Below are 57,671 nucleotides of genomic sequence, written 5' to 3' on the forward strand. Positions count from 1 at the left end.
ATAGAGATATCCGAGGACTGCGCCGATGCGGCGCGTGCCGAACAGATCGGCAGCGACGGCCGGATACAGGCCGACGCAGCCGCCATAGCTCATGCCGAACGTTAATGCGAACAATGCCAGCTGGATCATGCCCGTTGCCGATGCCCATAGGGCAAACGACCCGGCGACTGCAAATGTCAGCGATGCCAGCAGTCGTCGACGACCGAGGCGGTCCCCCAGGCCGGCCAGAAAGAAGCGTCCGATGACGTTGCCGACGCCGATAAGGCCGACAAGGGCGGTTCCGTCCTGAATCGAAAGACCCATGTCCTGCGCGGCGGCGACGATATGGACGTAAGGGATGAAGGTGCAGAAGGACGACAGAATAAGCACGATGTAGAAAAGACAAAATCTGCTATCGCGCCATAGTGTGAGAGCATCTGCATGGCCGTCACCGACCGAGGGCCGGCTCGTATTGTCACGCCTTTTGCGGATGAACATCGCAGCCGGCAGGCCGAGACCTGCAAAGACACAGGCGAGCGCGACGAAGCACCCCCGCCAGCCGATCGATGGAAGGGCCTGGCCGACGGCAAAGGGCAGGATCAGCGTACCAAGGCCCAGACCGGCCGTGGCGATACCCGACGCCTGACTTCGTTTGCGGATAAACCAGGACTGCACAACCCCGAGGGCCGGAACATAGGACAGGCCGATCCCAAACCCGACGCCAAAGCCATACCAGATGTAAAGCGACAGAAGAGAGCCGGCACGACTGGCCCCGATATAGCCGAGGATCATCGCCGCCAGCCCCAGCAAAACCAGGCTACGCGGTGACCATCTGTCGGCAAGTGGCCCGGCAATCGCGCCCAGGGAATAGAACAGGAAAGCGGATATGGAAAAGACCAAGGCAGTCTCGCCGCGAGACGCGCTAAATTCGGCAGCAAGCCCTGGGAAGGTAGCGGAGAAGGAGTAGGCCGCTCCGAACGTCACGGCCGTCAGCACATGGGTGGCGGCAACCACCTTCCATCCCTCCCGCGTATCTGCCTCTTCATGTTCACGCAAGACGGCAAGTTCCGACATCATCAATCTCGATAGAGTTGTGCTGTTGCCCAATATGGCTCACGGCACCGCGCGGGAGAAATGAATAGCGCTGATGCTCTTCATTCTTTCCGGTGATCTATCGCCCATACTGCCGGACTTGCCTATTCACGGACTGCCTGCTGAATTGCCACATCGGTTTCGATGAAAAAGCATGACCTGTCCGCCGTTTGCAGCAACGCTTCCGCAGGAAAGGTTGCCGCTGTCTGCTCACCCCGAGCACGATCAAGTTATATTGTCCGCCGACCATGAGGCGGCGGACCTTGGACAATGGGAAAATCAGACGCGTTCGAGCGCGATCGCAATCCCCTGGCCGACGCCGATGCACATGGTCGACAGCGAATAGCGGCCGCCGGTTTCCTTCAGCTCCAGGGCGGCAGTGCCGGTGATGCGGGCGCCCGACATGCCAAGCGGATGGCCGAGAGCGATGGCGCCGCCGTTGCGATTGACGCGGGCGTCGTCATCGGCGATGCCGAGCTCGCGCAGGACGGCAAGTCCCTGCGAAGCGAAGGCCTCGTTGAGTTCGATGACGTCGAACTGCTCCTGTCGCATGCCAAGGCGCGCCAGCAGCTTGCGGGAAGCGGGAATAGGGCCGATGCCCATGATGCGTGGGGGGACGCCGGCGGCGGCTCCGCCGAGTATACGGGCGATCGGTGTCAGTCCACATTTCTTCACTGCTGCCTCGGAGGCGATGATGAGGGCGGCTGCGCCATCATTGACGCCGGAGGCATTGCCCGCCGTCACCGTGCCGCCTTCCTTCTTGAAGGGCGTGCCGAGCTTGGCAAGCGCCTCGATCGTCGTGGCCCGCGGATGCTCGTCCTTGCCGACGACGATCGCATCACCCTTGCGCTGCGGGATCGTCACCGGCGTGATCTCCTTGGCAAGCCGGCCGTTTTCCTGCGCTGCGGCGGCCTTTGCCTGCGAGCGGACGGCAAAGGCGTCCTGATCCTCGCGGCTGACCTTGTAATCCTCGGCGACGTTCTCGCCGGTCTCCGGCATGGAATCGACGCCATATTGCTTCTTCATCAGCGGATTGATGAAGCGCCAGCCGATGGTGGTGTCATAGATCTCGGCATTGCGCGAAAAGGCGCTTTCGGCCTTGGGGATGACGAAGGGTGCGCGCGACATGCTCTCGACGCCGCCGGCGACCATCAGATCGGCCTCGCCGGAGCGGATGGCGCGTGCCGCGGCGATCACGGCGTCCATGCCGGATCCGCAAAGGCGGTTGATCGTCGTGCCGGAAACGGAAATGGGAAGGCCGGCAAGCAAAAGCGACATGCGGGCAACATTGCGATTGTCTTCGCCCGCCTGGTTGGCGCAGCCGAAGATCACGTCGTCGACGGCCTCCCAATCGATCGAACCATTGCGCTCGATCAGCGCCTTCAGCGGCGCGGCGCCCAGATCGTCGGCGCGGACGGAGGAAAGCGAACCGCCAAAGCGGCCGATCGGCGTACGGATATAGTCACAGATAAAGGCTTCGGTCATCAGGCTGCCTCATGGGCTTTCTTGGTGCGGGCGTTGATGTCGCGCAGGACGGAAAGTTCGGTGTCGGTCGGTGGTGGCGTCTCGATCACCTCATCGGCAAACTTGATCGCCCAGCCGCAATTCTCAATGATCTGCTCGCGGGCAACGCCCTTGTGGATCGACACGACAGTCAACTCCTTGGTCACCGGATCAGGCTCGAGAATGCAGAGATCGGTAATAACGCGAGTCGGGCCTTTCGTCTTCATGCCTAAGCGTTCGCGGTGATTGCCGCCTTCGCCATGGCCCATCGAGGTGATGAAGGGCAGCTTTTCGACGAAGCCGCGCTTGGAAAGCGCCATGGTGATGAAGATCTGGCGGCAATTGCTGGCGATTTCCGGCGCGCCACCACCGCCCGGCAGGCGGACCTTGGGATGGTAGTAGGGGCCGACGACTGTCGTGTTCAGATTGGCGAATTTATCGATCTGCGCGCCGCCGAGGAAGCCTGTCGTGATGTGGCCGCCCTGCAGCCAGTAGCGGAACATCTCCGGCACCGCGACGGTGAAAAGCGCGGTATCGCAGAGCTCGCCGTCGCCGATCGACAAGGGCAGCACATCCGGCTTGGTGCCGACGGTGCCGCTTTCATAGATGAGCATGATGTCGGGCGCATGCGTCAGCCGCGCGACGTTGCAGGCAGCCGATGGCGCGCCGATGCCGACGAAGCAGACATCGTCGTTGGTCAGCGCGCGGGCGGCGGCAATGGTCATCATTTCGGTTGGCGTAAAATCGCTCATTTCGACCTCCTTACGCCGATTTGACCGGCTTCTTGCCGGCATATTTGGCGAAATCCTCCGGACCCGCCTTCATCACATATTCCTCGATCCATGCCTGGAAGCTGTCACGATCGCGGGCGATTTCGTCCCAGGCAATGTAGAAGGCGTTGGAACGGGCGTAGTAGCCCTGCGCATAGGAAGGGAATGCTCCACCGGGCACGAGCGCGACCGCGGTCACCGCCCATGTCGGCAGCACGACCGAGTTCGGCGAGGGCGGGTTCAGCTCATCGACGATTTCCTCGACTGTGACGATCGAGCGCTTGGCGGCAAGCACCGCCTCCTTCTGCACGCCGACGATCCCTTCGAGCAGCACATTGCCCTTTCGATCGGCTCGCAGCGCGTGGATGATGGTGACATCCGGGCGGATGGCCGGGACGGCCGCAAGCACCTCCCCCGTGAAGGGGCAGGTCACGTTTCTGATATTCGGATTGACCTTCGGCAGGTCGGCGCCGATATAGCCGCGCAGCATGGCAAAGGGCAGGTTCGCCGCGCCGGCCTCATAGGCGTTGGCCATGGCGGCATGCGAATGCTCCTCGATCTCAAGCGGTTGCGGCCACTGGTTCTCGACGGCATCGCGGAAACGGTGCAGCGAGCCGACACCTGGATTGCCGCCCCAGGAGAATTTCATGCCGCGTGCCGCGCCGACGCCGATCAATTGATCATAGAGAATGTCCGGCGTCATGCGGACCAGATAGAGATCCTTCTTGCCCTGGCGGATGACTTCGTGGCCGGCGGCATAGGGAATGAGATGGGTGAACCCCTCCATGGCGACGGTGTCGCCATCACGCACATTCTCCGCCACCGCCTGCGAAAGCGATAGAATCTTCGCCATAGGGCCTCCTCAACAAATGCTGTCCTGTGGGCGTCAATAAGCGCCTTCGGCCTGACATCGTCAATAAATTTGTGCGTTATTTGACATTTGTTCATATATCGCACAAAATCGTTGAAAATCTGGAGGAGATGATGCGAGAGACCGATTTCGTCAGCGGCTTTGCCAAAGGCTTGAAAGTCATCGAAGCTTTCGGCGAGACACGGCAGCGTCTGACGATCGCCGAAGCATCGAAGCTGACCGGGCTCGACCGCGCCACCGTGCGCCGCTCGCTGCTGACGCTCGCCGAGCTCGGCTATGCCGTCTACGACGGAAAATTCTTCACCCTGACGCCGAAGGTTCTGCGTCTCGGTCACGCCTATCTTGCGGCTACCCCCCTGCCGATCATCATCCAGCCTCATCTCGACCAGCTCTCCGAGCGGGCAAGCCAGAATGCCTCGGCCTCGGTGCTCGACGGCACCGAAGTCGTTTATATTGCACGCGCCTCGCAGCGCCGGGTGATGTCGATCAACCTGACGCCCGGCAGCCGCCTTCCGGCCTTTTGCGCCTCGATGGGCCGCGTCCTGCTCGCGTCCCTGCCGGAGAGCGAAGCGCGCTCTATCCTTGCGCGGACCGACCTCAAGGCGAACACGCCGAACACCAAGACCGAACCGGAGGAATTGATGGCCGAATTTCGCCGGGTGAGGGCGCAGGGCTATGCCGTCATCGACCAGGAGCTGGAAATCGGCCTTTGCTCCATCGCCGTCCCGGTCGAAAACGACCGCGGCCAGACGGTGGCGGCGATAAATATCGGCGCCCCGGCCGCCTATGTCGCCGCTGCTGACATGGTGGAGCGTTTTTTACCTCTATTGAAGGAAACGCAGAAGGCGTTGAGGCTGGTGCTTCCGTAACCTTCACGCTCCTCCGGGCCATCCTCGTCCTTCGAGGGTCATCCTTCGCCAAGCTCAGGGCTCTCGCCGCAGGATGAGGATGGAGCAAGCCTCGTTCTCGATGCGGCTTGCTGCTCTTGGTAACGGAGCGAGAAGATCAGCCCTCATGGAGAGGTGGCGCGCAAGCGCCCTCGAACCGCGAGGGCGGGTGGTTGCCTTTATTTCCCGCCCATCGGCATAGGCGATTGCATGGCTCACATCCCAAGCTTCGCTCGTTCGGTAATGCGCCAGGCGCGGGGTGTCTCGCCAGTCTGCTTCACGAAGAAGCGGGAAAAATAGGCGGGATCCACAAAGCCGAGGCGATAGCTGATTTCCTGGACGGTCGCGAAGGTGAAGACCAGCTCGCGCTTGGCTTCATCAAGCAGCTTGCGCGTGATCAGCTCGTGCGCGCCGTGCCCGGTCTTGCTGCGCACGATGCGGCTGAGATGGGCTGGCGAGATGCCGAGGCTTTCGGCATAGAAGGCGGCCGGCTTGTGCGAGCGGAAATGGCGCTGGATGAGGCCTTGTAGCATCTCCATCCGCCGCTCACTCTCGTCGCCGGCACTGGACCCTTCATCCGCCTTCTGGGCGATGCGCGCCGTCAGCAGAAGTGCCGAGGTGAGGTAGGCTTCGAGCAGATCGTTGCGGCCGTTGCGATGGCTGGCAAATTCCTCGCCGAGCCGCCGCAAGGTGCGCGCGACATAGGCCGCGTCCTCATCGTTGGTATCGAGCAAGGTCAGATGCGGCTCGGCGAGCCACGCCCCCAGCCGGCTGCGGTCACCGGGGGCGGCTTTCAGGTGCGAGATCAGCACGGTGATGACGAAGCCGTCTATGTCCCTGGAGAACTGGAAGCCGTGATTGAGGCGTGGCGGCACGGTGATGACGGCGGGCGGCGTTATGGGATGGGCAATTCCATCGAAGATCGCGTCGCCCGATCCGGCATCTATGTACAAGATCTGAAAGAAACTCTCGTGCCGATGCGGGCGGATCTCCCAGTGATGGAGGCTGCTGCGCGAGGGAATAGTCTCGCAATGCAGCCAGAAATCCGGCTTTTGGCCGGTATTTTCGCCGTAGAGCTCATAGGTCGGCACGGCTCTCGTCATGGCTCTTCTCCTCCACCATGTTCGGTTTGTGCAATTTCTTGACCGAAATGTCCATTGCGGGCCTGCTGCCCGCCGGACAGACTTAGGCGAAAGACCATGCATGGGAGGAAACGATGCGCACCCAAGTCGCCATTATCGGTTCAGGGCCGTCCGGGCTGCTGCTCGGCCAGCTGTTAACGGAAGCCGGGATCGACAATGTCATTCTCGACCGTGTCGGCAAGGACTATATCCTCGGTCGCGTCCGTGCCGGCGTGCTGGAGGAGGGCACCGTCTCGCTGATGGACAAGGCGAAATCCAGCGCGCGCCTGCATGCAGAGGGCCTGCCGCATGACGGCTTCTCCCTTGCCTTCGACGGTCGCGATCATCGCATCGACCTTCATGGTCTGACCGGCGGCAAGCGGGTCGTCATCTACGGCCAGACGGAGATGACCCGCGATCTGATGGCTCATCGCGAGCAAAGCGGCGCGCTCACCATCTATGATGCCGCCAATGTCCAGCCTCATGATTTCGACGGTGCCGCCCCCTATCTGATCTACGAGAAAGATGGCATTTCCCATCGCATCGATTGCGATTTCATCGCCGGCTGCGACGGCTTTCACGGTGTCAGCCGCAAGTCCGTTCCGGAAAAATCAATTCGGAGCTTTGAGAAGGTCTATCCGTTCGGCTGGCTCGGGGTGCTGGCCGAAGTGGCGCCAGTCAATCACGAGTTGGTTTATGCCAACCATCCGCGCGGCTTTGCCCTATGTTCGATGCGGTCGATGACGCGCAGCCGCTATTACATCCAGTGTCCACTCGACGAGAAGGTCGAGGACTGGAGCGACGACCGCTTCTGGGACGAGCTGCGCCTCCGCCTGCCGGCCCATCATGCCGAAGCCCTGGTCATGGCACCGTCCTTCGAAAAATCGATCGCGCCTCTGCGTTCCTTCGTGGCCGAACCGATGCGCTTCGGCCGACTGTTCCTCGTCGGCGATGCCGCCCATATTGTGCCGCCGACCGGCGCCAAGGGGCTCAATCTGGCGGCAAGCGACGTGCATTATCTGTTCTCGGGGCTTGGCGAGCATTATCAGAATCACTCGAGCGCCGGGCTCGAGGCCTATTCGTCCCGTGCCCTTGCCCGGGTCTGGAAGGCGGTGCGCTTTTCCTGGTGGATGACGACGATGATGCATCGTTTTCCCGACACCAGCGATTTCGACCAGAAGATCCAGGAGGCCGAACTCGATTATCTCACCCATTCCCACGCCGCTTCGACCGCGCTTGCGGAGAACTATGTCGGTCTTCCCTTCTGAGCCGATTCTAGAGCTTCTTGCCGACTTCGTTCGCCGCCTCGCGGATCGTCTGCATCAGGATCGACAAGGGAAGGGTCGGGATTGCGTCGGTGCGCACAGTCAATCCGACCGGTCCTTTCGTCTCGCTGGTATCGATCGGCAGCAGCGCCAGCAGGCCGTCATCGACATCGCCTGCAACGACGCCGGCCGAAATGATCCAGATCGCGTCGCTCGCGCGAACGAAGGCGCGGCCGAAGGAATCGGAGACCGTCTCGATCTGGTTGGGGAGACCGCCGGCGCCATTGGCGATGAGGAAGCTCTCGACGAAGGGGCGGATGATCGAGCCGCGCGTCGGCATCAGGATCGTATAGCGGCTGAGATCGGAAAACAGCGATTGCTTTCCTGAAAGCAGCGGATGCCCGGCCCTGACCGCAAAGACCACCTGCTCGGAATAGAGATGCTCGAAGGAAAAGCCGGTCATCTTGTCGGGGCTCGCCAGCCGGCCGACGACGAGATCGAGGTCGCCGATGCGGAGCTGCTCCAGAAGCACGGCGTTTTCGCCGGTGACGATCTTGATGCGGCTCCAGGTTTCCTCCCGGAGAAACAGTTCCATCGCCCGCGGCATGATGCGTGTCGAGACCGTCGGCAGCGCACCGACGCGGATCGCCGGCGCCTCGCCGGAACGCTCCTGCGACACCGAATCCAGCCCCTGCCTGAGGGCCGTAAGGGCCGCGCCGGCATGGCGCAGGAACACCTCGCCATAACGGGTGATCCGGATGCCGCGCCCGTCGCGCTCGAAGACGGAGACGCCAAGCGCCTCCTCCAGCTCGCGGATCGTTTTCGTCACCGCCGGCTGGCTGACATTGAGCAACCCGGCCGCCTTGATCACGCTTTTCTGGCGCGCAACCTCGACAAAGGTCTGCAGATGGCGGAATTTGATGCGGGCGTCGAGCATGCTCATTCATAACCCTGGAGTTATCGTAGAGCAAAGAAATATCATTTTACCTAACCGGATTATAGTTCCAATCTCGCGCCCGAGGAGATTTTCCAGTGCAGTTTGCCCGCATTAATGACGTCACGATCCACTATCAGATCATCGGCGGATCGCCCGACAAGCCGGTTCTTGTCTTTGCCAATTCGCTCGGCACCGACTTCCGGATCTGGCGCGACGTGATCGTGCGTCTGGCCGGCGATTTCGCTATTGTGCTTTACGACAAGCGCGGCCATGGCTTGTCCGATCTCGGCCAGATGCCCTATTCCATCGAGGACCATGCTACCGACCTTGCCGGCTTGCTCGATTTTCTGTCGGTCAAGGATGCAGTCATTTGTGGCCTCTCCGTCGGCGGGCTGATTGCACAGTCGCTCTATCAGCGGCGCCCGGATCTCGTGCGGGCACTGATCCTCTGCGACACCGCCCACAAGATCGGCACCGCCGACAGCTGGAACGCCCGCATCGCGCAGGTCGAGGCCGAGGGCATCGAATCGATCGTCGATGCGGTCATGGAGCGCTGGTTCACGCCGGCTTTCCGCCGTCCGGAAAACACCGCCTTCGGCGGCTATTGCAACATGCTGATCCGCCAGCCGGTAGCGGGCTATGCCGCGACGTGTGCTGCGCTCCGCGATGCTGATCTGACCGAGGCGGCAAAAAGGATAGCGGTTCCGACGATCTGCATCGTCGGCGATCAGGATGGTTCCACGCCGCCCGAGCTGGTACTTTCGACGGCCAAGCTCATTCCGAATGCGCGCTATGAAGTCATCAAGGACGCCGGTCATATTCCCTGCGTCGAACAACCCGAGGCGTTGACCGAAGTCATCCGTGCCTTCATCGACGTCGTCCTGCGTGGAGAACAAACCCCATGAATGACCCTACCACGCCGTCCGCGCGTTACCAGCAAGGCATGGCGACGAGACGAGCGGTGCTCGGCGACAGCCATGTCGATCGCGCCCAGCTGGGAGTGACGGAGTTCGACCAGCCTTTTCAGGAGCTGATCACCGAAGCGGCCTGGGGTCATGTCTGGTCGCGCCCGACGCTCAGCCGGCGTGAGCGTTCGATCGTGACAATCGCGCTTTTGGCCGCACTTGGTCAGGATGATGAGGTCGCGATGCATGTACGCGCCACGCGCAATACCGGCGCGACGCGTGACGACATCTGCGAGGCGCTTTTGCATGTGGCGATCTATGCCGGCGTGCCGGCGGCCAACCATGCGATCAAGATCGCCAAGCAGGTTTTTGAACAGATGGACGCCGAAAAGGCGGCTTGAAGCGAGGCAGACATGTCTGACAGAACCAACAGCAAGCCCGAAACGGGCGCTTTCTTTGCCCGCGACCGCGCCTGGCATCCGCCGGCCTTTGCGCCAGGCTACAAGACCTCGGTGCTGCGCTCGCCGCAGCGTGCGTTGCTCTCGCTCGACGGCACGATCTCCGAAATCACCGGGCCGGTCTTCGGCCATTCCATCCTGGGCGAGCTGGACAACGACCTGATCCATAATTTCGCCACGCCCGGCGAAAGCGCGATCGGCGAACGCATCATCGTGCATGGCCGCGTGCTCGACGAGCGCGGCCGGCCGGTGCCGGGTGTGCTGCTCGAATTCTGGCAGGCCAATGCCGGCGGGCGCTATCGCCATAAGAAGGAAAGCTATCTTGCCGCCATCGATCCGAATTTCGGCGGCTGCGGCCGCGGGATCACCGATGAGGATGGCCACTACGCCTTCCGGACCATTCGTCCCGGCGCATATCCCTGGCCGAACGGCGTCAATGACTGGCGCCCGGCGCATATCCATTTCTCCGTCTTCGGCCATGGCTTTGCCCAGCGACTGATTACGCAGATGTATTTCGAGGGCGATCCGATGATCTGGAAATGTCCGATCGTTGGCACGATCCCCGACAAACAGGCGATCGAGCAGCTGATCGCGCCGCTCGACTGGGGCAACACGATCCCGATGGATGCTCGCGCCTATAAATTCGATATCGTGCTGCGCGGTCGTCGGTCGACCCTGTTCGAAAACCGGCTGGAGGGCAATTGATGGTACAGGAACTGGGCTATCTGAAGGAAACGCCGTCGCAGACGGCCGGCCCTTACGTTCATATCGGCCTCACGCCGAATTACAGCGAAATCGGCGGCGTCTATGACGCGGATCTCGGTGCCTCCATGGTCAATGACAAGACGCATGGCGAGCGCATCACGGTAACCGGCCGCATTCTCGATGGCGCCGGTGGGCTGGTCAGGGATGCCGTCATCGAGATCTGGCAGGCCGATAGCGCCGGACTTTACAACAGTCCCGCGGAACTGCGCGGCACAGCCGATCCCAATTTCACCGGCTGGGGCCGTTGTCCGACGAATTCGGACGATGGGATTTTCCGCTTCGAAACGATCAAGCCCGGTCGCGTTCCCTTCAAGGACGGCCGCAAGATGGCGCCGCACATCACCGTCTGGATCGTGGCGCGCGGCATCAATATCGGCCTGCATACGCGGATGTATTTTCCCGAAGAGACGAGCGCTAATGCCGAGGATCCGCTGCTTGCCCGCATCGAACATAGGGATCGTCTGGCAACGCTCATCGCCACCAAGGAAGGCTCCGTCTATACCTTCGATGTGCATTTGCAGGGAGACAGGGAAACTGTTTTCCTCGATATATAGGCCATGAGCACTTCCGCCTTCGATCATCCATACCTGTCCGGCCTCCTCGGTGACGCGGAGGTCTCAAGCTATTTTTCGGCCAAAGCAGATATCCGCGCCATGCTCGACTTCGAAGCGGCGCTTGCCAGGGTCGAGGTACAGCACGGGGTGATCCCGCAGGCATCCGCGCAGCGCATCGGAGAGGTGTGTGCCAGTTTCGAGCCGGATTTGCAGAGCCTGAAGACGGCAACGGCAACGGACGGGGTCGTCGTTCCGGATCTCGTCAGGCAATTGCGTAAGGCAGTCGGCGAGGATGCCGGCAGCCATGTCCATTTCGGCGCCACCAGTCAGGACCTTGTCGATACCAGTCTGATGATGCGCCTCAAGGCGGTGGCCTTCCTGTTGAGCGGTCGTCTTTTCGCCGTGTCGGCGGGGCTTCAAAGGCTCGACGATCAGTTCGGTTCGAACAGGCTCATGGGCCGCACCCGCATGCAGGCCGCGATCGCCATCACCGTATCCGACCGGCTGCGCGCCTGGCGCCATCCGCTCGAGCAATATCGGGACCGGCTGACGCAGGAGACCTTTGCCCTGCAATTCGGCGGTGCGGCCGGCACGCTGGAAAAGTTCGGGCCGAACGCAGCCGAGATCCGGGCCGCATTGGCGCAGGCGCTCGGTTTGACGGATGAGCCTCAATGGCAGAGCCAGCGCGGGCGCATCGCCGAACTCGCGGGGCTGCTTTCGATGATCTCGGGCAGTGTCGGCAAGATGGGGCAGGATATCGCTCTTCTGGCACAGGCTGGAGATGAGATCGAGCTTGCAGGTGGCGGCGGTTCTTCCGCCATGCCGCACAAGCAGAATCCGGTTGCGGCGGAGACGCTGGTGACGCTCGCTCGCTTCAACGCCGTCCAACTGTCAGGCATCCATCAGTCCCTCGTTCACGAACAGGAACGTTCGGGGGCCGCCTGGACGCTGGAATGGCTTCTGTTGCCGCAGATGGTGGTGGCGACGGCTGCGTCGCTGCGCCACGCGCTGGAGCTGATCGGTATGATCAAGCGGTTGGGGACGGTAGCCTGAACAAAATATCGGCCTAAGTCATAACCCATGAATTATGGGTTGAAGCATTTATTTCATTTTACATTACCATTTCCTATGAGAAATTGGCGATGATCGAGAATTGAAGATCAGGTGCGGTTCGGAATCCGGGCTGCCGGGAGGAGAAAGAATGAAACGGTTTATCTTGGCCGCGATTGCGGCCGCTGCCCTTGGCGGCGCTGCCTATGCTGATACCGTCAAGGTCGGGGTCATCGGACCCTTTTCGGGGCCGTTTGCGCTGCAGGGCAAGAATTTCAAGGCCGGCATCGATGCCTACATGGCTGTCAATGGCAAGAAGGTCGGCAATGACGAGGTGGAAGTGATCTACCGCGACGTGCCGCAGGCCGACCCCGCACAGTCGAAGGCGCTGGCGCAGGAACTGGTCGTCAAGGAACATGTCCAGTACCTCGCCGGCTTCTATTTCACCCCGGATGCGATGGCTGTGACGCCGATCCTCAAGCAGGCCAATGTGCCGATGGTGATCTTCAACGCCGCGACATCGGCGATCGTAACCAAGAGCCCGCTTGTCGTGCGCACCTCCTTCACCACCTGGCAGACATCGACCCCCATCGCCAAGGTTGCCTATGACGCCGGCGTCAAGAAGGTCATCTCGGTCGTCAGCGATTACGGCCCGGGCGTCGATGCCGAAAATGCCTTCAAGGCCGGTTTCGAGAAGCAGGGTGGCGAAGTGGTGCAGGCCATACGCATGCCGCTGTCGACGAATGATTTCAGCCCGATCATGCAGCGCATCAAGGATTCCGGCGCGCAGGGCGTCTTCGCCTTCCTGCCGTCCGGCCCGACGACGCTCGGCTTCGTCAAGGCCTACAACGAAAACGGGCTGAAGGCTGGTGGCATCAAGCTGTTTGCCCCGGGTGACCTGACTCAGGAATCCGACCTGCCGGCGCTCGGCGATGCAGCGCTCGGCATGCAGACGACGTTTCACTATGCGATTTCGCACGATTCCCCTGAAAACAAGGCTTTCGTCGCGGCCGGCGACAAGGCGATCGGCAATCCGGCTGAACTGACCTTCCCGGCCGTCGGTGCCTTCGACGGCATGCATGTCATCTACAAGATGATCGAGGCGACCGGCGGCAAGCAGGATGCGCAGAAGGCTGTGGACGCTGTTAAGGGTCTGTCCTGGGTCAGCCCGCGCGGTCCGGTCACCATCGATCCCGAAAGCCGGCACATCACGCAGAACATCTATCTGCGCGAGGTTACCAAGGGCGACGACGGCAAATACTACAACAAGGAGATCCAGACCTTCGAGAAGCAGGGCGATCCCGGCCTTGCGGCGGCGAAGTAGGACGCTCTTACCAACAGCTCCTATCTGAGCTGGAATTTGCTTCCGCTCAGATAGAAGACAGAGGTCGGCGCTACAACAACCGGACCAGTGATTTCAATGCAAACCGTGCTCAGCATAGCAGTCGATGCCCTCGCTTACGGCATGGTGCTGTTCGTGATCTCCATCGGCCTCTCCGTCACCATGGGGTTGATGCGCGTCGTTAATCTGGCGCATGGCGCCTTCGCCATGATCGGCGGCTATATCGCCTCCTACGCGGCGCACGATCTCGGCATGGGTTATGCCGCGGCCGTATTGCTGGCCGTGGTCGGCACGGTCATCATTTCCATCCCGATCGAGCGGCTGCTTTACCGGCGCATCTATGGTGCGCCGGAACTGACGCAGGTGTTGATGACCATCGGCATCACCTTCTGCATCATCGGCATCGCCAATTATGTCTTCGGCCCGACCTTGAAGACCATACCATTGCCCGGTAGCCTGCAAGGCTCAGTCGATCTCGGCTTCCGCACCATCGGCACGCATCGCATTTTCGCGATCGTCTGCGGCCTCGTGGTTGCTCTGGCGCTCTGGTACACGATCGAGAAGACATCGTTCGGCGTCAAACTCCGCGCCTCCGTCGATAATGCCTCGATGGCGGCCGCTCTCGGGGTCAGGACCGAGATCGTCTACGCCGTCAGTTTCGCCATAGCCGTCGGGCTTGCCGCCTTCGGCGGTGTCGTGGGCGCCGAATTGCTGCCCGTCGAGCCCTATTATGCCCTCCGCTACATGGTGACCTTCCTGGTCGTCGTCTCGGTCGGCGGTGCAGGCTCCATCTCCGGCGCGTTGCTTGCCTGTCTCGTTCTTGGCTGCATCGATACGACCGGCCGCTACCTCATGCCTGAATATGGCGAGTTCTTCTTCTATCTGGCCGTCATTGCTATCGTCTGCGTCTTCCCGCGCGGCTTTGCCGGGAGGATGAAGTAAGATGGCGCTGACACTGGAAAAAGAGGCCACCCCTGCCGTGACCAGACACCGCACTGTTGGACAGGATATGATTGCGGTCGCTGTTATCGTAGTCTTGGCCGCCGTCGGCTACATCCTGTTTCCGGACAATCTCGCGCTCCTGACGCGCCTGATCGGCATCGCGCTTCTGGTTCTGTCGCTCGATCTGGTCACCGGCTATTGCGGTGTGGCAACCCTTGGCCATGCCGCCCTCTTTGGCGCCGGCGCTTATGCCGCCGGTATAGTCTCTGCGCATTATGGCATCAACGATCCCCTGCTGATGACGCTTGCCGGCATCGCGGGCGGCGCGGTCGCCGGGCTTGTCTGCTCCATCGTTATTCTACGAGCCCACGGCCTGCCGCAGCTCGTGCTGTCAATCGCGCTGATCTATCTCTTCCACGAGTTCGCCAACAAGGCATCGAGCTGGACCGGTGGCAGCGATGGCTTATCGGGCATCTCGCCTGACGCGCTATTCGGCAGTTTCGAATTCGATCTCTACGGACATACGGCCTATATCTATGGCGTCGCACTGCTGCTGATCGTGCTCGTGCTGCTGCGCGTCCTGGTACGCTCGCCGTTCGGCATGCTCTGCCGCGGCATCCGGCAGGATCCCCTGCGTATCCGCGCCATGGGCGCCTCGCCAAAGGTGGCGCTGATCAAGATGTATGTGATTTCGGGTGCCGTTGCCGGCGTCGGTGGCGCGTTGAACGCGATCTCGACGCAGGTCGTCGGACTGGACAGCCTGTCTTTCACGCAATCGGCCGAAGCGCTCGTCATGCTCGTGCTCGGGGGCACCGGGTCGCTGTTCGGTGCGCTTGTCGGCACGCTGATCTTTATGCTGTTCGAGGACTATGTCTCCGCCGCCAATCCCTTCCATTGGCTGACGATCGTGGGCGCACTGCTGATCCTCGTCGTTCTGTTCGCGCCCAAGGGCATCTACGGCACGGCTGCTGCTTACATGGCCCGCCGAAGGGAGGTGCGGTCATGAGCGCGATTTTCGAGGTCAACAATCTGAGGAAGGCCTTCGGCGGCTTGACTGTTACCAATGATGTCAGCCTGTCCATGGCACCGGGGGATCGCGTTGCGCTGATCGGCCCGAACGGCGCCGGCAAGACCAGCTTCGTCAATCTCGTCACCGGCAATCTGCGGCCTGACGCTGGCGAGGTCCGCATCGGCGGTCACAATGTCAACCGGATCGACGCGATCGGTCGGGTCCGGCGCGGATTGGTGCGCTCGTTCCAGGTGACGCGGCTGTTTCAGGACATGACCCCGGCCGAACATATCGCTATGGCGGTCCTGCAGCGAACGGGCCGCTCCGGCCGTATGTTCGGCAATTTCCTCGCCATGCGCGATGTCATGGCCGAGACGGAGGAACTGCTCGGCACGCTTGGTCTTGCCGGTCTGGCGCATCGCAAGGTCAGCGAGATCGCCTATGGTCAGCAGCGGCTCCTTGAGATCGCTGTCGCCATGGCCCTGAAGCCGAAGGTGCTGCTGCTCGATGAGCCTGCCGCCGGCGTGCCGCAGAGCGACACCGGCCGCATCGAGCAGGCACTTGCCGATTTACCGCCTGATCTGGCGGTGCTGATGATCGAGCATGACATGGATCTGGTTTTCCGGTTTGCCAAGCGCGTCGTGGTGCTGGCCGCCGGCACCATCATCTTCGATGGTTCGCCGAAAGACGTGACGCAGGATGCGCGTGTGCGCGAAGCCTATCTTGGGAGCTACGCCAATGCCGGCCACGCCGCTTGAAGTCGAAAATCTGTCCGCCGGCTATGGCCCGACGCGGGTGCTTGAAGGTGTTTCCTTCTCCGTGCCGGCCGGTGGCCGGCTTGCCGTGCTCGGCCGCAACGGCATGGGCAAGAGCACGCTGCTGGCAACGCTTGCCGGTCAGACGCGTCGCTACGAAGGCCGCATTCGGTTGGGCTCAACGGAAATTGCCGGGCTGCCGAGCGCCAAACGAGCCCATCAGGGCCTAGGTTATGTGCCGCAGACGCGCGACGTCTTCCCGACGCTGACGGTGGAGGAAAATCTCTCCGTCGGGCTGAAGGGACGAGCGAAAAGCGCGATACAGGAGGCCTACGACATGTTTCCGCGCCTGAAGGAGCGCCGAAAGAATCTCGGCGGCCAGCTTTCCGGCGGCGAGCAGCAGATGCTGTCGACCGCCCGCACCATCCTCGGCCGCCCCTCCGTCTTGCTTCTGGACGAGCCGCTGGAAGGGCTCGCGCCCGTCATCTGCGAGGAACTGATGGCGGCTTTCGCTACGCTCGCCAAGACAGGTGATATGACCATTCTGCTGGTGGAGCAGCGCATTCAAAGCGCGCTCGATTTCGCGAGCGACGTGATCATTCTGGAGCGCGGGCGACTTGCCTGGAAGGGGACGCCTGCGGCGCTTGCTCAGGATCATCATGCCGTCGAGCGCTTCCTCGGCGTCGGCGGATTGCACTAGCGCATCCGCTTTCAGGACATGCGTCAACGGTGGCGCGGCTTTACAATGCAATTGAACGACGTTCTTGCGTGTCGGCTGACATGCTGGACATGGTCGCGTCCGAGCAGGCGTAGCTTCTTGCCGCAGATTATCAGCAATTATCAGATCGTATGATGTTGAAGCTGAGCGTGGCTTGATCATTTCATGTTGACGACGAAACGTTGACGATTTATCGATATATTGTCATCGTTATGGGCGTCGTTCTACTGGAGGCGGATTTGTCGGAGAACACTTCGGGTCGTTGGGATTTCTGGGTCGATCGCGGCGGTACCTTTACCGACGTCGTCGGGCGCGATCCGTCTGGTGCTCTTCATGCCCGCAAGATCCTCTCGGAAAATCCCGATGCCTATCGCGATGCCGCCGTTCACGGCATTCGTCTGCATCTCGGTTTGGACAAGGGCGAGCCAGTCCCTGCCGATACGATCGGCGAAGTGCGCATGGGCACGACGGTCGCCACCAACGCGCTTCTCGAGCGCAAGGGCGAGCGCCTGGCGCTAGTGACGACGAAGGGTTTCCGCGATGCGCTGCGCATCGGCTATCAGGAGCGCAAGAAGATCTTCGCGACCGAGATCGTCAAGCCGGAAGCGCTTTACGAAGAGGTCGTCGAGATTGAGGAGCGCGTGCTGGCCGACGGCACGGTCGAGCTTGCTCTGGACGAGAAGGCGGCTGAAGCGGCATTGCGCGAGCTTTTCGCCAGGGGCTACCGCGCCATCGCGATCGTCTTCATGCATGCTTACAAGTTTCCGGCGCATGAGGCGGCGGTCGCCCGCATCGCCAGGTCCCTCGGCTTCGACCAGGTCTCCGTCAGCCATGAAGTGTCGCCGCTGATCAAGCTTGTCGGCCGTGGTGATACGGCTGTCATCGATGCCTATCTGTCGCCGGTGCTCGGACGCTATATCGGCCAGGTCTGCGACGAGCTCGATGTCGCGCGCACCGGAGCGCGCGTCATGTTCATGATGTCATCCGGCGGTTTGACGGCAGCCGACATGTTCCAGGGCAAGGACGCCATTTTGTCCGGCCCGGCCGGCGGTGTCGTCGGCCTAGCAAAAACCGGCGAGCAGGCCGGATTTACCAACGTCATCGGCTTCGACATGGGCGGCACCTCGACGGATGTCGCGCATTTCGACGGCGAATATGAACGCGCCTTCGAAACGGAGGTGGCCGGTGTGCGTGTGCGCGCGCCGATGATGCTGATCCATACGGTGGCCGCCGGCGGCGGCTCGATCCTGCATTTCGATGGCGACCGCTTCCGCGTCGGTCCGGATTCGGCAGGCGCCTTTCCAGGCCCCGCCTGCTATCGCAACGGCGGCCCGCTGGCGGTGACCGACGCCAATGTCATGGCTGGCAAGCTTTTGCCGGAATTCTTCCCGTCGATCTTCGGCCCTAATCAAGATCAGCCGCTGGATGTCGAGACGGTGCGCGGCAAGTTCGCGGAACTCGCCACCCGGATCGGCGATGACCGCAGCCCGGAAGATGTCGCCGATGGCTTCATCCGTATCGCGGTTGCCAACATGGTCGAGGCGATCAAGAAGATCTCCGTGCAGCGCGGCTATGACGTGACACGTTATGCCCTCAACTGCTTCGGTGGCGCCGGCGGACAGCATGCCTGCCTGGTCGCCGATGCGCTCGGCATGAAGAGCATCCTCCTGCACCCGATGTCCGGCCTTCTGTCCGCCTACGGCATGGGGCTTGCTGATATCAGGGCGACACGCCAGAAGGCGCTCGGCGTTCCCCTTGACGACGTGGCGCCGACTGCCATTGCCGCGCTTGGTGGTGAACTGCGCGGTGAATGCGTGCCCGAGCTTGAAGCGCAGGGTGTCCCCGCCAGCGAAATCAAGACGGTCCAGCGCGCCCATATTCGTTACGCCGGTACCGACACCATACTGGCGGTCGAGACGACATTTCCGCAGATCGATGATCCGGCGCGGCTGCGCAGCGAGTTCGAGGCCCTGCACAAGCGCCGCTTCGGTTTCGTCGCCGAGGACAAGCCGTTGGTCGTCGAGGCGGTCGAGATCGAAACCATCGGCGGTGCGGCTGCCGATATTGCCATCCAGCGCGATGAGACAGGCGAAGGCGAGGCGCAAGCAACGAGGCGCGCGTCTTTCTATTCCGGTGGCGCAAGCCATGATGCGGCGGTCGTCCTGCGCCAGGCAATCTTGCCCGGCCAGACCGTCACCGGCCCGGCCATCATCATCGAGCCGAACCAGACGATTGTCATCGAGGATGGCTGGCAGGCGCAGCTGACGGCCAAGGACCATATCGTCCTCAAGCGCATCAAGGCCCTGCCAGAGCGCAGCGCCATCGGTACCAAGGCCGATCCCGTCATGCTGGAGATCTTCAACAATCTCTTCATGTCGATCGCCGAGCAGATGGGCATGACGCTGCAGAACACCGCCTATTCCGTCAACATCAAGGAGCGGCTGGATTTCTCCTGCGCCGTCTTCGATGCGGAAGGAAATCTCGTCGCCAATGCGCCGCATATGCCCGTGCATCTGGGCTCCATGGATGCGTCGGTCGCAACGGCAATCCGTGAAAACGCCGTGATCCATCCGGGCGACGTCTTCCTGATCAATGCGCCGTACAATGGCGGCACGCATCTGCCTGATCTCACCGTCTGCACGCCCGTCTTCGACGATGCCGGCAAGAGGATCCGCTTCTGGGTCGCCAGCCGCGGTCATCATGCCGATATCGGCGGAATCTCGCCCGGCTCGATGTCGCCGCTCGCGACCCATATCGAGGAGGAAGGCGTCTATATCGACAATTTCAAGCTGCTCGATCGGGGGCGGTTCTGCGAGGAGGAGCTGGCGAAGCTGCTGACGGGCGCGCGCTATCCTGTGCGCACGCTCGCCCAGAACGTCAACGATCTGAAGGCTCAGGTTGCCGCCAACGAGAAGGGCGTTGCCGAGCTGAAGAAGATGATCGTCCACTTCGGCGAAGAGGTCGTCGATGCCTATATGGGGCACGTTCAGGACAATGCGGCCGAAAGCGTGCGCCGCGTTCTCGATCGCCTGCCGGATGGCGAATTCAGCTATGAGATGGATCAGGGCTGCAAGATCGTCGTCAAGATCTCGATCGACAAGGACAAGCGCGAGGCGACGGTTGATTTCACCGGCACGTCGGAGCAGCGTGCCGACAATTTCAACGCTCCACAGCCGGTGACGCGCGCCGCCGTGCTCTATGTCTTCCGCGTCCTCGTCGAAGCCGATATTCCGATGAATGCCGGTTGCCTCAGACCGATCCGGATCGTCATCCCCGAGGGCACGATGCTGACGCCGAAATATCCGGCCGCCGTCGTTGCCGGCAATGTCGAGGTCAGCCAGGCGGTGACCAACTGCCTGTTCGGCGCCGTCGAGGCGCTCGCGGCCGCTCAAGGGACGATGAACAATCTCACCTTCGGCAACGATGTCTATCAATATTACGAGACGATCTGCTCCGGCGCGCCGGCCGGTCCCGGCTTTAATGGCGCCGATGCGGTGCACACGCACATGACCAATTCGCGTCTAACCGATCCCGAGATCCTGGAGACGCGCTTTCCGGTAGTGCTCGAGGATTTCCACATTCGTCCCAACTCCGGCGGGCAGGGCAAGTGGAATGCCGGCAATGGCACGCAGCGGACCATCCGCACCCGTGAAAAGCTGGAGTTCGCCGTGCTCTCGGGCCATCGGCGCGTGGCGCCCTTCGGCATCAAGGGTGGCGAGCCGGGCCAGACCGGGCGCAACTATGTCAGGCGCAATGACGGCACGATCGAGGAATTGATCGGCTCGGCCCATACGGTGCTCGAGGCCGGCGAAGCCTTCACGGTCGTTACCCCGACGGGTGGCGGCTTTGGAAAGCGGGACGAATAGAAGCGTTGCCAAGTTTGTAGGTGCCTTGATCCGGATCGGAAGGAGTTTTCTGGTGACGTCTGAGGAAAAGAGTAGACCGCGTGAATTGATCGTATCGTCTGCGCATCTTGCGGACGGCAGTTCACCTGCCTTGTCCGAGCTCGAATACGGATCGATCCTCTTTTCCCATGCCTTCAATCGGTGGCTGGTGCGTTGCATGGCGGCCGCCGGCATCCCCGGCCTTTCGCCGGTCGAGATCCTGATCATCCATTCCGTTCGGCACCGCGACAGGCCGAAAACCCTGGCCGATCTGTGCCTCGTGCTCGATATCGAAGACACCCATGTCGCCAACTACGCCATCAAGAAGCTGGAGGCGGCCGGTCTCGTCAAGAGCGGCAAGGCCGGCAAGGAAAAGACGATCCGGGTGACCGACAAGGGCCTGGACGCCTTGACGCGCTACACCGAAATCCGCGAGCGTCTGCTGGTGGAGGCCACCAAGGTCTCCGGCCTGTCGCAGGACGATCTTTCCGATATAGCCTCGCATCTCAGAGCGCTGTCTGGCTACTATGAGCAGGCGGCACGGTCGGCTGCCACGCTGTAAGGATGGCAAGGAGGACGAAAGTCCCTTGCAAGCATTCGCGCTCCGTCGCGAACCGATACCTGCCAGACCGCCGCACCGACATACAAGTAACGGGGTCTTATCTATTTTGTCACGACATACCTATATTAGGTGTGTGCGATCCGTTGGCGAATGTTCGCCAGATGATCTGCATCGAGCGAACGATGAGATCCAGTTTTTTACCAGCGCACGACTTTTGGAAATTGCTGGCTTCGCACGATAGCAAAAGTGTGCTTTTTTTGACGGAAAGGGGAATGGTGTAAAAACTTCCATGAACAACGATAGTTTCGAGCTGAAATTCTGGGGCGTGCGGGGGAGCATACCCGTATCTGGACCGGAATTTGAGCGTTACGGCGGGAATACATCCTGCATCGAGTTGCGGCATGACGGCAGGCATATCCTATTCGACGCCGGGACCGGGTTGCGCGAGGCAGCTGCGTCGCTTGCAAAAGAAGGGGTCCGCAACATCGATCTCTTTTTCACCCATTCGCATTACGACCACATTATCGGCCTGCCCTTCTTCAATGCGATCTATGATCCCAGGGTGAGCGTCGATCTTTGGTCGGGCCATCTGGCCGGCAAGACGACGACGCGGCAGCTGATCGGCCAGTTCATGCGGCCGCCTTGGTTTCCGGTCGAACCTGATATCTGTCGTGCCGCGATGAATTTTCGCGATTTCGCCGCTGGCGATACGCTGAAGCCGCATCCGGGCATCGTCATCCATACGGTCCGTCTGAACCATCCCGGCGGTTGCATCGGCTACCGCATCGAATGGTCCGGTCGCGTCATCGCCATGGTCTACGATACCGAGCACTTGAACGGACATCTCGACGAGGCCGCGCTATCCCTGATGGCCGATGCCGATCTCGCGATCTATGACACGACCTATACGGAAGCGGAGATGCCGAAGCATCTGGGCTTCGGACATTCCACCTGGCAGGAAGGCGTCAAGCTCGCCAAGAAGGCCGGCGTTAAACGCCTGGCTCTGTTTCACCATGCGCCGGCGCGCGCGGATCGCGAGCTGGACGAGATGCAGCGCGCCGCGCAGAAGAGTTTTCCAGGCGCCTTCGCCGCCTTCGACGGCCAATCGCTGCAGCTCTAAGGCGCCGTTGGAGCGGCTTTGTTCGGGGCGGAGCCGCTAACTCACGAAATTGCCGACCGGCCGCCACTCGATGGCGGCGTGGCCGGCCGTTTCCTCAAACAGCGCCTCGATGAAACCCCAGGCGACGTCGTCATGCACCAGATGGTGTGTCATCACGCCAATCGGCTCGTCATTGCCGTCGAAGCGGTTCTGGAGTTCTTCCACCAGGCGTCCGATCAATCCCGCATGCGGGAGACCGCCGCGCACGCCGTGCCAATTCATGATGTCGATATGGGTGTTGACCAGGGTGATCGGCGCCTGCTTTGCCAATCCAAAGACAGACACGGCGCGATAGCCGAAGGGGCTAAGCTCCGGCAGCAATGCGTCGTCGATACGGTTCCACGGCGGCACCAGCATGGGGAGAAACTGCGAGGGATAGAGCGCCTTCAGCTTGTCGAAGCCACGATGCAGTTCGTCGAGCACGGCGGCCTGCGGGCGATGCAGGCCGAGCTCCTGCTTCTTGGTTTCATCCGGCGCATAGTTCTGATGCATCCAGCCGTGCACGGTGACGGTGACGCGGCTCAGGCTCGCCAGGCGTTCCGCCAGCGGCTCTCCGGTCGGCCCCGGGATGACGGCCAATGCCATCGGCACGTCGAAACGATCCGAAAGCGACAGCAGCCGGTCAAGCGCAGGGGTCGGTTCGATGGCGTCGTCGTCGCGGAACCAGAGTTTCGCCTTTCGCCCGGCCTTGGTCCAGCGCTGCAGCTCGTCCCGCAAGGGCTGCCAATCGGCTCTATCGTTCATAATAGATATCTCCCAGATGCTTTCGAAGAATGATTTCAAGCTGCTTCGCCGCCGCGCTCAAGGAGCGTTCCCGATGCACGAAGCCATGCGCTGCCTCCGCCATGGTCCGCCGCTGCTTCTCGTCGTTCAGAAGCTGTGCGATGGCATCGGCATAGGCCCTCAGGTCGCCCGCCGGCGTCAGCAGCCCGGTAATGCCGTTCGTGACCACTTCTGGCACGCCCGCCGTTGCCTGCGCCACCACGGGCAGGCCAGCCGCCTGCGCTTCAAGATAGGCCAGGCCGTAGGCCTCGTTGCAGCCGGGCCAGACATAGATCCCGGCAGTGGCAAGCTCCGCCGCGATCTCCGGCGTCGAGCGCTCGCCGCGCCAAAGGATGCGGTCTCCATCAAAGGCGGAAAACAGTGCCCTTACTTCCGCGCGCATCGGCCCGTCGCCGATGACGGTCAGTGTCCAGTCATCATCGCGGATCAGTTTGAGCGCCTCGGCCAGCAAGACGTAGCTGTCGAATTTGTCGCCGCGCCGCAGCATTGCAACGGTGATCAGCCTGCTAGGGGCAGAGGCACCGGTGGCCGACCCGAAGGGAGCTGCATCGATGAAGGGCAGAAAGCGTTCGTATCTGCCATCCGGGATCGCGTCCGAGAGGCCGATCCGGTCCCGCTCGGTGAAGCACAGATTGACGGCGGCCGACCGCACGGCATCGGCGATCAGACGCTGGTTTTCGCCCCAGCCGTTGTCGTCATGGCGTCTGGAATAGGAGGCCTCGGCGGTGACGTAGGGGATGCCGAGTTGCCGGGAGACAGACGGGCCAATGAGATCGGGCGTCTTGTAATAGGGGTGATAGGTAAACCAGAGATCGGGCGGCGATTCGCTTTGTGATCGGCCGAGCAATCGCGCTACCTCACCCTCGGCCTGCCGGGCGATTTCCGCTCGCACTCCCGCTTCCGGGGTCGGGGTAAAGCTGCGCAGTTCGGAGGCGACATCGACCTGGTGTCCCGCCATCCGGAGGACCGCCATGATCTGCCGCGCCATCAGCCGGTCGCCCGAAGGTACGGGGTGGCCGGGCGACTTCAACGGGGCGTAGAAAGCGATCTTCATGGTGCCAGCATACGGTTGACGTTTAAGTGATGGTAAAAGCCTGAATTGTGAGAGGATTGCCCGAATTCCGACCGGTTGCGTGACGATAAGATCCCTGCTTCAAAAAGCCGCATCCTCGACAGCATGCGGCGTTGCAGCTAGATGATAGGCGATAACCGTTTTCGCTTCTGTTGTGAACGGACAATATACATTGGGTTTGATGACCATCGAGGCAAGAAAGCCAATCATTTCCGACCGTCTTGTGCGAAAGCTCCGCCTTGGCTCCGGCTTGATCGTTTTCACCTTCGTGATCATGCATCTGGCCAATCACTCCCTCGGGTTGATTTCTCTCGGCACCGCCGAGACCGCGCAACACTGGTTCATGGCCGTCTGGCGCAATCCGGTTGGGTCCGTGCTCCTCTATGGCGCGCTGCTCGTGCACATCCTGCTGGTGCTGCGGCTTCTCTACCGGCGCCGGACGCTCGTCATGCCTGCCGGCGAGGCGTTTCAGATCGTCACCGGCCTGCTGGTGCCGCTCCTTTTGATCGATCACGTCGTCGGCACGCGCGTCGTGCATGATGTTTACGGCTATCACGACACGTACAAGGCGATAGTCCGCAGCCTGTGGCTGACATCGCCCGCCAATGGCCTGCGCCAGGGATTCCTGCTGGTGATCGTCTGGCTTCACGGCTGCATCGGCGTTCATTTCTGGCTGCGTTATCGCCCCTGGTACACGGCGATCGCTCCCGTCCTGCTGTCCTTCGCCATCGTTCTTCCGGTTCTCGCCCTGCTTGGCTTTGCGGCGATGGGCAAGACCGTAGCGTATGAAGCAGCCGAGGAGGACGAGCGCGGTTATGCTGGCGGCTATTACAGCGACATGCGAAGCTTTGGCGAGAAGGGCTCCGTACCGGGCAGCCAGATGGCCGATGCCCTGTGGCCCTACCGCGCCGCATTCTACGGTGCCTTCAGCCTGTCAATCGTCGGTCTCTTCGGCTTTCGCGCTCACCGCAGATTGCGCGAGCGGCAGTACCAGATTGCCATCCGCTATGCGGGCGGCGAGGTCGTACAGGCGCCGCGCGGCTTCAGCGTGCTCGAGGCAAGCCGCCTCGGCGGCATCCCGCATTATTCGGTCTGCGGTGGCAAGGGCCAATGCTCCACCTGTCGCGTGCAGATCATCGATGGCGCCGAGAACCTGCCGCCGCCGGAGCCGCTCGAGCAGAAGACGCTGAACCGCATCGGCGCCACTCCGGATATCCGTCTCGCCTGCCAGTTGCGCCCGACCGGAAACGTCAGCGTCGTGCCGCTTCTGACGCCGATGGCCGAAGCGACGATGCCGGTCTACAGCCAAACCGCCAGCCCGGGCCGCGAGCGCGAAATCGTCGTGTTCTTCTGCGATCTGCGCCATTTCACAGCGCTGACGGAGGCACGTCTCCCCTTCGACATCGTCTTCCTGCTCAATCGCTATTTCGCCATCGTCGGTCGCATCATCGAGGAGAATGGCGGCCGGATGGACAAGTTCATCGGCGATGGCGCCATGGCTCTGTTCGGCCTGCGCACGACACCAAAGGAAGCGAACCGCCAGGCTTTGAAGGCGGCCGCCGCGATCGTCCGGGAGCTCGACAAGCTCAGCGCGGAGCTCGCCGATGACCTGGCTGCACCGCTGGAGATCGCCATCGGCCTTCACACCGGTTCGGCGGTGGTCGGCTCGATGGGATACGGCAGTGTGAAGAACGTGACGGCGATCGGCGATACGGTCAATGTCGCCAGCCGCCTGGAAAGCGTTGCCAAGGAATTCAACAGCACACTGGTCTTTTCGGAGCCGGTGGCCCAGCTCTCCGAGGTCGATATTGCAGGCGTCGAAAGCCGCGAGATTGCCGTTCGCGGCCGCGGCGAGCCCTTGCGGGTCTATATCGTTTCGAAAGAGGCGAGCAGCCGCTTTGCCTGATCTTTCGAGCTGCCTCGCCGGGAGTGGTGCGCCGCTCGTCGCTCCCGTTTGCAGCGGGAAGGCCGTGGTGTAGGGATGGCACCCATGTTCGACCACAAGATCCTCACGAGAAAATACTGGCGGCGCGCCTTTCGCAGGAAGCGGGATGCAATCGCCACGCGCCTCTTCGACACGCGCCTTGGCCGCGATATCCTCGTCAGCGCGCTTGGTCCGCGCGTCAAGACGATGACGGTGGACTGTGGCGATCACGTTTTAAGTTTTTCGCCGGCCGACTACATCGGCCGCAAGGTCTTTCGCAAAGGGCATTTCGAGCGCGATCATGTCGACCGGCTGCTGAGCGTGCTGCGCGAGCGCGGTCTTTTGCACAAGGGCAAGGTGCTGTTGGAGCTTGGCGGCAATATCGGCACGCAGACCTGCTATTTTGCCCTCAGCGGCGCCTACGACCGCATCGTCAGCGTCGAGCCCGATCCGCGCAATTTTCGCTTGCTGTCGGCCAATATCGCCGACAACGGCTTTCAGGAGATGGTGACAGCGGTCAATTGCGCCGCCGGTGACCGCGGCGGGCAGCTCGACTTCTATCTGAACCACAAGAACCATGGCAAAAGCAGCGCCTTGCGCCAAAGCGCAAGCGACGAGAAGATTTCGGTTCCGGTTCGTCCGGTCGCCGATATTCTTGCGCAGGCCGAAGCGGACCCCGCCGATGTCGGATTGATCTGGATGGATATCGAAGGCTACGAGCCGGTCGCCTGCCGATCGATGCAGGCACTGATGGCCCGCAAGGTGCCGCTCTATATGGAATTCACGCCGGCTTTCTACGGCAAGGATCAGACCAAGGCCTTCGTTGCCGACCTTGCCGGCCACTATAGCGAGTGCCTGGCTTTCTTCGAAGACCGCGAGCAAGCGATGAAGGTGGTCGATCTGCCCACCGAAGGCGACCAGCTCGATGTTCTCTTTTTGCGTTGAAGCTATTTGCGCCGATAGATGAAATAGCGTCCGTCCTTGACGCTATCGGGCAGGGGCAGCGCTTCGAGATCGGAGTGATCGAGGGGCAGGCCGCTGACCGCAAGCCCGCCTGAGACAAGCACGCCGGCCATGGTCTGGGGCAGCCATGTCAGCGTCACTGCATCCTTCTCTTCGTAGCCGGTGCCGATATCGGCATGGGCAAGCGAGGCGCCTGCGCCGATGAAATCCGCGGCAGTATCCTTGATTTCGCCGAGAACGAGATCGTCTGCTGCCGGCATGGACGGCCCGTAGGCGTTGACTGCCCGGTCGAAGGCGATGATGCGGCGATCGGGGAAAAGCTCGCGCAGATGGTCGAAGGTGCGGCCATTGCCGAGGCCCAGTTCCAGCACCGGACCGTCAAGCGCTCTGACCTCATCGGCAACGGCATTGAGGATGTCGCGCTGTGCGCTCAGGCGGCGGATGAAACTATCCAGGCGGCTCATCGTATCTGTCTTATCCTTGGCGTTCGTGATGCCTCTAGCCTAGTCGGAGTAGCACGGCCAGCGTCGTCACGTCGACCGCCGGCTGGTTTTTCGGCATGTTTGCTGTAGGGATAGATTGTCGCGGCGCTCATGAAAGGGGGAAATGTCATGGCCGAACCATTCAACGATGATTTCTTCCATAAATTGACGGGTTTCACCCGTTTCGAGGGCGTTACCGACAGCGCGAATTACCGTCCGCTTCCCGATGATTGGCTGCTGGCGGTGGCCGATATCGTCAGTTCGACCAAGGCCATCGCCTCCGGTCACTACAAATCCGTCAACATGGCCGGCGCCAGTATGATCTCCGCCGTGCTCAACGCCTTGGACAAGGGCGACTACCCCTTCGTTTTCGGTGGGGACGGTGCCCTGGTCGCCATTCCGCCGTCAGGAGAGGCGCGGGTGCGGCAGGCGCTCGCGGCGGTGCGGACGTGGGTCAGGGAAGAATTGCAGCTCGATCTGCGCACGGCGCTGGTGCCCATGTCGGCCGTCCGCAGCGAGGGGCTGGACGTTATGGTCGCCCGTTTCAGCCCGAGCGACTACGTCTCCTACGCCATGTTCTTCGGTGGCGGCACGAGCTGGGCGGAAAGACAGATGAAGGCGGGAAATTTCATCGTCGAGGCGGCCGCGCCGGAGGCGAGACCGGACCTCACCGGCCTGTCCTGTCGCTGGAATCCGATCAAGGCCCATAATGGCGAGATCGTTTCGATCATCGCGGTTCCCGGGAATGGCGGCAACAGCGCGAAATTCCAACAGCTCGTCGCCGATATCATCGCCATTTCCAGAGAGCAGAGCCGTGACGCCCATCCTGTGCCGGTCGAGGGACCGACGCCGTCGCTGATCTTCGACGGCGCCGACATCGAGGCGCGTGCCTCGGCTGCGCCCGCCGATCGCTGGCGCCGCAAGCTTGCTGTTGCCCTGCAGATCGTTGCTGTCTACATCCTCGACAAGTTCGGGCTCCGTGTGGCGACTTTTGACGCCAAGGTCTACAGGCGTGATCTCGCCGCGAATTCCGATTTTCGTAAATTCGACGATGGCCTGAAGATGACAATCGACGTCGATACGGCGCATCTCGCGCGCATCGAGGCGCGTCTGCGTCAGGCAGAGGCGGAAGGGGTTTGCCGTTATGGGCTGCATCGCCAGGACAGTGCTCTGATGACGTGCTTCGTGCCAACGCCCTTGATGCGCGACCACATGCATTTCATCGATGGGGCCAGTGGCGGCTATGCGATGGCGGCCATGGCGTTGCGGGGCAAGCAGCCATCCGAACTCACAGCCGGCGAATGATTTCGGCCGCTCGCGCGGTGATAGCGATTTTATCGGCCCATGTCGGTCTCACCCATTGTTTGAGCGGCATTTTCGCCCTATCTGAAAGAGAACAAAACGAGAGTCGGCGATTTTGCCGGCTGTCTCTTGCTGCACCTCTATGCGTCGGGCGCGAGGGAAAAAGTGCAGCCAAATCTTTTATGGCGCCGGCGCGATCCAGAATTTCTGGGGGAGCGCGCCGTCGTCTGTCGCATAATTATTTCATCCGACCTCAGCCGATGGGCCGGTGTTGCTGCTGGTGATCAGCCCGCCGCACATGGTGTCCGGTGTATTGCCGGGGCGGAGCAATGGGAATCGCAAGGATAGGCCGCGGAAAATGACTGTTCATTCGACTGTTTCAGATATTCTTCTCGACAAGGTTGCTGAATGGCTGACGCAGGCGGCGCTGACGGGCGAGAACCTGGAGAGCATCGTTCGCGGTTTCTGCGAGCGCATGGCGGCTTCCGGCCTTCCGGTTGCGCGCGTGCATCTGACCTTTTCGATGTTGCATCCCCTCTATGACGCGCTTGGCTTCACCTGGCGCCGGGCCGGCGGATTGACGATCGAGGGCTACCGGCATGTGAACGACAAGCCGGAACGTTTCATGCAGAGCCCCTATTACTATCTTCTGTCCAACGGTCTCCTGCACCTGCGCCGCCGGATCGACACCGACGGTCCTCTGGAGTTTCCTGTTTTCGAGGACCTGCGCAAGGAGAAGGTGACAGACTACCTGGCCTTCGTGCAGACCTTCGGCGCCGGCTCGGTTCAGGGCATGATGGGGTCCTGGTCGACAGACAGCGTCGGCGGCTTCAGCGAGGAGATGATCGGCGCGCTGATGCGCATGCAGAACCATCTGGCCATGGCTGCCAAGATGGCGGTTCTCGGCAAGCTCGCCAACAACATGCTGACCACCTATCTCGGCGGCGATGCCGGCAAGCGCGTGCTGAATGGCCAGATCCGCCGCGGTGACGGCGAGACGATCCGTGCAGCACTGGTCATGGGCGACATGCGGCAATCGACCGTCTATGCCGAAAAGGAAGGACGGCAGGCCTATATCGATACGCTGAACGAATTCTTCGATGCCATTGCCGCGCCGTTCAACCGCAACGGCGGCGAAATCCTGAGCTTTCTCGGCGATGGATTTCTCGCCGTCTATCCCTGCGGACGGCATAAGGATCCGTCCAAAGTTGCCTGCGAGGCGGCTCTGTCGGCGGTATTCGAGGCCCAGCGCCGCGTGGCCGCGCTGAACAAGGATCGTCAGGCTCGCAGCCTGAGCGAAGTGCGCTATGGCATCGGCCTGCATGTCGGCAACGTCATGTTCGGCAATGTCGGGCTGAAGGATCGCCTCACGTTCTCGGCCTTCGGCGCTGCCGTCAACGAAGTGGAACGGTTGCAGTCCCTCACCAAGAAATATGGGACCGAAGTGGTCGCGAGCCAGGCATTCTCCGGCTACACCGGCAGCGAGTGGGGCAAGCTCGGTGAAGAGAAGTTAAGAGGCGTGCGCCAGCGTTTTACCGTCGTTTCCCCGAAGGCTAGCACCATTGCCAACGGCACGACGGAGATCTTCCATGATGCGGCAATCGATGCTCTGTCCGAGGCCGAGCAGGTCATTCTGCTGCACAGGGACGCCAAGAAGTTCGAAAGCCGTCTTCAAGTCGAAAAGCTCGCTCCATGAGCTCCGTGGCTGGCTAGTTCAGCATAAGCCGATACATCACTGGAAACACGACAGTTTTTTAACAGTCTCGCCATCACTTTGACCAGCTAGACACCCGTTATGGCCTACGTTAGTGTGCCGTATAAGGCCACAAAGGTCATGTGAGCGGGAAGCAATTTGGTATGGCGTCTGAGACTGATCTGCTGCGTATTGAGAACCTCGACGTCTCGTTCTCGCTTTATGGGGACAAACTGCGTGTCGTCAAAAATGCCAATCTGAGGGTGCTTCCCGGCAAGGTCACGGCCTTGGTCGGCGAATCCGGCTCCGGCAAGTCGATCATCAGCCAGTCGATCATGGGAATCCTCCCGAATGCGGCGCAGGCAACCGGCCGTATTCTCTTTACCGATCCGCTCGACGGCCAGACCACCGATATCCTTCCACTACCGCGCGATGGCATTGCGATGCGCAGGCTGCGCGGCGCGCGCATGGCCACTATCTTTCAGGAGCCGATGACCTCGCTGTCGCCGCTGCACACCGTCGGCAACCAGATCAGCGAAGCGCTTCGCATCCACACCCCTGGAATCAACAGGGCCGAGCAGCGCGAGAAGACCGAGGAAATGCTGAGCCTTGTTGGCTTCCAGGATCCCTACCACACGTTCGACCGCTATCCTTTCGAGCTCTCGGGCGGCATGCGTCAGCGTGCGATGATCGCCATGGCGCTGATCTGCAATCCGGCGCTGCTGATTGCCGACGAGCCGACGACGGCTTTGGACGTCACCATCCAGGCGCAGATCCTCGGCCTGCTGCGCAATCTTCAGCAGACCTTCAACATGGCGATGCTTTTGATCACCCATGATCTCGGCGTCGTTGCCAACATGGCCGACGAGGTAGTCGTCATCTATCACGGCGAGATCATGGAGGCGGGGCCGGTCGAAACGATCTTCCGCCAGCCGCAGCATCGCTATCTGAAGGCTTTGATGACGGCCGTGCCGCATTTCGACATGAAACCCGGCGAGCGGCTGAAATCCCTGCGGGACGTTCCCGTCAATCTCGGCACCTTCTCCGGCAAGAAGAAGCTCATCAGCAGCGGTTCGAGCACGGCCGGCAAGGCAGCACCCGAGATCCTGCTCAGCGTGCGCAATCTGACCAAGACCTATAGCTCGAAGGCCGGCGGGCTGTTCGGCCGGCGGGATGGCACGAAGTTCCACGCTGTTGATGACGTCAGTTTCGATATCCGCCGCGGCGAGTGTCTGGGCCTCGTCGGCGAGAGCGGCTGCGGCAAGACGACGGTGAGCAAGATCCTCATGCGGGCCGTCACCGCAGACAGCGGATCCGTCAGCTTCGACGGCGGCGACGGCAAGATCGATGTGCTCGCCGCCAAGGGCGATGCGCTGATGGACCTGCGCACAAAGATACAGATGGTCTTCCAGGATCCGGTTTCGTCTCTTTCGCCGCGCATGACGATCCGCAATATTCTGAGCGAACCCCTGGAGATCCACGGGCATGGCGACAGCGCCGACCGCAAGGAGAAGGTCAACGGGTTGATGCAGGCGATCGGGCTCGATAAGCATTATCTGAGCCGCTACCCCCACAGCTTTTCCGGGGGACAGCGCCAGCGCATCGGCATCGCACGCGCCCTGGCGCTCGGCCCGCAACTGCTGATCCTGGATGAGCCCGTTTCGGCGCTCGACGTTTCGGTGCAGGCGCAGATCCTCAATCTTCTCAAGGATTTGCAAAAGGGGCTCGGGCTCACCTACCTGTTCATCTCGCACAATCTCGCCGTGGTCGACTATATGGCCGATCGCATCGCGGTCATGGCGCGAGGTCGCATCGTCGAAATCGCGCCGCGCGAAATCATTCTTCGCGATCCCGTCCATCCCTACACCCGCTCGCTGCTTGCAGCCGTCCCATTCCCCGATCTCGACCGGCCGCTCAACTTCTCTGCCCTGAACAGCGAGGGTCCGGCCGCCAGGCAGAAATGGGGGCCGCAATTCTCGGAGGGGACGGATGGGGAGCTCGCCTATGCGGATCTCGGCGGCGGCCATTTCGTCCGCGCTCGCCGTGGCGTCGATGTTCAGGAGTTGCGCACGTGGTAACTCGTCGAACCTTCCTTGGCCTATTGGCCTCTACCGTACTGCCGCAGCCTCTTATGGCGGCGGATATCGACAACGAGCCGGATTATCTCGCCGATTGGCTGAGGGCCGGCCAGATGCCGCATCTTGCCAAGCGCCTGCCGAAATTTCCGCGCATCGTCAGCGTCGCCGCCATGGGCCGTGCGCCGGGCCGCTATGGCGGTTCCGTGCGCACCATCATCGGCAGCCAGAACGACATTCGCTTCATGACGATCTACGGCTATGCCCGTCTTGTCGGGTATGACCGCACCCTTTCGCTGCAGCCGGACATTCTCGAGTCCTTTTCCGCGGTCAACGATATGGTCTTCACCTTCAAGCTGCGTGACGGGCACAAATGGTCTGACGGCCATCCCCTGACGTCGAGCGATTTCCGCTATTGGTGGGAAGATGTCATCCTCAACAAGCAGCTGACACCCGGCGGCGGCGCTCTCGAATTGCGCCCGCACGGCAACCTGCCGCGTTTCGAGGTGCTCGACGAGCTGACGGTGCGCTATTCCTGGGATGACCCCAATCCGGATTTCCTGCCGAGCCTGGCCGCGCCGCAGCCTCTCGTCATTCTCGGCCCCGGTCATTATCTGAAGCAGTTCCACAAGAAATATCAGGATAACATTCGCCTTTCCTCGCTGATGCAGGAAAACCGGGTGAAGAAATGGCAGGATCTCCATATCAAGATGGGCCGGGCCTATCGGCCTGAGAATCCCAATCTGCCGGTGCTGGACCCCTGGCGGAACACGACGCCGCCGCCGGCCGAGCAGTTCGTCTTCGAGCGCAATCCCTATTTCCACCGCGTCGACGAAAACGGCCGGCAGCTGCCCTATATCGACCGGTTCATCCTGAACATCAGCTCGTCGGCGATCATTGCCGCCAAGACCGGTGCGGGTGAAAGCGATCTGCAGGCGACCGGGATCGACTTCAATGACTATACATTCCTGAAGGATGCGGAGAAGCGCTATCCGATCAAGGTCAATCTCTGGAAAATGGCGCGCGGTTCGCGCGTTGCGCTGTTTCCGAACCTGAACAGCGCCGATCCGGTCTGGCGCGACGTTCTGCGCGACGTGAGAGTGCGCCGGGCGCTGTCGCTGGCGATCGATCGCCATGAGATCAACATGGCTGTCTTCTACGGTCTCGGAACGGAAAGCGCCGACACTATTCTACCGGACAGCCCTCTCTTCAGGCCGGAATATGCCTCGGCCTGGATCTCCCATGACCCGGATCAGGCCAATGCACTGCTCGATGCCGCCGGCCTCGACAAACGTGACGAGGATGGCACGCGCTTTTTGCCGGACGGTCGGCGAATGGAGATCACCGTGGAGACGCCCGGTGAAAGCACGCTGGATTCCGACGTTCTGGAGCTGGTCACCGATCATTGGCGCAAGGTCGGCATCGCGCTTTATACCCGCGTATCACAGCGCGATATCTTCCGCAGCCGCGCCATGGGCGGCCGGATTCTGATGTCGCTTTGGTACGGCCTCGACAATGGCGTGCCCACGGCCGACATGAATCCCGGCGAACTCGCCCCGACCATGGACGACCAGATGCAATGGCCGCTCTGGGGCATGTACTATCTGTCGCGTCAGACCCAGGGAGCGGCACCCGACGTGCCGGAAGCGGCAAAATTGGTCAAGCTGCTTGGCGAATGGGAAACGGCAGCCTCCTCCTTCGAGCGCGCCGAGATATGGCACCAGATGCTGGCAATCTATACCGATCATGTTTTCTCCATCGGCCTGATCAATGCCACGCTCCAGCCGATCGTACATTCGGCGCGCATGCAGAACGTGCCCGAAAAGGCGCTCTACGGTTTCGATCCGACCTGTTATCTCGGCGTCTACATGCCGGATACCTTCTGGATGAAGGAGGATCGGCCCAATGCTTAAATATATTCTTTGGCGCATCGCGGTGATGATCCCGACATTGCTCGTGATCTCGATGCTGGTCTTCACCATCATCCAGTTGCCGCCAGGCGATTTCTTCGAAAGCCAGATTGCCGAGCTGCGTGCTCAGGGCGAAACCGCAAACCTGCAGGAGATAGAGGATCTCCGCCACGAATACGGGCTCGACCGGCCGATTGCGGTGCAATATGTCCGTTGGGTCGCCGGCATGCTGCATGGCAATTTCGGCTATTCCTTCGAATATCAGCTACCGGTATCGGATGTGGTCGGCGACCGGTTGTGGCTGACCATCCTCGTGTCGATGACGACGATCCTTTTGACGTGGCTGATCGCCTTCCCGATCGGCATCTATTCCGCCACTCATCAATATAGCTGGAGCGATTACGGCCTGACCTTCCTCGGGCTGCTCGGCATCGCCATTCCGAATTTCATGCTGGCGCTGATCCTGATGTATTTCGCCAATGTCTGGTTCGGTGTGTCCATCGGCCATCTGATGGATCAGAAATATCTGTCGCAGCCGATGAGCTGGGAAAAGATGCGCTCGATCCTCTCGCATCTCTGGATTCCGGTCATCATTGTCGGCACGGCCGGGACGGCCGGCATGATCCGCCGCCTTCGCGCCAACCTGCTTGACGAGATGCAGAAGCAATATGTCATCACTGCGCGCGCCAAGGGTCTGCATCCTTTGAGGGCGCTGGTGAAATATCCGCTGCGCATGGCGTTGAATTTCTTCGTGGCCGACATCGGTTCGATCCTGCCGTCGATCATCTCGGGCGCGGAAATCACCGCCATTGTTCTGTCGCTTGAAACGACAGGTCCGATGCTGATCAGGGCATTGCAGAGCCAGGACATGTATCTTGCTGGCTCCTTCCTGATGTTTCTGGCCTTCCTCAACGTTATCGGGGTGCTGATCTCCGATATCGCCCTCGGCTTTCTCGATCCGCGCATCCGCTTGCAAGGCAGGAGCACAAAGTGACCGCACCCCTGCCGCGCCCTGGCGCACCCCTGGAACACTATGTTTCGAGCGCGGACTTCGATCCGGACCAGTTCGAAGCCATGTCCGCCGGCCAGACGCGCTACTATCTGGCCTCGCAGAAGCGTCTCATGTGGTGGAAGTTCAAGAAGCACAAGCTTGCGCTTGCATCGGGCATTTTCCTGCTGTTGTGCTACAGCGTGATCGTGATTGCGGAATTCCTCGCGCCCTATGGGCTGCACACGCGCAACGTCGATTATATCCATTCGCCGCCGCAGATGATCCACCTCTTCAATAAAGGCGAGTTCGTCGGCCCATTCGTCTATGGTCGCAAGATGGCGCTCGATATCGATACGCTGCGCCGGAACTACACCGAGAATCCCGCCGACGTGCAGCCGATCCGCTTCTTCTGTCGCGGCGATGACTATCGCTTCTGGGGGCTGGTGGATTCGGACCTTCATCTGGTCTGCCCTGCAGTCGGTGGACAGATGTATCTGCTTGGAACCGACCGGCTGGGTCGCGACGTGTTGTCGCGCATCATCTATGGCGCGCGAATCTCTCTGACGATCGGGTTGATCGGCATTTCCATAAGCTTCGTCCTCGGGATCGTCATCGGCGGCTTGGCCGGTTATCATGGCGGCCTGTTAGATCTTCTCGTGCAGCGGGTGATCGAGATCCTTCAATCGCTGCCGAGCCTGCCGCTATGGATGGCACTTGCCGCGATCATGCCGGTGAGCTGGAGCCCGATCCTCATCTATTTCGGCATCACCATCATCCTTGGCATTCTCGACTGGACCGGTCTTGCGCGCGCCGTGCGTTCCAAGCTTTTATCCTTGCGTGAGGAGGATTATGTACTTGCAGCGCAGCTGATGGGCGCACCCACCCGGCGCATCATCGGTCGCCATCTCGTGCCCGGGTTCATGTCGCATCTGATTGCCACCGCGACCATTTCCGTTCCGAGCATGATTCTCGGCGAAACGGCGCTGAGTTTCCTGGGGCTAGGCCTTCGCCCGCCGATCACCAGCTGGGGTATTCTTCTGACCGAGGCAAGGAGTGTCAGCGTGATTGCCTTCTATCCGTGGCTTCTTTTCCCGATGGTTCCGGTAATTTTAGTCATTCTGGCGTTCAACTTTTTAGGAGACGGCTTGCGCGATGCCGCCGATCCCTACAAATAGCAGGGTGCAAGGCCAAGACAGGATTGCAATTCGAGGAGCGGCCGCGGTTGTTGTTTGCTGACAAGCCGCGTACATGACTTTCATCCCCTAGAGGTTTTGCCCATGAAGCGGCGCTTAGAAGATGCTCGAATCCTCATGTATAGCCACGACACGTTCGGTCTTGGTCATCTCAGACGATGCCGGACCATCGCGCATGCCCTCGTGGAGGACTATCGCGGGCTGAACGTGCTGATTATCTCCGGCGCAACCATCGCCGGTGCTTTCGACTATCGGTCGCGCGTCGATTTCGTCAAGGTACCGAGCGTCATCAAGCTGCGGGACGGCGAGTATACGTCGATGGCAAGTCACGTCGCTCTGCAGGAAACACTGAAGATGCGGCAATCGATCATCCGCCATACGGCGGAGACCTTTCAGCCGGATGTCTTCATCGTCGACAAGGAGCCGATGGGGCTTAAGGGCGAGGTCGAGGAGACACTGACCTATCTTAAGGCACGCGGCACGACGCTCGTTTTGGGTATGCGCGACGTCATGGATGCCCCGCACCTGCTGGAGGCGGAGTGGAAGAAGAACAACGTCCTGCAGAAGATAGATCAGTACTACGACCGAGTGTGGGTTTACGGCCCGCCGGACTTTCACGACCCGCTCGTCGGTCTCGACGTGCCGCCGGGCGTGCGCCGGAAGATGGAGTTCGTTGGCTTTCTGCAGCGCAGTGTTTCATCGTTGGGGACGAAGTCGGAACACGTGCCTGATGAGGACTACATTCTGGTGACGACCGGTGGCGGCGGCGATGGCGCCGATCTGGTCGATGATGTCATCAGCGCCTTTGAGCAGGACAGCTCGCTCACGTACAGGACGCTGATCGTCCTTGGGCCCTATATGCCCGCCAAGGAGCGCAATCAGCTGCTGGAACGGGCGGGTAAGATCGCCTGTCTGCAGGTGATCGAGTTCGACAACAAGATGGAAGAGCTGATCGCCGGCGCCAAGGCCGTCGTCGCCATGGGTGGCTATAACACCTATTGCGAGATCCTGTCGTTCGACAAGCCGGCGCTGATCATTCCGCGCACGCGGCCGCGCGAGGAACAGCTGATCCGCGCTCAGCGGGCAAGCGAGCTCGGTCTCGTCGACATGCTGCTGCCGGAGGAGTCTGCGGATCCGAAGCAGCTTGCCGCCGCCTTGAAGCGCTTGCCGACCCGTGCGCCGCCGTCGGCGAGCAGTAGCATCATGCGCCTGGAAGGGCTGGTGCATATTTCGCGCACCATCGGCGAATGGTTCGATGATCGCGAGCGATATACGCCGCTATCGATCGTTGCCGAATAGACCACCGGAACCTGTCGATGCGGAAAAAAATACTGGTGGTCCTCAAGGGCTACCCTCGCCTGTCGGAGACCTTCATCGCGCAGGAACTGCTCGGCCTGGAAAGGGCGGGCTTCGACCTGACGCTGATTTCGATGCGAAAGCCGACGGACAAGAAGCGTCATCCCGTCCATGACGAGATCAAGGCGCGCGTGGTCTATTTGCCGGAATATCTGCACAACGAACCGCTCAGGGTGCTGCGTGCTTTCTTCGCCGGCATCGGCAAGCCCGGCTTCAAGCCGCTCTTGAAGCAGTTCTGGGCGGATCTCAAACGGGATATCACCCCGAACCGCTTTCGTCGCTTCGGCCAGGCATTGGTGCTGGCGCATGAGTGGCCCGACAATGGCGCGTGGCTGCATGCGCATTTCATCCACACGCCGGCCTCCGTTACCGCCTATGCCAGCATCATGACCGGCATTCCGTGGACCTGTTCGGCCCACGCCAAGGACATCTGGACATCGCCGGACTGGGAGCTTTCGGAAAAGCTCGGCCGAGCCCGCTGGACGGTGACCTGCACGCGCACCGGCTTCGACCATATGCGCGATCTGACTGATATGCGCGACAATGTCCATCTGAGCTATCACGGCCTGGACCTTGATCGCTTCGGTCCCTTTGCCGGCGAACATTCGGCGCGCGATGGCTCGGAAGTCTCAGACCCCGCCTTTATTCTCAGCGTTGGTCGGGCTGTGGAGAAGAAGGGCTATGACGTGCTGCTGAAGGCGCTGGCGCTCTTGCCCGGCGATCTCAACTGGCGTTTTACCCATATTGGCGGTGGCGACGGGCTGACCAAACTGAAGGCGCTCGCCGAAACGCTTGGCATAACCGATCGCATCACCTGGAAAGGCGCCCTGGCGCAGGAGGATGTGCTCGCGCATTATCGGCAGGCGGATATTTTCGCGCTGGCATGCCGCGTGGCCGCCGACGGCGATCGGGACGGCTTGCCGAATGTGCTGGTCGAGGCATCCAGCCAGCGCCTCGTCTGCCTCTCCACCAATATTTCCGGCGTTCCCGAGTTGCTGGAAGACGGTGAGAATGGCCTCGTCGTTCCGCCGGAGAATCCACAGGCCCTTGCAGCGGCATTGGAGCTCGCGATCCGCAATCCGGCGCTGCGCCACAGGCTCGGGGAAGCGGCAGAAAGGCGGGTACGCGAGCATTTCGACTATCATGCCAGCATTCGTCAGTTGACACGGCTGTTCGAGGAGCAGTGGCAAAAGGAAGATCAATGGCGGAAATCCGCATGATGGCCGCGCATTCCCCTTCTCCGCGTGTCTTCTTTTACGTCCAGCATCTGCTTGGCATCGGCCATCTGGCGAGGGCCAGCCGTATCGCCAGCGCGATGGCTAGGGATGGCTGCCGGGTGACTGTCGTCACCGGCGGCGTTCCGGTCAACGGCTTTCCTGGCCAAGATGTAACATCCGTGACGCTGCCGCCGGTCGTCGCCAGCAGTGCCGGTTTTTCGGGCCTTGCCGATCAAGCCGGCAAACCCGTCGACGAAACGTTTCTGTCGAGGCGTCGTGACCTGTTGCTCGATGCCTTTGGGCAGGCTGCCCCGGACGTCGTCATCATCGAGGCCTTCCCCTTCGGTCGCAGACAGATGCGCTTCGAACTGCTGCCGTTGCTCGATGCCATCGCCAAGGCCGATCCGAAGCCGAGGCTCTACACATCGGTGCGCGATATTCTGCAGCAGCAGAAAAAGCCCGGGCGCGACGAGGAGACGGTGGCGCTGCTCCGCGACCACTTTGATGGCGTTCTCGTCCACGGCGATCCTCACTTCGTTCGGCTGGAGGAAACCTTTCCGCTAACGGAGGCCATAGCCGACAAGATCGCCTATACGGGCCTCGTAGCCCCGATGCTGCCGCCGGAACCGGCCGAGATATTCGACATCGTCGTTTCAGCGGGGGGAGGTGCTGTCGGCCGCGACCTCATCCGTGCCTCGCTCGAGGCGGCAAGCCGGGTGGCAGTCGACCGCCGCTGGCTGCTGGTGGCCGGACCCAACCTGCCGGAGCAGGATTTCGCCGAACTCGCCAAGGATGCGCCCGGCAATGTCGAACTCGTCCGTTTCCGCAAGGACTTTCCCTCTCTTCTGAGGGGTGCTGAGCTGTCGATCTCGCAGGCTGGCTACAATACGATCGGCGATCTTCTGGTAGCGGGCTGCCGCTCCATTCTGGTTCCCTTCACCGCCGGCGGGGAGACGGAGCAATCGGTCAGAGCGGAGCGGCTGGAAAAGTTGGGTCTGGCGCTCGCCTTACCGGAGGCGGGACTGACGACGGAATTGCTCGTCAAGGCGATCGAAACGGCGCTGTCGCGGCCGAAGCCGCGCAGCCCCGATATCGACCTTAACGGCGCTGCAAAAACCTCGGCCATCATTCAAGGTATCTCGTGAGGAATGAAGCGCGGCACTCGTGACTGCGCGCTGTCTTTTTGTCCCCCTCGATTTCAGCAATGTTGTGATATAAATTGAAAAATCAATGAATCGGGGGGGCGTGGACGAAAGACCGGGCGGCGTCTCTTTTCACCATGGGGCCACGCATCCGCAACAAACTCATCCCGCATCTCTGCAACATCGATGCCGGCACCCGCCGATGCTGACCGTTGAATTTGGAAGCCTGCAATAAGCGATGGAAAAAAGCCTAGCGCGTTACATTTGGTCGAACACTCGGCTGGAGCAGATCTGGATACTGACGGTCGTCGCGGCCTCGATGATCCCTTACTTCCTGTCTTTCGATCTGCCAAAGCAGATCGTCAACGGGCCGATTCAGGGCAAGGGCTTCGAACATCCCGGCGATACGCAAACCTTCATGCATATCTCCTTCGATCTGCCGTTGATCGGGCATATCGAAGTGTTCCAGGGCCTGCAGCTTACCCGCATGTGGATGCTGATAGCGTTGAGCCTGGTATTCCTGGTGCTCGTCGTGCTCAACGGCCTCTTCAAGCTTTATATCAATACCTACAAGGGTCGGCTCGGAGAGCGTATGCTGCGTCGCATCCGCTTCGAACTGATCGATCGCGTGCTGCGATTCCCGCCGGTGCACTTCAAGCGGGTCAAGCCTGCCGAAATTGCGACGATGATCAAGGACGAGGTGGAGCCGATGGGCGGCTTCACGGGCGATGCCTTCGTGCAGCCAGCACTTCTGGGCGGCCAGGCGGTCACCGCTCTCATCTTCATCATCATGCAGAATTTCTGGCTGGGCATGATCGCGGCCGGCATCGTCGCCGTGCAGGCGATCGTCATCCCGCGCATGCGCAAGCGGTTGCTGGAACTCGGCCGCCAGCGGCAGTTGACGGCGCGTGAGCTCTCCGGCCGCGTCGGCGAGATCGTCGACGGCATCGGCACCATCCACGCCAACGACACCACCAATCTGGAGCGCGCCGACATTGCGCAGCGCCTCGGCCTGATCTTCTCGATCCGCTACGATCTCTATCAATGGAAGTTTATGGTGAAGTTCATCAATAACTTCCTGGCGCAGGTCACTCCCTTCCTGTTCTACCTGATCGGCGGCTTTCTGGCGCTGCAGGGCCGATTGGATATCGGCCAGCTGGTTGCGGTTATCAACGCCTATAAGGATCTGCCCGGGCCGCTGAAGGAGCTGATCGACTGGGATCAGTCGCGCCAGGACGTTCAGGTCAAGTACAATCAGGTGGTCGAGCAGTTCAGCGTTGAAAGCCTGATTGATCCGAAGATTCAAGTCGTTTCTCACGCACCCGCGGGCCGCATCACGCATTCCCTGGTCGCGACCAATCTGACCGTTGTCGATGACAGCGGCGCGCGCGTGCTCGATCATGTCTCGGTGGAGATTCAGCCCGGCGAGAGGGTTGCGATCGTCGGCGAGAGTGGTGCCGGCGGCGAATATCTCGCCGAGGCATTCGGCCGGTTGGTCTGGCCTGATACCGGCCGCGTCAGCATCGATGGCCGGGACCTGCTGGAATTGCCTGAATCCTTGACCGGACGGCGTATCGCCTATGCGTCTTCAGAGACCTTTTTCTTCCATGGCACCCTGCGCAGCAATCTCCTCTACGGTCTGAAGCATGCGCCCCTGATCCCGCCCACCTATGACGAAGAGACGGCCAACAGGGTCAAGTGGCAGATGGTCGAGGCCCGGCGCTCTGCCAATCCGGAGCTGGATCTCAACAGCGATTGGGTCGACTACGCCGCGGCCGGTGCTACCGGGCCGGACGATATCTATTCGGTCATCCGCCCGGTTCTCGATACGGTCGCCATGTCTCAGGACATTTTCGACATGGCGTTGCGCTCGAATGTCGATACGGCGGCGCACGGGGATCTGACCTCGCGGATCGTCGAACTGCGGCAGGCTTTGCGGTTGGCTCTCCACGAGGAGAAGCTTGAGGATCTCGTCGTTCCCTTCCAGTTCGACGCCTATAATTTGCAGGCGACAGTCGGCGAAAATCTGGTGTTCGGCACGTTGAAGCGGCCGCAGATGACCAATCGCAAGCTTGCCGCTCATCCCTATTTCCAAAAGGTATTCTCCGAGACCGGGCTTGTTTCCGATCTCTACGATATGGGCCTTGAGATTGCTGAGAACGCTGTCGAACTCTTCACCGACCTTCCGCCGGATCACCCCTTCTTCCAGCAGCTGACTTTCATGACGGCGGAAGACATTCCGACTTACGAGGCGCTGCTGCAGAAGCTGAACGGCAAGGGCTATGAGGCCGCTACGGCCGACGAGCGCGCGGCGATCATCCGCCTCAGTTTCTCCTATATCGAACCGCGTCACCGCTTCGGTCTTCTGACGCAGATGCTCATGGAAAAGATCGTCGGCACGCGTTCCACGTTCTATGAGAACATTCCGGCGGATCTTGCCAGCGTGATCGAGCGCTACGATGCCGAGCGCTTCACCGCTTCCGCGACCTTGATGGACAATGTTCTGTTCGGTCGTATCGCTCATCAGCAGGCCAATGCGCCTGAGCGCATACACCGCATCATGTATGATGTTTTCGGGCGTCTCGGCATGCATGACAGCGTCCTGTCGATCGGCCTCGATTTCGATGTCGGCTCGGGCGGCAAACGGTTGACGAACGTGCAGCGACAGAAACTCAATCTCGGTCGCGCGCTCTTGAAGCGGGCGGATTACATTATTTGCAATCGGCCGCTGCCGGCGCTCGACCACCGCGTCCAGGACCAGATTGCAAGGGGGATGTTGGGCGAGCTCGATCGGAACGAATATGCGCCGGCGATCGTTTGGGTTCTGTCTAACCCGAGTTTTGCCGAGTTGTTCGATCGCGTGCTGGTCTTCAACCACGGCAGTCTTGTCGAAAGTGGCTCGAGCACCGATCTTTTAGAGAAAAACGGTATGTTCAAAGAACTGTTATCGTAATATTCTATCTGCGCAGTGGTGTCTGGGGCTGAACACTGGGGGTTTTGAAGCTCATGCTTCTGAAGGATGAAGTTGAAATGCTGAAGCGCGTGCCGATTTTTTCGCGCATTGCGCCCGCGAAGTTGAAGCTTTTGGCGTTTACGTCGGATCGCGTCAGCTATAATGCTGGCCAAACTCTGTTTCTTCAGGGCGATCAGGGCGATGCCGCCTATGTTGTTCTTTCCGGAACTGCTGATATTCTCGTCGATAGTCCGGCTGGCGAGATCAAGGTTGCCGAGGTCGACGTCAACTCCATCGTTGGTGAAATCGCCATTCTCTGCGACGTCTCCCGTACCGCAACCGTCAAGGCTACCTCAAGGCTGGAGGCGCTGAAGATCAGCAAAGAGCATTTTCTGAAGCTGCTCAGCGATTTCCCGGAAATGGCCGTCGAAATCATGCGCGTTCTCGCCGATCGCCTCAACCACACCACCTCGGAACTAACGGCCGTTCGCAGCCGGTTGAGCAAGCCGCAGCCGATGTCCACGCATTGAAGTTTGAATTACCTCAGCCGGACGGCTGAGTGTGTTTTGTAAAGCGATGTCGCGCAAAATCCCGAAATACGCTCAGCTTGAACATGAGCGCCGCTTTTTGATCATCGAAACTCCGGATCTATCCGGAGCGGCATTTCGGTTGATCGAGGATCTTTACATAACGGGGAGCCGGTTACGCTTGCGGAAAATCACGTATAGCGATGGGCAGGATATTCAATTTAAGCTGTGTAAAAAATATCCTTCGGAAGACATACTCTCCACACCAATCGTCAACACCTATCTGACCGCGGACGAACACGCCGTACTTTCTGAACTGCCCGGCGGAAAAATCCGGAAAAGGCGGTACAGCATCGTCTCGTCGGCAAAGCCTTTCAGCATCGATGTCTTCGAAGCACAGCTTTCCGGCCTTATCCTGTGTGAGGTCGAGGCGGCATCTGTTACCGAGCTTGAATCGCAGATGTTTCCCGACTGGATACGACGTGAAGTCACGAGCGATCCCTTCTTCACCGGGGGCAATCTCGCCACCATCGATGATGGGGTGCTGCTGGCGAAGCTAGCATCCCTTCAAGATAGATCAGTTTGATTGACGGCAGGTTCACGCGGACTTTGACCCCTGTGTGGCTCAAATCAATCCTCGCCGCGCCAGATTGCGCATCAGGTGCGATGCACCGAACGTCCAGGGCGAGCATTCCGTCGACAGGAGCACGCGGTTTCGCAGGGCGCCCAGCTTGTCGTTGGAGATGGTAACGACGTCGCCGACCTTGTGGGTGAAGCCCTGTCCGGGGGTGTCGCGGTCCTCGACCGGGGCGAAAAGCGTTCCCATGAACAGCACGAAGCCATCTGGATACTGATGATGGCGGCCGATGGTCTGGGAGACGAGGTCGAGGGGATCGCGGCTGATTTCCTTCATCGACGAGCGGCCATGCAGCACATAGTCGTCTTCGCCTTCGACCTTGAGGTCGAGATCGGCATTGCGCACATCGTCCAGCCCATAGCTCTCGTCGAACAGGCGGATGAACGGCCCGATCGAGCAGGAGGCATTGTTGTCCTTGGCCTTGCCGAGCAGCAGGGCCGACCGGCCCTCGACATCGCGGAGGTTGACGTCGTTGCCGAGTGTCGCGCCCTTGACCCTACCCTGGCCGTCGACGGCGAGTACGATTTCCGGCTCGGGATTGTTCCACTTGGAGATCGGATGCAGGCCGACATCGGCGCCTGGTCCGACCGAGGACATGACTTGAGACTTGGAAAAGACCTCGGCATCCGGGCCGATGCCGACTTCGAGATATTGCGACCAGACGCCCTCCTCGATCAGCGCCGCCTTGACTTTGGCTGCCTCGGCGGAACCGGCCTTCAGATTGCGCAGGCTGTCGCCGATCAGAGCGGTAACCTTGCCGCGGATGGATTCAGCAAGATCCGGATTGCCGGCAGCGCGTTCTTCGATGACGCGCTCGAGCATCGAGCGGGCGAAGGTGACGCCGCAGGCCTTGATCGCCTGTAGGTCGATGGGAGCGAGAAGATGGATGGCCGAGAGGTCGGCCTTGGCAGCCAGCAAGGCGTCGAGACCGGCGATAGCCTCACCCTTCTGCGCGCGGACGAAAGCGACCGGATCGTCGCGCTCCAGAAGATCGCGCGCGGTCGGTGCTTCCTTCGAGGTGATATCGTAAACGGTGCCGTTCCGGACGGTAACGAGGGCAGGGCCTTCGACATCGGGGCGCCAGATACGCCCGACGAAAGTGCCGGTGCTGAAAATGTCTGAGGTGGCCATGTCTTTGATCTCCCCTAAAATCTCGACCCGTTTCTAGCGCAGTCGACCCGGCTTTGCCATCCGGCATAGGCTTGTAATTCAGCGTGTTTTGGACATTCACCTTTTCCGGGCTGGCCAAAAATGTAAGGCCTCGCGGCAACGCCGCGAGGCCCTTTAGGCCGCTAGCCGGGAGAGAGTGGCTTTAGGCGGCCTGAACCTTACGATTGCCGCGCGCCCATTCCGGCAGCCAATCGCCATGGGTCGCCAGCAGCTCGTCGACCAGCGACCAGATCTGGTCGAGATCGAGCTCGGCGGCCGTGTGCGGATCCATCATCGCGGCGTGATAGATGTGCTCGCGATTTTCCGTCATCAGGGCCTTCACCGTCAGTTCCTGCACGTTGATGTTGGTGCGGATGAGCGCCGTCAGCTGCGGCGGCAGGTCGCCGATGAAGGTCGGCTGGATGCCGGAGGCATCGACCAGGCAGGGGACCTCGGCGGCGCAATTGTAGGGCAGCGACGTGATGCAGCCATTGTTGCGGACGTTGCCGTAGATGACGGAAGGTTCGCCGGTCCAGACCGAATTGATGATCGACGATGCATATTCCTTCGATTGCTTGACCTCGATCTTGTCGGCCGTGCGATATTCTTCCGCCTGGTTCTTCCAACGGGCCACCTGCTCGATGCAGCGCTTCGGATATTCGTCGAGCGGAATGCCGAACTTCTCGATCAGATCCTCGCGGCCTTCCTTGATGAAGTAGGGCGTGTATTCGGCGAAATGCTCCGAGCTTTCGGTGACGAAGTAGCCGAGGCGCGTTAGCATCTCGTAGCGCACCTTGTTCGGGCAGCGCGGGTTCCAGCCAGGCTTGGGCGCGCGTCCCTCGCGATAGGCACGGACGAGATCGGGATAGAGGTTGCGATAGGAACCATCCGGCTGGCGGTGTTCGAATGCCAGATAGAAGGCCATGTGGTTGATGCCGGCTGAGCGATAACGGATCTCGTCATAGGGGATGTCGAGATCATGGGCGAGTTCCATCGCCGTGCCCTGCACCGAATGGCAAAGCCCGACCTGCTTGATGGCTGGATACTTCTCGGCGATTGCCCAGGTGTTGATCGCCATCGGGTTCACATATTGCAGCATGATGGCCTGCGGGCAGACGGCGAGGATATCCTCGCAGATCTTCCAGAGATGCGGCACGGTGCGCAGGCCGCGCATGATGCCGCCGACGCCGAGCGTGTCGGCGATCGTCTGGCGCAAGCCGTATTTCTTCGGCACCTCGAAATCGGTGACCGTGCAGGGCTCGTAGCCGCCGATCTGGAAGGCGACGACGACGAAATGGGCGCCTTCCAGCGCCTTGCGCTGATCGGTGAAAATCTCGACCGTGGCCGGCGCCCCGAGCGTAGAGGCCAGTTTGCGGGCCACGATGGCGCTTTCTTCCAGCCGCTGCTGATTGATGTCCATCAGCGCTATTCTTGCGCCCGCAAGGGCAGGGCGCTGCAAGACGTCGCCGATGATGTTTTTCATGAAGACGGTCGAGCCGGCCCCGATAAATGTGATCTTGGGAGTGCCTGTCATATAAAAATCTCCTGGATGCTAGGAAGCTACCTCGAACGCCGCTCTGACAAGGCGTTCGGTGTAGGCGGTCTTGGGATGGGACAGAACCTCTTCGACCGGCCCTTCTTCCATGATCTTGCCGTGCTGCATGACGATGACGCGATGGCAAAGGGCGCGGACGACCTTGAGGTCGTGGGAAATGAAGAGATAGCTCAGGCCCCGCTCGTCCTGCAGCTTGCGCAGGAGATCGATGATCTGGGCCTGGACGGAAAGATCGAGCGCCGAGGTCGGCTCGTCGAGAAGAATGAATTCCGGCTCGAGCGCGATGGCACGGGCAATGGCGATGCGCTGGCGCTGGCCGCCGGAAAATTCGTGCGGGAAGCGCGAGAGGATATTGGCGGGCATGCCGGAGCTGACGAGCGCGTCCTTCACGCGTTCCAGCCGCTCGGCCCTGTTCGCGCCGATGTTGTTAACCACCAGCCCTTCGCCGATGATCTGGCCGATGGTCATGCGCGGATTGAGCGAGGAGAAGGGATCCTGAAAGACCACCTGCATGCGGGAACGCAGCGGTCGCATCTCGGCCCGCGAGCGGCCGTGGATTGCCTGTCCGTCGAAGTAGATCTCGCCGCTATCGGCGTCGATGAGACGCAACAGCGCCTGGCCGAAGGTAGTCTTGCCGGAACCGGATTCGCCGACCAGCCCAAGCGTTTCATGGCGGCGCAGTTCGAGGTTGAGGCCGTCGACGGCGACAAGCTCGCGCATATCAGGCTTGAAGAAGGTGCCGTGGCGCAGCATGAAGGCGACCTTGACGGATTTGCCCTCGAGAACCGTGCCGCAGTCCGGTGGCAGCGGTTTCGCCTGCCCGTGCGGCTCCGACGACAGGAGATGCTGCGTGTAGGGATGTTGCGGATGTAAAAACAGCTCTTCGGTCCTGTTGTGCTCGCGCATCTCGCCATGCTGCATGACATAGACATAGTCGGAGAATTGCCGCACGACCGTCAGGTCATGCGTGATCAGGATCACCGCCATGCCGAGCTGCTTCTGCAAGTCGCGGATCAGGTTTAGGATCTGCGCCTGCACGGTCACGTCGAGCGCGGTCGTCGGCTCGTCGGCGATCAGCACGTCCGGGTCGTTGGCCAGCGCCATGGCGATCATGACGCGCTGGCGCTGGCCGCCCGATAGCTGATGCGGATATTGCATCAGCCGGGCCTCGGGATCGGGGATCCGGACCTGCTTGAGCAGGTCCAGCGCCTTTTTCTGGGCTTCGCGGCGGCCGATCTTGCGGTGGACACGGATCGCCTCGACGATCTGGCCGCCGATCGTATAGATCGGGTTGAGCGAGCTCATCGGCTCCTGGAAAATCATCGAGATACGATCGCCCCGCAGCTGCCGGCGGGCACGCTCCGAAAATTTCAGCACATTCTTGCCGTCATAATGGATGGTGGACTTGTCCGAGACGACGGCGCGCTTGGTCAGCAACCCCATTACGGTGCGGGCCGTCACCGATTTTCCCGAGCCGGATTCGCCGACGATGGCGATGGTTTCTCCCCGATAGAGCTGGAAGGAGATATCCTTGACGGCATCGACGATGCCATCCTCGACCTTGAACTTGACGGCGACATTGCGGGCGTCGATGACGGGAGCCACAGCCTTGTCTGCGGCGTCGAGGCGGATGTCGGGAGCGAATGGATTGACGAGTGCGAGAGACATATCCGGTTTCCTCTCAATAGGGATCGATCGCATCGCGCAAGCCATCGCCGAGTGCATTGAAGGCGAAGACGGTAACGAGAACGAAGGCGACGGGTGAGAGGATCCAGGGGTAGGAGCCGATGACCGAATAGGTCGAGGTGTCCTGCAGCATCAAGCCCCACGAAATCAGCGGCGGCTTGACCGCAAAGCCGAGGAAACCCAGGAAGGATTCGAGCAGCACCACGCTTGGGATCGCGAGCGTCACGGCGACGATGACGTGGCTCATGACGTTGGGGAATATGTGCTGCAGGATGATGCGCCGGTCGGTCGCTCCGACCGCCATGGCTGCCCGCACATATTCGATCCTCGCCAGCGCCAGCGTCTTGCCGCGCACCTCGCGTGACATCTGCGCCCAGCCGAGCGCCGACATGACGATGATGACGAAGGCGAGGAAGACATTGGTCGGCGCCGTCACCGGTATGAGTGAGGTCAGCGCCAGGTAGAGCGGCAGTTGCGGGAAGGCCAGAACCACTTCGACGAAGCGCTGGATCCAGGCGTCGAGCGTGCCGCCGTAATAACCGGAAATCATCCCGACCGTCGTGCCGACGATGGTAACGATGGCAACCACCGTCAAGGCGATCATCAGCGAGATGCGCGAGCCGTAGATGGCGCGTGACAGGATATCCCGGCCGAATTTGTCCGTGCCGAGGAAGTGCACGGGTCCGCCGTCGGTCGTGCCGAAGAGATGCCGGTCGCCGGGGATCAGGCCGAAGAGATAATAGGGCGCGCCCTTGACGAAAAGGCCGAGTGGGCGCGGATTGTCATAGTCCGGGCCGACGATCGGCTGGAACGTCACCGGATCGAGGTCGCTTGTCTCGGCCAGCGCGTAGACGCGGGGCTGAAAGACGAAATTACCGTCCTTGTCATGAAAGCTGATGACCTGCGGCGGCGCAAAGCCGCTATCGGTCGCCTTTGGATCGAGCGGTGCGATGAATTCGGCGAAGATCGACATCAACAGCAGCAGGATGACGAGGATGAGGCCGCCCATGCCGGTCCAGGAGCGCTTCAGGCGGCGCCAGACCAGCGCCATGTAGCTCTCATTGCCGCGCTTGTGCTTGATCGTTTCATCGGGCGGGGGCGGGGAGTTGCTGAAGGCGAGCATTAGTGGATCCCTCCCTGTTGGCGCACGCGCGGATCAAGCAGCGCAAGCAGCATGTCGGCGATGATGTTGCCGATGATGAGGGTTGCCGAAAGCACCAGCATGAAGGTGGCGGTGACATAGACGTCGCCGACCGCCATGGAGCCGACGATCGCCGGGCCTACGGTCGGCAAGGTGAAGATAATTGCGGTCTCGATTTCGCCCGTCAGCATGTAGGGCAGCACCACGCCCTGATACATGACCAACGGGTGCAGCGCGTTCGGCACAGCATGGCGCATGACCACGGCGGCGCCGGAAAGGCCTTTGGCGCGCGCGGTCTCGACATATTGCGCGTTCAGCGTATCGAGCAGGTTGCCGCGCATGATGCGCATATTGTAGGCGAGCCCGCCGAAGGTGGCGATCGCCACGACAGGCCAGACATGCTTGACAAGATCGGCGAACTTGCCCCAGGACCAGGGCGCACCGCCATATTGCGGCGAGAAGAAGCTGCCGATTTCCGAGACATTGAGCTGGAAGACGAGGATATAGACGATGATCAGCGCCATCAGGAAGCGCGGCACCGTCATGCCGAGGAAGGATATGCCTGAGAGCAGGCTGTCGACCCAGCTATATTGCCGCGTCGCTGCCCATATGCCGAAACCGATGCCGAGAATGGACGCCAGGATATGACACACCAGGGCTAGCGCCAGCGTTCTGGGCAGGCGTTCGCCGACAACGTCCGCGACCGGTTTGTTGTAGAACATGCTGTAGCCGAAATCGCCCCTGGTGACGATGCCGCCGATCCAGTTGACGTATTGGACGACCATCGGTTTGTCGAGCCCGTGTTCGCGGCGGTAGACCTGTGCCTGCGCGTCGGCCTGTGCGAAGGATGCGCCGCCCTGGTTCATCAATTGCGAGCGGATGTAATCGGCATAGTCGCCCGGTGGCGCCTGTATGATGGCGAAAGTTACCACGCTCAGGATGAAGAGCACGGGGATGGCAGAGGCTATGCGAACGAGCAGGAATCGTAACATGGGACGGTTCGCTTCTCTTGATGCTGGCGGCTGCCCCGATCCGTCAGGGACGGCAAGCGCCGGCGGTGTTCAGTTCGGCCGGCGGGCGAGCCGCCGGAATGCTTGATGTCCGATTGGCAGCCGGTGGATGGCCGGCTGCCGCACGTGGGGGCTGGTCGACCCTATTTGATCGGACCGGCGCTGCCTGGCGCACCCGGAAGCTCCTGCGGGAACAGCTCGTATTTGCCCTGCTTGTCCGCAGCTACCCAAAGGCGCTCGCGAATGATGGAGTCCTCCGCCCAGTTGAAGAGGAAGATCGGTGTGCCGGGGGGAACATTCGAGAAGCGTTTGTTGATGATGAGCGCACCCGGATATTCGGTCAGACCGATATTGTAGAGATGCCCGGTGGAGATCTTCTGAAACTGCTTCATCAGAGCCACGCGCTCATCGTTATCCTTCGAAGTGGTGAACTTGTTGACGATATCGACCATGTCCTTTTCGAAGGGCATCAGGTCCAACTGGCCGCTTTCGGGGGCGCGATGGTTCCAACTCGTGCGCGGGCCGACCGGGGCAAGCTGTTCGGTGTTCTGCACGACCGACGCCAGCTCCGTGGTGTTGCGTCGGACCATCCAGTCGAAGCGACCGCCGTAGTTGGCGTCGTCACGCTTCGGGCCGTCGAGCGCGTTGATGATGACGCGGAGCCCGAGCTTTTCCATCTGGGCCACGACACCCTCGGCAAGGCTCTTGTCGGTGGTGTAGTCGTTGTTGACCAGGAGGGTGATTTCGACATCCTTGCCGCCGTTGGCGGTGGCCGGGAAGTTGACGATGCCGTCGCCGTCGGTGTCCTTCAGCCCGGCCTTTGCCAGTTCGGCCTTCGCCCCGGCAAGATCGAACGGGTAATAGACGGTGGAATTGCGGTCATAGAAGCTGCTGCCGGAGGACAGGCCGCCCGGATAGATCGCCGTGAACGGACCCTTGACCAGCGACTCGCCGATCGCCTTGCGGTCGAGCGCCATGGTGACGGCCTTGCGGAAATCCTCGTTGCGGTTCAGCTCGCGGACGGACTGACTGCGCGCATCCGGGGCGCCCCAGCCGTTGGCGGAGAAATTCATCTGCAGGTTATAGCCGATGAGGCGAGGGCCGAAGGCCAGACGTGACGGCGCATCGGGCTGTGCTGCCCGCTTCAGCGAGGCGACGAAATTTTCCGGCTGTTCGAGGTTCGACAGATCGCCGGAGCCGGCAACCGCCTGCACGTCGCGATCCGCCCAGGTCGAAAGCTTATAGTGCAGTTCGTTGAGGTAAGGCAGCTGATTGCCCTTCTCGTCGACCTTCCAGTAGTAAGGGTTGCGGCGCATGACGATGATATCGTCGGACCGATATTCGACCGGCACCCAGCCACCCATGACCGGCATGTTCATATATTCAGGCGGGAAAGCGTTCTTGAACTGGTCGTAGGTGTTCTTCGAATATTTCGGATGCTGCGGCTTCAGGATATGCGACGGGCCTGGGCAGAAATTGGGATAGGCCATCGTGTAGAGATACTGCTTCGGGAAGGCATCCTTGAAGGTCCACTCGATCGTATAGTCGTCGATCTTCTTCAAGGTCGTGCCGGCGCCGAAAGCTTCCGGCGAAGCGCCGCCACCGAGCGGAGAGACATTCGGATCGATGACTTCATCTTCCCAATAGAACATGATGTCGTCGGCGTTGAAGGGCACGCCATCGGACCATTTCGCACCTTCGATCAGATGCATGGTGAGCTTATGGCCGTCCGGCGACCATTCCCAGCCTTTGGCGAGGTTCGGCAGCGGTTCGGTATCTTTCGCCTCGACCTGGAACAGCGGCGCGGTGCGTGTCAGGCACTCGGACAGACCGATATCGATGCCGCCCCAGCCCTGGGTCTGGCCGGCGCCATAGTTCCAGCCTTCCGGTCGGCCGCCGATCACATGGCGAAGCGTGTCGCCGTAGACACCGATGCCGTCGGGCATGTTGCCGGTCTTGAAGACAAGCGGCTCCTTCGGCAGACGATCCTTGACCGGCGGCAGCTTGCCGGTCTTGACGAAGTTGTCGGTGACCCAGGCGGGTTCGTGATACTCCGGCAGCGCCTTGAACTCCAGTATGGAGCTGCGCTCGACATATTTGATCTTTCCTTCCGCCGGAAAGACCGGTGGAACGGGTGGCACTGTCGGCTCGGCTGCATAGGCGCTGATGGCGATTGCGGATGTGGCAATCGTCAACGCGGCAAGAAGGCCGATCGGTCGAAAATGTCTCATCTTGTTCTCTCTCCCATTATCGCGAGCGTTCCCTTTGAGGCGCCGCGTTCCTCCAGCATAGCGGGAAATGGCCGTCTGGCGGCGGCGGACCTCCCCTGAAGTCACCGCCGCTTGGCCTATTTCCCAAATCCTGCCTGCATCAGCCGGCCTGTTTCAGGGCCGCCTTCTCTGCCCGCAGTTCCTCGATCGAGCGGACGTTGCGGCTGGCCGCACCCTTCCAGTCGCGCGTCTTGACCTTGCCGCGCGACAACCGATCCTTGGCTCCCTCCACCGCATGCGCATATTGCGGCAGCCAGCGGGCTTCGGCCACAACCATCTCGTCGACCATCTGCCAGACCTCCTCCGGTGTGGCGATGGCACCGACCAGCGGGTCGTGCAGGACCGCAAGCTTCAGCAGGTCGATATCGCCGCTGATTGCGGCGTGCACCGACATGCGCTGGACGTTGATGGACGAGATGCAGGTTGCCGCGCAAGCCTCCGGCAATGTGATGCCCGCCACCATGTTGATGCCGAAGCGATCGACGAAACCGGGGGATTCGATGATGGCATCATCAGGCAGATTGGTGATGACGCCATTGTTCTTGACGTTGAAATGACCACGATAGACGCGGTTGGTCTCCAGCGCCTCCAGGATATGGCTCGCATGCTCGTTGGAGCGCTTGGCTGGATCGATCAGCTGCGAGGCGCTTTCGAGGATCTGCGGAAATTCCGTCTCGAACCAGTTGCGAGTCTCGGTCGAGTGGCGCAGGTAGCCGCCCGTCTCGCCGTGGATCCAATCGGACATGTCGATCCACCGGTTGATCTCGTCCGGCCGCTTGCGATACCAGGGCAGGTATTCGGACAGATGGCCGTTGCTTTCGGTGGAATAGACGCCGAACCGCTTCAGCACGTCGATGCGCAATTTCTCCTGCTGCGAAAAGACCGGATGCGCCTCGAAGGCGGCAATCAATTCGTCCTTGCCGATCTTGCGGCCGTTGAGCCGCAGGTCGACGAACCATGTCTGATGGTTGATGCCCGAGCAGATATAGTCGAGTTCGCTTTTGTCCTTTGCGCCGAGCACCTCTGCGATCTGTTCGGCGCCATGCTGGACGCCGTGGCAAAGACCGATCGTGTCGACCTTGCCGTATTCGATCGCCGCCCAGGTATTCATTGCCATGGGGTTGGCGTAGTTCAGGAACTTGGCGCCGGGTTCGGCGACCTCGCGAATGTCCTTGCAGAAATCGAGAATGACCGGGATGTTGCGCTGGCCGTACAGGATGCCGCCGGCGCAGATCGTATCGCCGACGCACTGGTCGATGCCATATTTCAGCGGGATGCGGATATCCTCGGCATAGGCTTCCAGGCCACCGACCCGCACGCAGCTGATGATATAGCGCGCACCATCCAGTGCCTCGCGGCGGTCCGTGGTGGCGGTGACGCGTGTCGGCAGCTTGTTGGCCTCGACGATCCGGTCAAGGATCGCATTGATCATCGTCAAATTGTGCTCGCTAAGGTCGGTCAGCGCGAACTCCACGTCGCGAAATTCCGGCACGCAGAGAATGTCGGTAAACAGCTTTTTCGTGAAGCCGACGCTGCCGGCACCGATAATGGCGATTTTGAAACTCATGATCCTCACCTTCAGGTCGATCGAACAAGCAGCAGCGGGGAAGACGACAGTATTTTCGTCCCATGATCGCAGCGGTTGCGAGACAGGGCGGAAATCGTGATTTTTCCTCCGTCCGCCGATCCTCTTCGGCGGGCAAGTGCTGTTTTCTGGCGGGATTATGCCTATAATAACCGGGCCGAACAGAGAACAATTATGCTTTCAAGGGTAATTTTGTGCTGCAGGAATTGATCGATAATGGCCAGATCATGCGGACGGTTTCGCTGCCGCGCGGACGCCACCGGCTGCATGCCATGCCGACCAGCGCCGGCTATGAAATCAGGGACAACGAGCTCTACGATTGGGACGGGCGCCGGCGCGGCCAGACGCCATTTACGGTGCTGCAGCATACTATCAGCGGCAGCGGCCGGCTGCGCTATGAAAACCGCAACTATCGCCTGGGCGCCGGCGATACGCTGCTGGTGCTCGTGCCGCACAATCACCGTTACTGGCTGGAAAAGGGCGAGCGCTGGGAATATTTCTGGATATCGATGAACGGCGAGGAGGCGCTGCGCATCCATCGCCTGATTCTTGCGGCAGCCGGTCCTATCCTGCGATTGCAACAGGCTACGATCGATCATCTTGCCGATTGCAGCCTGCGGCTCATCGCGGGGGCCAAGACGCCGGCCTCGGCTTCGGCCATCGCCTATGAGGCGGCCATGGCGCTCTATGACGACGTCTTCGGTTCGCATGCCTTCGCCGCCGACCGCTCCGCCATGCAGATCGTCATCGACTATATCGGCGCCAATCTCGACAAGCCGCTGCCGGTCAGCGAGCTTGCGAAGGCGAGCGGTCTCAGCCGCGCGCATTTTTCCCGCGTCTTTGCCGAAAGCGAAGGCGTGCCGCCGGCAGAATTCGTGCTGCAGCAGCGCATGCAGCGGGCGGCGAAGCTCCTGACGAAGGCAGCCTTCATTCCCGTCAAGGAAGTGGCGATCATGTCGGGCTTCGACGACGCCAATTATTTCTCCAAGGTGTTTCGCCGCATCTACGGCATCAACCCGACCGAATTCCGCACGACAGGCATGTATGCCGCGGTGCGCAGCCCCACCGAGGAGACGAAGAGCGGACGAGGCCGCTAGACCGATCGCAGGCAACGTCACGAGCGTTGCGGCCGGCAATGTTTGGAAATTGAAAACCGCCAACCGGTCGCATTGCGCTGATATCGCGAGCCTGTATAGATATCGCCCCGAGGTGACCAGCCAGCGTCGCCGTGCGTCTGCTTTTCCAGCCAACATATGTTCGTCCCGGATGCGACGGGCTCTATCGATAGGATTGAATATGCGTTCTGTTGTCGCCTTCAACGAATCCTGGACGTTCCGTGAAGGGTTCTCGCCCGCAGATGCCGGCCGCCCGCAAGGGGGGCAGATCGTCACGCTGCCGCATAACGCAGTCGAACTGCCGTTCAACTATTTCGATGAGAAATCTTATCAGCGCGCTTTCACCTATCAGAAGATATTGAACTGGAGCGACGATTTTGCCGGGCGGGAGGTGTCGCTGATCTTCGACGCCGCCATGGCCGATGCCGTCGTCTATTTGAACGGCGAGGAGATCGTCGCCCACGAGGATGGCTACACGCCCTTCGAGGCGCGCTTGACCGGCCGCCTGCGGCAAGGCGAGAATCTTCTCACCGTCAAGATCGATGGCAGCGAGAACCCGGAAATCCCGCCTTTCGGCGGCCGGATCGATTATCTCACCTATGCCGGCATCTATCGCGATGTCTGGTTGAAGCTCGCCGCTCCCGTATCGATCGCCAACATCAAGGTCGAGACCGGCAATGTGCTTGCCGATCTCAAATCCGCGACGGTGCGTTGCGATCTGGCAAATCCGCAAGACCTGGCTTTCAAGGGCATGGTCACCGTCACCCTGCGCGCCGCCGATGGCACAGTCCTGGCTTCGGCACATGCCGAAACCTCCGGTGAGAGCGTGACGGTCGCGTTCGATCGCTTGACTGGCATTTCGCTTTGGGACCTCGACAATCCCGCGCTCTATGCGGCCGAAGTCGAGCTTACGACCGATCATGGACCGGATCGCCACGCCACCACTTTCGGATTCCGTACCGCCACCTTCACCGCCGAGGGCTTTCTTCTGAACGGCAGGAAGCTGAAATTGCGCGGGCTGAACCGTCATCAGGCTTTCCCTTATGTCGGCTACGCCATGGGCCGGTCGGCGCAGGAGCGTGACGCCGAGATCATGAAGCAAACGCTGAAGTGCAATATCGTGCGCACCTCGCATTACCCGCAGTCGAAGTGGTTCCTCGATCATTGCGACCGCATTGGCCTTCTGGTTTTCGAGGAGATCCCAGGCTGGCAGCATATCGGCGGAGAGGAATGGCAGCAGGAAGCGATCCACAACGTGCGGCGCATGATCGAGCGTGACTGGAACCATCCCTCGATCATCATCTGGGGCGTGCGCATCAACGAATCCCAGGATTCCCATGATTTTTACGCCGAGACGAACCGGCTTGCGCGCGAACTCGATCCGACGCGCCAGACCGGCGGCGTTCGCTATA

Annotated in this window: 47 protein-coding genes (2 of these 47 cut by a window edge); 31 read left to right on the forward strand and 16 right to left on the reverse strand. The window is 60.9% G+C overall.

Features of this window, described 5'->3' with window-relative positions; translation table 11 throughout:
* From JTP94_RS16435 to JTP94_RS16450, 4 genes are all read right to left on the reverse strand, one after another.
* Positions 1-1,053 carry the 5' portion of an MFS transporter gene (locus tag JTP94_RS16435; protein ID WP_204851557.1) on the reverse strand. The gene continues 162 nt to the left of window position 1, outside the view, so the window shows 1,053 of its 1,215 coding nt (coding positions 1-1,053); its start codon is at positions 1,051-1,053; its stop codon lies off the left edge, out of view.
* 297 nt (positions 1,054-1,350) lie between these two features.
* Entirely contained in the window at positions 1,351-2,556 is a 1,206-nt protein-coding gene (pcaF, locus tag JTP94_RS16440) for a 3-oxoadipyl-CoA thiolase (protein ID WP_204851558.1), read from the reverse strand.
* Positions 2,556-3,326 (reverse strand): CoA-transferase subunit beta, encoded by a 771-nt coding sequence (locus JTP94_RS16445; protein WP_204851559.1) that lies wholly within the window; start codon positions 3,324-3,326, stop codon positions 2,556-2,558. Before JTP94_RS16445 ends, pcaF begins: the two co-directional genes overlap by 1 nt.
* Positions 3,327-3,336: 10 nt before the next feature.
* Entirely contained in the window at positions 3,337-4,197 is an 861-nt protein-coding gene (locus tag JTP94_RS16450) for a CoA transferase subunit A (protein WP_204851560.1), read from the reverse strand.
* A 131-nt stretch (positions 4,198-4,328) separates the two neighbouring features.
* On the opposite strand from JTP94_RS16450, the gene JTP94_RS16455 reads away from it, so the two are divergent.
* Positions 4,329-5,084, forward strand: a complete 756-nt coding sequence (locus JTP94_RS16455) for an IclR family transcriptional regulator (protein WP_204851561.1) — start codon at positions 4,329-4,331, stop codon at positions 5,082-5,084.
* 233 nt (positions 5,085-5,317) lie between these two features.
* Here JTP94_RS16455 and JTP94_RS16460 read toward each other — a convergent pair whose 3' ends face one another.
* A complete protein-coding gene (locus JTP94_RS16460) occupies positions 5,318-6,205 on the reverse strand; it encodes a helix-turn-helix domain-containing protein (RefSeq protein ID WP_204851562.1) in 888 nt (295 codons plus the stop codon).
* 113 nt (positions 6,206-6,318) lie between these two features.
* On the opposite strand from JTP94_RS16460, the gene pobA reads away from it, so the two are divergent.
* Positions 6,319-7,491 carry a 4-hydroxybenzoate 3-monooxygenase gene (gene pobA / locus JTP94_RS16465; protein ID WP_204851563.1) on the forward strand — a complete coding sequence of 391 codons (1,173 nt, stop codon included), beginning with the start codon at positions 6,319-6,321 and terminating at the stop codon, positions 7,489-7,491.
* A 7-nt stretch (positions 7,492-7,498) separates the two neighbouring features.
* Here the strand turns inward: pobA and pcaQ are convergent, their stop codons facing one another.
* Positions 7,499-8,425: a pca operon transcription factor PcaQ gene (pcaQ, locus tag JTP94_RS16470; RefSeq protein ID WP_204852299.1), complete on the reverse strand. Its 927-nt coding sequence runs from the start codon at positions 8,423-8,425 to the stop codon at positions 7,499-7,501.
* Between the two features lie 95 nt (positions 8,426-8,520).
* On the opposite strand from pcaQ, the gene pcaD reads away from it, so the two are divergent.
* The 13 genes from pcaD (at position 8,521) to JTP94_RS16535 (ending at position 22,489) form a co-directional block, all read left to right on the forward strand.
* Positions 8,521-9,330 carry a 3-oxoadipate enol-lactonase gene (gene pcaD, locus JTP94_RS16475; RefSeq protein ID WP_204851564.1) on the forward strand — a complete coding sequence of 270 codons (810 nt, stop codon included), beginning with the start codon at positions 8,521-8,523 and terminating at the stop codon, positions 9,328-9,330.
* Positions 9,327-9,731, forward strand: a complete 405-nt coding sequence (gene pcaC, locus JTP94_RS16480) for a 4-carboxymuconolactone decarboxylase (protein ID WP_204851565.1) — start codon at positions 9,327-9,329, stop codon at positions 9,729-9,731. The genes pcaD and pcaC overlap by 4 nt, the downstream gene beginning before the upstream one ends.
* 12 nt (positions 9,732-9,743) lie before the next feature.
* Positions 9,744-10,493, forward strand: coding sequence for a protocatechuate 3,4-dioxygenase subunit beta (pcaH, locus tag JTP94_RS16485; protein ID WP_204851566.1), 750 nt, complete (start codon positions 9,744-9,746; stop codon positions 10,491-10,493).
* Positions 10,493-11,107 (forward strand): protocatechuate 3,4-dioxygenase subunit alpha, encoded by a 615-nt coding sequence (pcaG, locus tag JTP94_RS16490; RefSeq protein WP_204851567.1) that lies wholly within the window; start codon positions 10,493-10,495, stop codon positions 11,105-11,107. Before pcaH ends, pcaG begins: the two co-directional genes overlap by 1 nt.
* 3 nt (positions 11,108-11,110) lie before the next feature.
* Entirely contained in the window at positions 11,111-12,160 is a 1,050-nt protein-coding gene (locus JTP94_RS16495; RefSeq protein ID WP_204851568.1) for a 3-carboxy-cis,cis-muconate cycloisomerase, read from the forward strand.
* Positions 12,161-12,308: 148 nt separating this feature from the next.
* Complete coding sequence (locus tag JTP94_RS16500; protein WP_204851569.1) at positions 12,309-13,481, forward strand: ABC transporter substrate-binding protein; 1,173 nt, start codon at positions 12,309-12,311, stop codon at positions 13,479-13,481.
* Between the two features lie 96 nt (positions 13,482-13,577).
* The gene (locus tag JTP94_RS16505) at positions 13,578-14,441 is read left to right on the forward strand and encodes a branched-chain amino acid ABC transporter permease (protein WP_204851570.1); all 864 of its coding nucleotides are present in this window, start codon (positions 13,578-13,580) and stop codon (positions 14,439-14,441) included.
* Between the two features lies 1 nt (position 14,442).
* Positions 14,443-15,447, forward strand: coding sequence for a branched-chain amino acid ABC transporter permease (locus tag JTP94_RS16510; RefSeq protein ID WP_204851571.1), 1,005 nt, complete (start codon positions 14,443-14,445; stop codon positions 15,445-15,447).
* The gene (locus tag JTP94_RS16515; RefSeq protein WP_204851572.1) at positions 15,444-16,208 is read left to right on the forward strand and encodes an ABC transporter ATP-binding protein; all 765 of its coding nucleotides are present in this window, start codon (positions 15,444-15,446) and stop codon (positions 16,206-16,208) included. The genes JTP94_RS16510 and JTP94_RS16515 overlap by 4 nt, the downstream gene beginning before the upstream one ends.
* Positions 16,189-16,905 carry an ABC transporter ATP-binding protein gene (locus JTP94_RS16520; RefSeq protein ID WP_204851573.1) on the forward strand — a complete coding sequence of 239 codons (717 nt, stop codon included), beginning with the start codon at positions 16,189-16,191 and terminating at the stop codon, positions 16,903-16,905. The genes JTP94_RS16515 and JTP94_RS16520 overlap by 20 nt, the downstream gene beginning before the upstream one ends.
* Before the next feature lie 230 nt (positions 16,906-17,135).
* Entirely contained in the window at positions 17,136-20,789 is a 3,654-nt protein-coding gene (locus JTP94_RS16525; protein WP_204852300.1) for a hydantoinase B/oxoprolinase family protein, read from the forward strand.
* Positions 20,790-20,841: 52 nt separating this feature from the next.
* Positions 20,842-21,369, forward strand: a complete 528-nt coding sequence (locus JTP94_RS16530) for a winged helix DNA-binding protein (RefSeq protein WP_034507128.1) — start codon at positions 20,842-20,844, stop codon at positions 21,367-21,369.
* A 289-nt stretch (positions 21,370-21,658) separates the two neighbouring features.
* Positions 21,659-22,489 (forward strand): MBL fold metallo-hydrolase, encoded by an 831-nt coding sequence (locus JTP94_RS16535; RefSeq protein ID WP_204851574.1) that lies wholly within the window; start codon positions 21,659-21,661, stop codon positions 22,487-22,489.
* A gap of 36 nt (positions 22,490-22,525) precedes the next feature.
* Here JTP94_RS16535 and JTP94_RS16540 read toward each other — a convergent pair whose 3' ends face one another.
* Together JTP94_RS16540 and JTP94_RS16545 are read right to left on the reverse strand one after the other, a co-directional pair.
* On the reverse strand, positions 22,526-23,272 hold the full coding sequence (locus tag JTP94_RS16540; RefSeq protein ID WP_204851575.1) for a polysaccharide deacetylase family protein: 747 nt from the start codon (positions 23,270-23,272) through the stop codon (positions 22,526-22,528).
* A complete protein-coding gene (locus JTP94_RS16545) occupies positions 23,262-24,365 on the reverse strand; it encodes a glycosyltransferase family 4 protein (RefSeq protein WP_204851576.1) in 1,104 nt (367 codons plus the stop codon). Before JTP94_RS16545 ends, JTP94_RS16540 begins: the two co-directional genes overlap by 11 nt.
* A gap of 199 nt (positions 24,366-24,564) precedes the next feature.
* Here JTP94_RS16545 and JTP94_RS16550 point away from each other — a divergent pair, with 199 nt between their 5' ends.
* Both JTP94_RS16550 and JTP94_RS16555 read left to right on the forward strand, forming a co-directional pair.
* Positions 24,565-26,289: an adenylate/guanylate cyclase domain-containing protein gene (locus JTP94_RS16550; RefSeq protein ID WP_204852301.1), complete on the forward strand. Its 1,725-nt coding sequence runs from the start codon at positions 24,565-24,567 to the stop codon at positions 26,287-26,289.
* An 84-nt stretch (positions 26,290-26,373) separates the two neighbouring features.
* Positions 26,374-27,252 carry an FkbM family methyltransferase gene (locus JTP94_RS16555; RefSeq protein WP_204851577.1) on the forward strand — a complete coding sequence of 293 codons (879 nt, stop codon included), beginning with the start codon at positions 26,374-26,376 and terminating at the stop codon, positions 27,250-27,252.
* A 2-nt stretch (positions 27,253-27,254) separates the two neighbouring features.
* Here JTP94_RS16555 and JTP94_RS16560 read toward each other — a convergent pair whose 3' ends face one another.
* Positions 27,255-27,734, reverse strand: a complete 480-nt coding sequence (locus JTP94_RS16560) for a class I SAM-dependent methyltransferase (protein WP_204851578.1) — start codon at positions 27,732-27,734, stop codon at positions 27,255-27,257.
* Positions 27,735-27,881: 147 nt separating this feature from the next.
* Between JTP94_RS16560 and JTP94_RS16565 the strand changes: the two genes are divergently transcribed.
* The 12 genes from JTP94_RS16565 to JTP94_RS16620 all read left to right on the forward strand — a co-directional run bounded on the left by JTP94_RS16565 (position 27,882) and on the right by JTP94_RS16620 (position 44,697).
* The gene (locus JTP94_RS16565) at positions 27,882-29,057 is read left to right on the forward strand and encodes a DUF3095 domain-containing protein (protein ID WP_204851579.1); all 1,176 of its coding nucleotides are present in this window, start codon (positions 27,882-27,884) and stop codon (positions 29,055-29,057) included.
* Positions 29,058-29,412: 355 nt separating this feature from the next.
* On the forward strand, positions 29,413-30,750 hold the full coding sequence (locus JTP94_RS16570; protein WP_204851580.1) for an adenylate/guanylate cyclase domain-containing protein: 1,338 nt from the start codon (positions 29,413-29,415) through the stop codon (positions 30,748-30,750).
* A 161-nt stretch (positions 30,751-30,911) separates the two neighbouring features.
* Positions 30,912-32,825 carry an ABC transporter ATP-binding protein gene (locus JTP94_RS16575; RefSeq protein WP_204851581.1) on the forward strand — a complete coding sequence of 638 codons (1,914 nt, stop codon included), beginning with the start codon at positions 30,912-30,914 and terminating at the stop codon, positions 32,823-32,825.
* A complete protein-coding gene (locus JTP94_RS16580; RefSeq protein WP_204851582.1) occupies positions 32,819-34,735 on the forward strand; it encodes an ABC transporter substrate-binding protein in 1,917 nt (638 codons plus the stop codon). Before JTP94_RS16575 ends, JTP94_RS16580 begins: the two co-directional genes overlap by 7 nt.
* Entirely contained in the window at positions 34,728-35,726 is a 999-nt protein-coding gene (locus tag JTP94_RS16585; protein ID WP_204851583.1) for an ABC transporter permease, read from the forward strand. The genes JTP94_RS16580 and JTP94_RS16585 overlap by 8 nt, the downstream gene beginning before the upstream one ends.
* Positions 35,723-36,898, forward strand: coding sequence for an ABC transporter permease (locus tag JTP94_RS16590; RefSeq protein WP_204851584.1), 1,176 nt, complete (start codon positions 35,723-35,725; stop codon positions 36,896-36,898). The genes JTP94_RS16585 and JTP94_RS16590 overlap by 4 nt, the downstream gene beginning before the upstream one ends.
* A gap of 102 nt (positions 36,899-37,000) precedes the next feature.
* Positions 37,001-38,215, forward strand: a complete 1,215-nt coding sequence (locus tag JTP94_RS16595) for a glycosyltransferase family protein (protein ID WP_204851585.1) — start codon at positions 37,001-37,003, stop codon at positions 38,213-38,215.
* 11 nt (positions 38,216-38,226) lie between these two features.
* Entirely contained in the window at positions 38,227-39,492 is a 1,266-nt protein-coding gene (locus JTP94_RS16600; protein WP_204852302.1) for a glycosyltransferase family 4 protein, read from the forward strand.
* A complete protein-coding gene (locus JTP94_RS16605) occupies positions 39,474-40,634 on the forward strand; it encodes a glycosyltransferase family protein (protein ID WP_246755021.1) in 1,161 nt (386 codons plus the stop codon). The genes JTP94_RS16600 and JTP94_RS16605 overlap by 19 nt, the downstream gene beginning before the upstream one ends.
* 235 nt (positions 40,635-40,869) lie before the next feature.
* On the forward strand, positions 40,870-43,584 hold the full coding sequence (locus JTP94_RS16610) for an ABC transporter ATP-binding protein (protein ID WP_204851586.1): 2,715 nt from the start codon (positions 40,870-40,872) through the stop codon (positions 43,582-43,584).
* Between the two features lie 53 nt (positions 43,585-43,637).
* A complete protein-coding gene (locus JTP94_RS16615) occupies positions 43,638-44,114 on the forward strand; it encodes a cyclic nucleotide-binding domain-containing protein (protein ID WP_204851587.1) in 477 nt (158 codons plus the stop codon).
* A gap of 46 nt (positions 44,115-44,160) precedes the next feature.
* Positions 44,161-44,697 carry a hypothetical protein gene (locus JTP94_RS16620; RefSeq protein ID WP_204851588.1) on the forward strand — a complete coding sequence of 179 codons (537 nt, stop codon included), beginning with the start codon at positions 44,161-44,163 and terminating at the stop codon, positions 44,695-44,697.
* Positions 44,698-44,736: 39 nt separating this feature from the next.
* Here JTP94_RS16620 and JTP94_RS16625 read toward each other — a convergent pair whose 3' ends face one another.
* The 7 genes from JTP94_RS16625 to JTP94_RS16655 all read right to left on the reverse strand — a co-directional run bounded on the left by JTP94_RS16625 (position 44,737) and on the right by JTP94_RS16655 (position 55,126).
* Positions 44,737-45,879: a fumarylacetoacetate hydrolase family protein gene (locus JTP94_RS16625; protein ID WP_204851589.1), complete on the reverse strand. Its 1,143-nt coding sequence runs from the start codon at positions 45,877-45,879 to the stop codon at positions 44,737-44,739.
* Between the two features lie 181 nt (positions 45,880-46,060).
* The gene (locus JTP94_RS16630) at positions 46,061-47,431 is read right to left on the reverse strand and encodes an alpha-glucosidase/alpha-galactosidase (protein ID WP_204851590.1); all 1,371 of its coding nucleotides are present in this window, start codon (positions 47,429-47,431) and stop codon (positions 46,061-46,063) included.
* 18 nt (positions 47,432-47,449) lie between these two features.
* Positions 47,450-49,120, reverse strand: coding sequence for an ABC transporter ATP-binding protein (locus tag JTP94_RS16635; RefSeq protein WP_204851591.1), 1,671 nt, complete (start codon positions 49,118-49,120; stop codon positions 47,450-47,452).
* 13 nt (positions 49,121-49,133) lie between these two features.
* On the reverse strand, positions 49,134-50,261 hold the full coding sequence (locus JTP94_RS16640; RefSeq protein ID WP_204851592.1) for an ABC transporter permease: 1,128 nt from the start codon (positions 50,259-50,261) through the stop codon (positions 49,134-49,136).
* Positions 50,261-51,271, reverse strand: coding sequence for an ABC transporter permease (locus JTP94_RS16645; protein ID WP_204851593.1), 1,011 nt, complete (start codon positions 51,269-51,271; stop codon positions 50,261-50,263). The genes JTP94_RS16640 and JTP94_RS16645 overlap by 1 nt, the downstream gene beginning before the upstream one ends.
* A gap of 161 nt (positions 51,272-51,432) precedes the next feature.
* Positions 51,433-53,520 carry an ABC transporter substrate-binding protein gene (locus JTP94_RS16650; RefSeq protein WP_204851594.1) on the reverse strand — a complete coding sequence of 696 codons (2,088 nt, stop codon included), beginning with the start codon at positions 53,518-53,520 and terminating at the stop codon, positions 51,433-51,435.
* Positions 53,521-53,659: 139 nt separating this feature from the next.
* The gene (locus JTP94_RS16655; RefSeq protein ID WP_204851595.1) at positions 53,660-55,126 is read right to left on the reverse strand and encodes an alpha-glucosidase/alpha-galactosidase; all 1,467 of its coding nucleotides are present in this window, start codon (positions 55,124-55,126) and stop codon (positions 53,660-53,662) included.
* A gap of 245 nt (positions 55,127-55,371) precedes the next feature.
* Here JTP94_RS16655 and JTP94_RS16660 point away from each other — a divergent pair, with 245 nt between their 5' ends.
* Positions 55,372-56,241 carry an AraC family transcriptional regulator gene (locus tag JTP94_RS16660; protein ID WP_210384206.1) on the forward strand — a complete coding sequence of 290 codons (870 nt, stop codon included), beginning with the start codon at positions 55,372-55,374 and terminating at the stop codon, positions 56,239-56,241.
* Between the two features lie 199 nt (positions 56,242-56,440).
* Positions 56,441-57,671, forward strand: partial view of a glycoside hydrolase family 2 protein gene (locus JTP94_RS16665; RefSeq protein WP_204851597.1) — the 5' portion only. Its footprint extends 1,013 nt past the window's final position; 1,231 of the gene's 2,244 nt are visible here — the first part of the coding sequence; the start codon lies at positions 56,441-56,443; its stop codon lies off the right edge, out of view.

This window comes from Martinezella lusitana, assembly GCF_016901135.1.
In the GTDB taxonomy this organism is placed as follows: Bacteria; Pseudomonadota; Alphaproteobacteria; order Rhizobiales; family Rhizobiaceae; genus Rhizobium; species Rhizobium lusitanum_D.

Bases quoted from the DNA above. Each gene is read 5' to 3' on its own strand.
- JTP94_RS16450 (WP_204851560.1), bottom strand. From the start codon at position 4,197: ATGGCGAAGATTCTATCGCTTTCGCAGGCGGTGGCGGAGAATGTGCGT.
- JTP94_RS16565 (WP_204851579.1), top strand. From the start codon at position 27,882: ATGGCCGAACCATTCAACGATGATTTCTTCCATAAATTGACGGGTTTC.
- JTP94_RS16605 (WP_246755021.1), top strand. From the start codon at position 39,474: ATGGCGGAAATCCGCATGATGGCCGCGCATTCCCCTTCTCCGCGTGTC.
- JTP94_RS16620 (WP_204851588.1), top strand. From the start codon at position 44,161: ATGTCGCGCAAAATCCCGAAATACGCTCAGCTTGAACATGAGCGCCGC.
- pcaC (WP_204851565.1), top strand. From the start codon at position 9,327: ATGAATGACCCTACCACGCCGTCCGCGCGTTACCAGCAAGGCATGGCG.
- JTP94_RS16540 (WP_204851575.1), bottom strand. From the start codon at position 23,272: ATGAACGATAGAGCCGATTGGCAGCCCTTGCGGGACGAGCTGCAGCGC.
- JTP94_RS16595 (WP_204851585.1), top strand. From the start codon at position 37,001: ATGAAGCGGCGCTTAGAAGATGCTCGAATCCTCATGTATAGCCACGAC.
- JTP94_RS16575 (WP_204851581.1), top strand. From the start codon at position 30,912: ATGGCGTCTGAGACTGATCTGCTGCGTATTGAGAACCTCGACGTCTCG.
- JTP94_RS16525 (WP_204852300.1), top strand. From the start codon at position 17,136: ATGGGCGTCGTTCTACTGGAGGCGGATTTGTCGGAGAACACTTCGGGT.
- JTP94_RS16625 (WP_204851589.1), bottom strand. From the start codon at position 45,879: ATGGCCACCTCAGACATTTTCAGCACCGGCACTTTCGTCGGGCGTATC.
- JTP94_RS16520 (WP_204851573.1), top strand. From the start codon at position 16,189: ATGCCGGCCACGCCGCTTGAAGTCGAAAATCTGTCCGCCGGCTATGGC.
- JTP94_RS16550 (WP_204852301.1), top strand. From the start codon at position 24,565: ATGACCATCGAGGCAAGAAAGCCAATCATTTCCGACCGTCTTGTGCGA.
- JTP94_RS16635 (WP_204851591.1), bottom strand. From the start codon at position 49,120: ATGTCTCTCGCACTCGTCAATCCATTCGCTCCCGACATCCGCCTCGAC.
- JTP94_RS16555 (WP_204851577.1), top strand. From the start codon at position 26,374: ATGTTCGACCACAAGATCCTCACGAGAAAATACTGGCGGCGCGCCTTT.
- JTP94_RS16585 (WP_204851583.1), top strand. From the start codon at position 34,728: ATGCTTAAATATATTCTTTGGCGCATCGCGGTGATGATCCCGACATTG.
- JTP94_RS16630 (WP_204851590.1), bottom strand. From the start codon at position 47,431: ATGACAGGCACTCCCAAGATCACATTTATCGGGGCCGGCTCGACCGTC.
- JTP94_RS16545 (WP_204851576.1), bottom strand. From the start codon at position 24,365: ATGAAGATCGCTTTCTACGCCCCGTTGAAGTCGCCCGGCCACCCCGTA.
- JTP94_RS16500 (WP_204851569.1), top strand. From the start codon at position 12,309: ATGAAACGGTTTATCTTGGCCGCGATTGCGGCCGCTGCCCTTGGCGGC.
- pcaG (WP_204851567.1), top strand. From the start codon at position 10,493: ATGGTACAGGAACTGGGCTATCTGAAGGAAACGCCGTCGCAGACGGCC.
- pcaQ (WP_204852299.1), bottom strand. From the start codon at position 8,425: ATGCTCGACGCCCGCATCAAATTCCGCCATCTGCAGACCTTTGTCGAG.
- JTP94_RS16655 (WP_204851595.1), bottom strand. From the start codon at position 55,126: ATGAGTTTCAAAATCGCCATTATCGGTGCCGGCAGCGTCGGCTTCACG.
- JTP94_RS16650 (WP_204851594.1), bottom strand. From the start codon at position 53,520: ATGAGACATTTTCGACCGATCGGCCTTCTTGCCGCGTTGACGATTGCC.
- JTP94_RS16455 (WP_204851561.1), top strand. From the start codon at position 4,329: ATGCGAGAGACCGATTTCGTCAGCGGCTTTGCCAAAGGCTTGAAAGTC.
- JTP94_RS16615 (WP_204851587.1), top strand. From the start codon at position 43,638: ATGCTTCTGAAGGATGAAGTTGAAATGCTGAAGCGCGTGCCGATTTTT.
- JTP94_RS16445 (WP_204851559.1), bottom strand. From the start codon at position 3,326: ATGAGCGATTTTACGCCAACCGAAATGATGACCATTGCCGCCGCCCGC.
- pobA (WP_204851563.1), top strand. From the start codon at position 6,319: ATGCGCACCCAAGTCGCCATTATCGGTTCAGGGCCGTCCGGGCTGCTG.
- JTP94_RS16505 (WP_204851570.1), top strand. From the start codon at position 13,578: ATGCAAACCGTGCTCAGCATAGCAGTCGATGCCCTCGCTTACGGCATG.
- JTP94_RS16660 (WP_210384206.1), top strand. From the start codon at position 55,372: ATGCGGACGGTTTCGCTGCCGCGCGGACGCCACCGGCTGCATGCCATG.
- JTP94_RS16645 (WP_204851593.1), bottom strand. From the start codon at position 51,271: ATGTTACGATTCCTGCTCGTTCGCATAGCCTCTGCCATCCCCGTGCTC.
- JTP94_RS16495 (WP_204851568.1), top strand. From the start codon at position 11,111: ATGAGCACTTCCGCCTTCGATCATCCATACCTGTCCGGCCTCCTCGGT.
- JTP94_RS16570 (WP_204851580.1), top strand. From the start codon at position 29,413: ATGACTGTTCATTCGACTGTTTCAGATATTCTTCTCGACAAGGTTGCT.
- pcaH (WP_204851566.1), top strand. From the start codon at position 9,744: ATGTCTGACAGAACCAACAGCAAGCCCGAAACGGGCGCTTTCTTTGCC.
- JTP94_RS16535 (WP_204851574.1), top strand. From the start codon at position 21,659: ATGAACAACGATAGTTTCGAGCTGAAATTCTGGGGCGTGCGGGGGAGC.
- JTP94_RS16510 (WP_204851571.1), top strand. From the start codon at position 14,443: ATGGCGCTGACACTGGAAAAAGAGGCCACCCCTGCCGTGACCAGACAC.
- JTP94_RS16610 (WP_204851586.1), top strand. From the start codon at position 40,870: ATGGAAAAAAGCCTAGCGCGTTACATTTGGTCGAACACTCGGCTGGAG.
- pcaF (WP_204851558.1), bottom strand. From the start codon at position 2,556: ATGACCGAAGCCTTTATCTGTGACTATATCCGTACGCCGATCGGCCGC.
- JTP94_RS16460 (WP_204851562.1), bottom strand. From the start codon at position 6,205: ATGACGAGAGCCGTGCCGACCTATGAGCTCTACGGCGAAAATACCGGC.
- JTP94_RS16640 (WP_204851592.1), bottom strand. From the start codon at position 50,261: ATGCTCGCCTTCAGCAACTCCCCGCCCCCGCCCGATGAAACGATCAAG.
- JTP94_RS16560 (WP_204851578.1), bottom strand. From the start codon at position 27,734: ATGAGCCGCCTGGATAGTTTCATCCGCCGCCTGAGCGCACAGCGCGAC.
- JTP94_RS16515 (WP_204851572.1), top strand. From the start codon at position 15,444: ATGAGCGCGATTTTCGAGGTCAACAATCTGAGGAAGGCCTTCGGCGGC.